Raw genomic sequence first — 50,918 nt, forward strand, 5'->3', positions numbered from 1 at the left:
TTCGTTTTGAACCAAATCAGCGACAACATACGCTGTCCGTTTTCCTATTCTTTCAACTCTTGCCTCAACTATAACCTCTCCCATTAGAACAGGCCGATGAAATGTTGTATGTAAATCAATCGAGGTAAAGGATTGACCATTGTGCAATTTCGAAGCAACTGCATAGGCCATCATAATATCAGCGGCAGAAGAAACAAAGCCGCCCATAGCAACCCCTAAACCATTAATAAACCTTTCATCGACCTGCCAAATTCCTCTTGCAATTCCATCATTGGCATCATTTACTCTAATTTGTAAAGTTTCATCACAGTTTGGCGGCTTTACCCCTTTTGTTACAACCCCCATTAGGTCAAATCGTTTAATAACATTCCCCATAGCCAACGCCCCTTTTATAACTGCTCTTCTTTTTAGATAAAACGATGTAAGCGCTCCTCCATAACAGTCCTAGCCTCGTTCATCATTCCGTCTAATAATTCCTTGACGGTTGGAATATCTTCGATCAGGCCGGCAACCTGCCCGCTGTTCATAAAGCCGTTTTGGTCGTCCCCGAGCAAGGCGCCATTCAAATGATAATTCTCCGAAGTCATCTCTTGATATTGTTCGATGGACATACCACTCCGTTCTAAATCAATAATTTGTTTGGCATAAGGTGATTTTAGGACCCGCCGCACTTGACCAACCGTACGCCCTAGAATAACTGTTTCATGATCGTTCGCATCCATTAGTCTTTGTTTATATGCAGAATGAAATGGGGCATCCTTAGTGGCGATTAACCGTGTCCCCAATTGCACCCCTGAAGCCCCTAACATCAAAGCAGCAGCTAAACCTCGACCATCTCCTATTCCTCCAGCAGCCAGAACCGGAATAGACACCTGTTTACAGATTTGCGGGATTAGCGTAAATGTTGTCAATTCTAAGTTTGAATTAATCCCTGCAGCTTCAAATCCTTCCGCTGCCAGAATATCCGCTCCTGCCTCTTCTGCCTTCTTGGCATGTTTGACAGCCGCAACAATAACAATTACTTTAATGTTATGTTCGTGCAACAATGGAATATATGGCGCTGGGTTACCAGCAGATAAAGATACAACCGGGATTTTATGCTTGATGACAAGTTGAATTATTTCTTCTGTATAGGAGCTGACATTAATCGGTATATTAATCGCAAATGGCAGTGCTGTTTTTTCCTTTGTTTCTTTAATGATAGCTTCTACTTGATCTGGAGTCATGGTTCCACATCCAATTGTCCCTAGACCGCCGGCGTTCGATACTGCTGCTGTTAGCTGGGCATTGCTGATGTTCCCCATTCCCCCTTGAATAATAGGGTATTTTATCGAAAGCAATTGATTGACATAGTTCATTTGGCTTCCCCCTTACAGGACTAGTACACTAATTCCATTTACAACAAAGCAGCTCTTCTTTAATGAAGAAAAGCTGCTAAATTTATTGCTGAACCATAAACGGATGGTATTGAGCATCGTAAGATTCATCTTTTTTGCAGATATCATTGTCATCTTTAAAAATGCTTTCAAAGAAACGGCTTGAAGGCTCTGCAAGAACTCGATAATATTGATTAAATAAAGATGCTGCAAGTGTTCCGTTCCAGTTATCGGGCAATAATTCTTTTGGTAGACCGGGATCGATAAATAGAAATTTCCGATATTCGTGGACAAGGTTTGTCCGCTCCACAAAACACTCTGCATCTGACATTTCGCCACGATTAATAATTTCTTGGTTTGCAATGAATTGTTTACTGTACTTAATTATAAATTCTTCGTATTTATCTACGACTTCGCATAACTGCCAGCTTTTCTGAACGAGTGTTTGATTGTCTTTCGGACCAATATATTCAGAAACGAAATAATCGACATAATCACTGATGTCATATTTTTGAATAAGAAGCTTCATCTCTTTTTCTAAGTTGTTCGGCGAAATCCAGCATCCGTTTGAAAAACTGCCGAAACCGCTCCATAATAATTCCTGCCTAAGCTCATCGCGAATCGAGCGTTTTTCTTCTGGAATGGTATACATTAAGATACGCCACTTTCCATCCCAATCATTTGGATTAAGTTTAAAAATCCGCTTCCCCGCTTCCTCAATACGGCTCACACCAAGCTTTGTAAGATAATAATAGCTGCGATTTTCCCTCTTTTCTGATTCCAGCCAGCCCTGTTTTAACATACGAGAGACAGCAACACGGACCGCCTGCTCATTATGACCAAATTCCTTTAACAACCGAATTAAACTGCCGATCCAAATTTTATTGCCATAGTGGTGGATATAATCCCCGTAAATGGTAAAAATCATCGAACGTGTATTTTCCCCCAAAAGCTGCTCACCTCCACTTCCCAATATTTCATTTTTTATACGGACGTTTTTATTATATCGATTTTTTTAAAAAAGAAAAGTTTATTTCCCTTTAAATTGCGGCGCTCTTTTCTCACTGAATGCCTGTAATGCTTCGATTCGGTCCTCTGTTGGTATGGTTATTTCATAGGCCTTCGCTTCGATTTCTAGACCTGTTTGCAGGTCTGTGTTAATTCCTCTTGTTATCGCATACTTGGCCTGCCTGATGGCTACTGGCCCATTTTTCATTATTTTTGCTGCAAATTCCTGACAAGCAGAAAGCAATTCACTTCTCGGCACAACCTGCAGCACAATTCCTAAGCTTTGTGCTTCTTCAGCTGATATTTTTTTGGCTGTAAAAATAAGCTCCTTCGCCTTTGTTTCACCGATTAACCGCGGCAGGCGCTGCGTTCCACCCGCTCCTGGAATGATGGCCCAGCTTGTTTCAGTCAGTCCCATTGAAACTCCTTCAGCGGCTATCGCAAAATCACATGATAACAGCCATTCAAATCCGCCGCCAAGGGCATAGCCGTTAACAGCTGCAATTGTTGGCTGCGGCAGCATGGCAATACTGTTAAACACATCGCGAATCGCTTTTACATTCCTTCTTACCTCTGTTTCATTTAACGTTTTTCTTTCCTTCAAATCCGCACCAGCGCTAAATGCCTTTTCACCAGCACCGGTAAAAATGACAACATGAACATCTTGATTAAGCGAAATAGCATTGACAATCTCTTGAAGTTCATGCAGAGTTTCATAGTTAAAACAATTTAGTACATCAGCGCGATTCACTGTTACATACCCAATATGATTTTCTACTTTAAATAATACGTTTGACATTAACCAATCAGCTCCTTCTTTTACCAAAAAGCCCTTATATAGCTAGCTAAATAAGGGCTTTAAGATTAATCGTTAATATTTTCTATAATAGCTGCAATCCCTTGACCTACCCCGATACACATGGTAGCAAGTCCATATTGAACATTTTGTTTTTTCATTTCATGGACAAGCGTCGTTAAAATTCTCGCCCCGCTTGCACCAAGCGGATGTCCAAATGCAATCGCCCCGCCGTTTACGTTTACTTTTTCTTGGTCAAGGCCAAGCTGTTTGATACATTCAATAGACTGAGATGCAAACGCCTCATTTAATTCAATTAACCCAATACTCTCAACTGATAAATTCGCCCTGCTAAGTGCTTTTCTAGTCGCATAAATTGGACCAAGACCCATAACAGATGGTTCTAGACCGGCTACTGCACCAACAACGTACCTGGCAAGCGGCTTTAACCCAAGCTCTTTTGCTTTTTCAGCGCTCATTAATAACAGAGCTGATGCCCCGTCATTAACTCCAGAGGCATTTCCAGCAGTAACTGTTCCGCCTTCAAAAATCGGTCTTAATTTTCCCAGTTTCTCTAAAGAGGTATCTGGGCGCGGATGTTCATCCATTGTAACGACAACCTCATTACCCTTTCGATCCTTAAATGTGACAGGAACAATTTCATTTGCAAAACGCTCGTTTTCCATGGCTTTTTTTGCACGCTGCTGGCTTTCCAAAGCAAATGCATCTTGCTCTTCACGTGTAATCGAATAACGCTGGGCAACGTTCTCTGCCGTTTTCGGCATCGTTTCTGCCCCGTACATGGCTTCTAATTTCTTGTTGGTAAAACGCCAGCCAATCGTTGTATCCTGAAGTTCCATGGAACCTCTTGGAAAATCAGCTTCTGGTTTGGCCATGACCAGCGGCGCTCTCGTCATGCTCTCCGTACCGCCGGCAATATAAATATCCCCTTCGCCTACAGCAATAGACCTTGCCGCATAAATGACAGCATCAAGACCTGAACCGCAAAGCCTGTTAATCGTTGTTCCGCCTACAGTAATTGGCAGCCCCGCAAGCAAGGCAGACATTCGCGCTACATTCCGATTATCCTCTCCTGCTTGATTGGCGTTACCAAAAATAACATCTTCGATTTGCTCTGGAGGAAGATTAGGGTTTCTGTCTAGCAGGGCTTTTATGACAATAGCACCTAGGTCATCTGGCCGAACACTTTTTAAAGCACCTTTATATTTACCAATTGGTGTTCTAACTGCATCAATGATTACTACTTCTTTCATTTTTTCACCAACTCTTCTTTCTTGCTATAATCATATACACCTTTGCCTACTTTACGGCCTAATCTCCCTGCCTTTACATATTGCTCCAGTAAAGGAGCCGGGCGATATTTTTCCCCTAATTTTTCATGTAAGTAGCGTAAATTGTTCAATCTCGCATCAAGACCAACAAGGTCGACTAATTCAAATGGTCCCATAGGAAAATTCAGACCAAGCTTGATAGCTTTATCAATGTCTTCAGGTGTACCAAGTCCTTCCTGCAGCATATAGAAGGCTTCATTGCCCACAAGGCAGCTGATACGGCTTGTTACAAAACCAGGGAATTCATTGATGACCACTGTTTCTTTCCCCATTTGCTCTGCCACTTTTTTAATCGTTTCCGCTGTTTCATCACTTGTTTCTAGACCACGTACGATTTCAACAAGCGGCATCTTGTGTACTGGATTAAAGAAGTGCATAGCAATGGTCCTATCAGCCCGCTTGCCATAAGAAGCAATTTCTGTAGGACTCATTGTCGAAGTATTCGTTGCAAAAAGACAGTGTTCAGGTGCATACTGCTCCATTGTTTCAAATACCTGCTTCTTAATTTCAGCCTTTTCCGGCACCGCTTCAATAATTAAATCTGCTTCTGAGCAAGCCTTAGGCAGATCGCTTAAATAAGATAAATTTGTTTTTGCCTGCTGTTCTAGTTCAGGAGAAATTTTCCCTCTCTCAAGTCCTTTGGCAAAAATTAAATTAAGTTCATTTTTAGCACTCTCAAGCGCCTTTTCGTTTACATCTACCAATGAAACAGTAAATCCGCCAATTGCACTGACATAAGCAATTCCACGTCCCATTACACCGGAACCGACAACGATGATATTTTTCATTGCAGACCTCTCCTTTTCCTGTATAAAGAAGTACGAATGAGAAAGTGCAGTCTCATTCGTACAAGTGGTTACTTAAACTCCTAGTGGATTTAATGGACGACTTCCATAATAAGAAATAATACTCTTTGTTTCTGTATAAAGATCTAGTGTTTCGATGCAAAGCTCACGGCCAAAACCAGATTGCTTATATCCGCCAAATGGGGTACCAGGGAATGCAGAGAATGGGCAGTTCACCATGACGATTCCCGCTTGAATTTGATTAGCAACGCGGGTTGCACGGGCACCGTCTTTCGACCAAACCGCTGAACCTAAACCAAACTCCGTATCATTTGCAAGACGGATCGCTTCTTTTTCATCCTTAAATTTCATAATAACAACAACTGGACCAAAGATTTCTTCTTTAACAACCGTCATGTCGTGGTTAACATCTGCAATAACAGTTGGCTCATACCAGAACCCCTCTTCGTAGCCATCTACTTTGGCAGGCTTGCCTCCAGCTAAGATGGTTGCACCTTCATCAATCGCTGATTTCACAAAGCCATCAATAACATCCAATTGTCCTTGGTCAATAATCGCCCCAACATGTGTACCTTTATCAAATGGGTTGCCAAGTACGAGTTTTTTCGTTTTCTCTACAAATTTAGTAACAAACTCGTCGTAAATATCTTCATGTACATACAAACGAGAACGAGCTTCACAGGATTGACCTGTGTTATAGAAAATACCAAATAGTGAGCCATCAACAGCTGCATCAATATCTGCGTCTTCAAATACTAGATTCGGAGACTTACCGCCCAGCTCAAGTGTTACACGCTTTAATGTATTAGATGCTTTTTTCATGATATCTTTCCCGATTGGTGTTGAACCTGTGAAGGCAACTTTATCAACCTGCGGATGTTCAACAAGATAATTTCCAACTTCTGAACCCGATCCTGGAACGATATTAACTACCCCGGCCGGCACGCCTGCTTCTAAACAAATCTCACCTAGAATAATAGCTGTCAGCGGTGTTAAGCTAGCAGGTTTTACGATAACAGAACATCCTACAGCAATTGCCGGTGCAATTTTCCAAGCAGCCATCATAAGCGGGTAGTTCCATGGAATGATTTGGGCGCAAACACCGACAGGCTCCTTTTCCGTGTAATTATGGAATTGTCCAGGCATGTTGTTCACAACACCGCGATGTCCGACAATCGCACCTGCGTAAAATTCAAAATCTTCAATCGCCTGACTTACCTGTCCTTGAGCCGCAGCCAAAGATTTTCCGGTATCTAAAATTTCTAATTCTACGATTTCGTTAAAACGGGAGCGCATAATGGCAGCGATTTTATTTAACACTTGTGAACGGCGGCCAACAGGATATTTACGCCATTTTCCATGATCAAATGATTCGCGAGCTGCAAGTACTGCTTTTTCAGCATCCTCTTGACTTGCTTTTGCTACTTCTGCTAATAATTCTCCAGTTGCAGGGTTATATGTTTTAATGGTTTGACCAGTTGAACCTTCTACTTTTTCACCATTAATGATTAAATGATAAAAGTCTCTTTTTAAAGTAACTGCTTCATTAGTTTGTACTGTAGACATTTCGTTGACCTCCTGTTATTTTCCGACAAATACCGGTTTTCTTTTTTCGATAAATGCTTGCACACCTTCACGATGATCTTTTGTTAATCCGGCTATTCTTTGTCCTTGAGCTTCTTCTTCCAAATAATCTTGGAAGGAAGTGTTACCGGCTGCTTTTATTGTCCGTTTTATTAAACCCACTGCTTTTGTTGGCATTGACGCAATTCGCTCTGTAAATTGCTGAACCTCCGCCTCAAAGTGATCGGCCGGAAACACTTTCGTTGCTAATCCTAATGATAATGCCTGTTCAGCTTTTATTTTTTCACCTAAAACTGAAATTTCAAGTGCCCGTGCTTCTCCTACTAATCTAGTAAGAAAATAACTATTCCCTGAATCCGGAATTAAACCGATATGGACGAACGCATTAAGAAAGCTGGCACGGTCTGACATCAGGCGAAAATCACAAGCAAGTGCGAGGCTGAACCCGGCACCGGCCGCTACTCCATTTACAGCAGCAATAATGGGCTTTTCACACTGGTAGATTTGCTTTATCATTGGTCCATAATGTTTTCTTAACACTTCGCCATGATCCATATGTTCATCTACTTCTGACAAGTCTTGACCAGAGCAAAACCCCCGCCCGGCACCAGTGATGACGATTGCCCGAACCTCATCAGAAGCAGAAGCTGTTTTAATCGCATGGGTAATTTCTTGATTCATTTTGGAAACAAATGCATTTAACGTATTGGGCCTGTTTAATGTAATCCAGGCAGCACCATTGTTTATCAAATAAGTGATCGTTTCATACATATGGTTATCTCCCTTTAAAGTCCGGCTTACGTTTTTCAATAAATGCAGTCATTCCTTCTTTTTGGTCCTCTGAGGCAAACAATAAATAGAAGTTCTTCCGTTCATATTGCATGCCTTCGTAAAGGGAATAATCAACTGCTTTATTGACAGAATCTTTTATTAAGCGGATGGCTAGCGGTGCTTGAACTGCTATTTGTTTAGCCATTTTCATCGTTTCTTCCATTAATAATTCCGGTGATACAATTCGGTTTATTAGGCCATGCTGAATAGCTGTTTCAGCATGGATACGGCTGCCGCTCCATAGCCATTCAAGCGCTTTTGTTCTTCCGACAATTTTTGTTAATCGCTGTGTACCTCCTGCTCCAGGCATTACACCAAGATTAACTTCAGGAAACGAAAACTCTGTACCGCTGGCAGCAATTAACAAATCACAGTTTAATGCTAATTCAAACCCCCCGCCAAAAACATAGCCTTTTACAGCACCAATAATTGGCTTTTTGATGAATGACAATCGATCCCAATCGGCAAATTGATTTAACAGTTCCAGCCGTACAGGGTCATCTCCTGCCATTTCATCTATATCAGCCCCTGCTGAGAATGCACGGCCTTTTCCAGTCAAAACAATGACACGCACCTCTTCATTCCGATCAAACGATTCCACTGCATCAACAATTTCCCTCACCATTGTTCGATTCAATGCATTATATTGAGCTGGTCTGTTTAACTCGATTAGCGCAATTCCATCACTTAGAGAGGCTTCAATAAATTCATATGATTTCATTCATCGTCTTCCCCGATAACTAAAGTAACAAGCTTACCTGCAAATTTCATTAAATCTTTTCCAGAAGCCTTTCCTTCCTCGGAGCGCATACCGTTTTGTAAATCTTCCATGCTGTCATAGCGCATTTCACACATTAAATAATAAGGAGGCTCTCCGCCCATTGGCGTGCCTGTAAATTTCGTTACTTTTATTTCTCGTAAACCAGGAATCTTTTCAGTAATAGGTACGTGAACGTTATTATAATGTTCATCAAATGCTGCTTTGTCTTCAGGTTGTTTATATAAAGCGATTAATTTTGCCATATTCATTCTCCTCACTTTTTATTAGTTGACTGTTGATTTTCGCTCCAAGCAACGATGATTTACATTAATGTTGAAATGGGTTTCATTGCTTCAAACGGATTTTTACAATTTTTACAGTATAAAATGCTTCTGCATGCAGTAGGTCCAAAAATGTTTTCCATTGTCACATATGTTGAGCCGCAAAACGGACAATCCACATGCCATGATCCATCACTATCCATCAGACGAGGCGGAGGAGCAATACCAAATTCCTTTAAACCTTTTCTGCCCTGTTCAGATATACGATCTGATGTCCATGGCGGGTGATTGATAAATTGAACATTGACCTGTTGTACTTCATCAATCGATTTGACTGCCTTTTTTATATTTTCTTTTATAAGTTCAAGTGCCGGACAGCCTAAGAAGGTCGGAAGAATCTTAATATTCACCACACTGTCTTGGACGTTAACTTCCTCTACCATACCAAGGTCGATAATACTCACTGTGTTAATTTCAGGGTCATGGACTTCCTCTAACACCCCTAATACTTTCTTTTCCAGTGAATTTATAGCCATTTGCATGATTACACCCCTTTCTGATGAATTATGAAAATGCGGATTACCAAGAAGCAGCTGTATCTATACGATAAACCTCTGAAAGTGTTGAAATAGCAGATTCTAAATCCTCTGTATGCTCAAAGTTACGTCCATTTGCTGCAGGCGATGCTGGAATCTCAGGAATGGATAGATTTAAAGATTCAAACACTGGTTTCAATTGTTCTTTCCATCTTTGAACAAGAACCTTTTCCTCTTCAATTAAACCTATTTCAACCATTTTTTCTCCTTCTGTTCCCAAAGAGAAAACATCTCCGAAATCTTTCATAACCTGTTCAATGGCAGCCTGCATTCTTTGCTTTGCATCTTCTGTTGAATTTAATAGCTGAGCAAACCAAGTTTTCCAATGTAATAAATGATAATATAATTCAATATTTACTTTAACAGCTACATTTGCTAATGGCTCATAAGAGCTATTTTTTAATGATTCAATTTTAATTTTCTTTGCAGCTGTATAAAAATAATTTCGAACGACTGCAAAGGCCCAATCATATTTTGGAACATCCATGTAATAGCCTTCACCATTTTGTCTTTCTACTAAAATACTATTTCTTCTTTCCTTAGCGGGACGTAAATGGGCTAATGCATCGGCATTATCTAAACCTAATTCCTCTAGCAATTGGTAAAACATTGCCGCATGTCCCATACTGTCCTGACTAATGGAAGATGAGGCTACATCTTCTTCAATATGCGGCGCTAAGCCTAACCATTCGGATCCTCTGAAGGAGTATAGGAAGTCATCGTCTGCTAGCTGAAATAACAAACTTACTACTGCGGCCTTATTTTCAGGATTTGTTGTTATATTTAGTTCAGTCATGTTTGTTACCTCCTGACCATGATAGGATTTCTTTTTCATCAAACATTTTTTGTTGGTAATAGCGCCATTTCTTTTTCAAGTAGCCATACCCTTTTGTTTCCCGGTAATCCTTATTATCTAATCGGCCTAGGGCTGCCTTTTCTTCTAGTGATAAACCGTGGATGTTTTCACGTTCTACTACCCAAATATCAGCCACTGGTTCCCGTCGCATAAAATTTTCTTGAGCCATCACCATTGCCATTTCAGCATTTGGTGCCAGCAAGCTGAATTGATGCAAAAATGGTGAAGAAGGTGTCCGTTTACTGAAGACTTCAAATTCACGATAAAAAGTTTTCTTTTGCTCCATATTTACCTTCTCCTTTAAATTAATTTGATGCCGCACTTAAGGCATCGCGCACCCATGCGTTATTTTCGTATGATACTCTTCTTAAATTCAGACGGGCCTGTGAACGCGGTCCGTTGTTTGTAATAATTTGTTTGAACTTAGTCCAATCTGGCTGTTGGTAAATCCATACTTTTTGCTCTTCATCAAATCGCAATGTTGGATCTGGAATCGTTAAACCTAATGATAAAATTCGTGGAATATACTTTGTAAAGAAGCTCTGTCTGAGCTCTTCATTTGTACTAGTCCGGATTTTGTATTTAATGGTTACATCCTGTTTACTTGAACCAGTTGTTGTACTGCTTGCAGGACCGAAAAACATAAGAAGCGCTTCCCACCAGCCATTCAAGGACTCTTGCAGCATTTGTTTTTGCTCCTCTGTTCCTTCTGCCAGTGCCATTATAATGGACTCACCGTGATGTGCATGGAATACCTCTTCGGCACAAATGCGGTGAAGTGCTCTTGAATAAGGTCCGTATGAAGCATTCAGCATATTTGTTTGTGTGATAATCGCTGCACCATCAACAAGCCATCCAATAACTCCTGCATCCGCCCATGTCTTCGCAGGCATATGGAAGACATTATGAAACTTTAATTTTCCGCTGAATAAATCCATCATCAGATCGCCGCGATCTTTTCTATAAGGTTTTAACAAATCTTCCGCTACACGTAGAAGCAGCTGGCCATGACCCATTTCGTCCTGAACTTTCGCCATGATCCCTAATTTACGTCTTAGTGAAGGAGCTTTCGGCACCCATTCTTTTTCTGGGAGTGCGCCCATAATTTCACTGATACCATGCATGGAAATTAATTTGATTAACGCCATCCGGTACTCCTCTGGCATCCAATCATCTGCTTCAATCTTGTCACCTGCTTCGATTCTAGCGATAAACTGTTCCAATTTCTCATGTTCGTTTAGCTCACGTTCTAGAACGCTCATAATTCATACCACCTTTTCACTATATAACGCATTATTAACGTTATTGTATTTTAATGTTATATAAAAAGCAAGAATATCCCCTTTTTTCAACCCTGAGTGTACTTTTTTCTTGCACTTTTATAGGACTTTACACTTTCGGTTTTCATGAAAGTGTAAAGTACCATAGATGGAAGCATATCTCTATTAATATTCATATTGTATATTTAGAAATTACTAATTAAGCGATTTCATTTTAGACAGCTGGTACAGTATTTCTTTTATCAACCACTCGTTTTGCTTTTCCGTCAGAACGAGGAAGGCTGCCTGGTTTATTAATGATTGTATCCATCGATACTAAACAGCTGTTTTTCATTTGATGCTGGATGTTACGCTTCAACTTTTGTAATTCAGGATGTGCTAAGTCTTGACCGATCTTTGCATAAAGGTAATTTTCAATCTCTACATGAAGTTCAACACTATCTAGGCTGCCTTTTTTAATTAAGTGAATTTGATAATTTGGGACAAGTCCTTCAATTTGCAAAAGTACGCGCTCAATTTCCGAAGGGAAAACGTTTACACCGCGAATAATAAGCATATCATCGGTACGCCCTTTAAGACGGGACATCCGTGTGTGGGTTCTGCCGCACTTACATCTTTCACGGGTAATCGATGCAATATCACCAGTCCGGTATCGAATAACCGGCATCGCCTCTTTGGTTAAACTTGTAAATACGAGTTCCCCATCCTGACCATCTTCTACAGGTTCTAATGTTTCTGGATTAAGCACCTCTACGATAAAGTGGTCTTCAGCAATATGCAGGCCGTCTTGTGCCTCATAACACTCTATAGCAACACCTGGTCCCATTACTTCACTTAAACCGTATATATCAATGGCTTTAATATCCAGCTTACGTTCTAATGTTGCCCGCATTTCCTCTGTCCATGGTTCAGCACCAAAAATTCCATATTCAAGACTTGTTTCCCGTGGGTTCATTCCTATTTGTTCCATATGTTCAACAATATTTAAAATATATGACGGCGTTCCACAAATACCTCTTGGCTTAAAATCATCAATAATTGTGATTTGTCTATCAGTATTTCCGCCAGAGATAGGAACTGTTGCTACACCTAGCTCTTCCGCTCCATAATGAAGACCGAGTCCGCCGGTAAATAATCCATATCCATAGGCATTGTGGAAAATATCACCTTTTCTTCCTCCTGCCGAGACTATAGCTCGAGCTACGATAGAAGCCCAATTTTTTATATCATTTTTTGTATAGCCAACCACTGTTGGTTTTCCGCTCGTTCCTGATGAGCCATGAATCCTGTTTACCTCATCCATCGGAACAGCAAATAATCCAAATGGATATTGATCACGCAGGTCCTTTTTCTTTGTAAATGGAAGTTTTCTAAGATCATCTAAAGATTGGATATCATCAGGTGTTATTCCGATTTCATCAAATTTTGATTTATAAAACGGGACATTTTCATATACCCTTTTTACCGTCTGTTGAAGGTGTGACAACTGTAATTTTTCCAAATCAGTACGGTTTATAGTTTCAATTTCATGATTGTACATTTTTTCGAATACCTCCTTGACTGTAATAACACTAAATAAACGATTGTTGAAATTCAGTAATATACTTATAGATTAATACCACATTAACACCGTGTCAATAATGTTAACTGAATTTTTTTATTATTGGAATCGCTTCACATCCGAAAAACCCTATTAATGTAAGGGTTTTCAGCAAAAAATACCAAAAAAATTATTCCGTCTATTTTGAAGTTTGATACTAATTAAATAAAATGATATATTACAATTATGGTTTTACCGTTTACAAAACGTTGTACAATTACATACCAGCGGGGGGATATTAGTATGGCTATTAAAACAGATGATTTAACGTTACATGAAAAACATTTTGACCAAATTGTAAATATTATGAAAAGCGAACCCTATGCTAATTTTCTTGGCATAAAGCTTACTGAACTTGGACCGGGAACTGCTTCTGCGGAATTAATACCAGATGAAAATATGTTAAATACCCATAACACGATTCATGGAGGTATTATTTTTTCTTTAGCTGATTATGTCTTTGCCGCAGCCAGTAACTCATATGGTAGAACTGCTATGGGTGTGACAACGAATGTTAATTTTATGTCGGCAGGGAAAAGGGGACAAACCCTACGGGCTTCGGCTGAGGAAATAAAGAAAAATCATAAACTTGGTTGGTATAAGATTTACGTATATAGCGGTGAGGAACTGTGTGCTACTATGGAGGCAATGGTATATCGTAAAAGTCATTCCTTTGTTGGTAATGAAGATTAAAACTAACATATTGGAATATTTAATTTAAAATAAAAAGCATCGACCTGCAAACTTTGGTCGATGCCTAACTTAAATATTTATCCTTCTGCACTAATTTCAGCGGAAATAATACAGCCAATCGCTCCGGTAATAACAAAGGCTATTACTACTAAAAACATAGTTCTCCACCCCTTAGATAGATCCGTCTTTAACTTTAATTTATCATATTTTCACAGTATCTATCTAGTGGAAATTTGAACATTATGTTAACAAATTAAGGCAGCTTTTAGCTTTTGAAAAACTTTTGCGATATCATCAAAATTAATCCTTTTTCGTTCCTATAAAAATCAAGGACAGAAATAAAATATGCAATGGCATTTTAACTATAACCTCCTACTATATTTTCTAGCTAGGTGGTATCTTTCATACCCCACAAGCTATCTCCACGGCCTTTCATCTTAAACCTCATCATCAAAACCACCTTTCATTTATTTTTATAAAAAGCTGACATTACATTAAGCGGTACATAGACATTTGACGATCCTTATGCTCTTCGTAAAGCTTCTCGACCATCTCTTGTTGAGCTGCTTCTTTTGTGCTAACCTTACGTTTTGTAATGATTATGGTTAGAAACAAAATATTTAAAGTCATGATTTTTCACTTCCTTTTAATCAAAGCCATTACATAAATTGATGAATGGACATTTGACGGTCTCTGTGCTCTTCATACAGCTTATCAACCATTTCATGTTTTGCTGCATCTTGAAGATTCGTTTTTCGTTTTTTAATCGTAATAGAGAAAAATAAAATATTCAGTGTCATTTAGGTCACCCCCTTTAAATTCTATCACTCTTCTGCAGTTTCTAACGTATGCACTCCATATCCATTTGGCGATTAAAAAGGGCACAAAAAGGCCGCAAGAAGGCACTCCTTGCGGCACAGTTATGGTTTTTAAGCACAAAAATACCGCAAGGCGTCATTCTCCCTGCGGCATGGATATGTAATATAACATAAAGTTAAGCAATCCATTCCCCTTTGGTCGAATGTGAAATATTCAAATATAAAGTTTTTACATTAACGCTAGATCCAAATAAAAACATCATCTTCTTCGACCTCCTTTGGAATTTTTTACTTACTACGGTAAGTATATCCACATATCGTTCATTTGTAAACCATTTTATAGAAATTTCTTTATTTAAAATAAAAATGGGTGTCAGGCACCATGTGAATTTTTCACATGGTGCCTGACACCCGATACCTGATTATTTAAGGGCAGCAATCATTTTCATCACAAGTGTGGCAGAATTAGTGGCTGCTTTATCGATGAATTGGTCAAATGATATTTCTGATTGTTTGCCGGCGATGTCGGAAAGTGAGCGTATAATGACAAATGGGACGCCAAAGCAATGAGCAACCTGAGCAATGGCTGCTGCTTCCATTTCAACTGCCTGTAATTTTTCAAATTTAGATTGAACAAAGGCAACTCGTTCCGGATCTTCCATAAAAGAGTCCCCAGAGGCAATTAAACCTCTTACCACTTGAAATTTATCCAGTTCCCTTGCCACAGTCTCGGCAATGTTCATTAATTTTTCATCCGCAGTAAAGGCAGCCGGAAGCTGAGGAACTTGACCATATTCATAGTTAAATGCCGTTACATCTACATCATGATGACGGACTTCAGTCGAAATAACAGCATCTCCTACATTTAAGTCCAGGTTGGTGCCGCCGGCAGACCCCGTATTAATGATACAATCCGGCTTATATTTCTCAAGCAAAATTGTTGTCGACATAGCGGCATTAACTTTGCCAATACCTGAACGCAATAATATAACATCTACATCATGCATTTTTCCAAATGTAAATTCACAGCCTGCAATAGTTTCCTGCGATTGCTCCTCAATATGGTCTCTTAATAAAGTTACTTCTTCTTCCATTGCTCCAATGATTGCAATTTTCATTGATTAACCTCCGATGTTATTGGATCTCTGCTAATTCTTCTACTTTTGTCGGCATCCAGCCCTGACCGTCTACCCATTTAATATAGACTTTATATTTCTGCTGTTTATCCTTTGACGAGACTGTACCAATGGAAGCATTGGTGGTACTGCGGTCACTCCCTAAAAACCAAACAGTCATATTACTTTGATCAAGACCTGTTGCATAAGTGATTGCATTTAACATTTCCTGCCAATCGACAGAACTCGAATCATAAACGGGAACATGCTCACCTGTCTGTGAGGTACCCACTGGTTTCCAGGTTGGATTCTCAATTGTCCGTAAAACGTTAGAGGAACTCCCGCCATCGGAAACAACCTTCTGAGAGTCATCTGCATCTGCCTTTTCAGATGAGTCTTCTTCAGTCTGTTTTTCTTCATCTAATTTAGTGTCTTCAGCAGTAACTTCTTGCGATGCTTCCTCCTCTGTTGTTGCCCCAGAATTATCTTTTTGCTCATTATTGACCGCTTGTTTTTGTTCTGTATTCGGTGTTTCCTTCGTAGTTGATGCCGTATCATCATTACCTGAAACAAAAATATTATAAGCAACAAAGATAATTAATGCGAGCACTATGATGATTAAAGTATTTAAGACCAGATTTGTTTTTCGTCGTTTTGCCCGGTTGCCTGACCGTGAAGTATGGTTCAGATCATTATTCATTTAAATTCCCTCCTAAAAACAAGGCTGTGAATATTCTAACATGAAAAGCCGAGAACTTGAAGGAAAATCCCACGATCGTCCGCAAATTGGAAAAAACCGTAAGTTTTTTCTAAAACATTACGGTTTTCTTAGTCGTTAGATATACTTGTTAAACCAATTTACTATATAATCTAATCGATTGATGCGTAATTCCGGTTTCCCGCTTCGTGATAGCTCGTGGTTTTCTTCAGGGAAACGGACAAATTTCGTTTCCTTTCCAAGTCTTTTTAACGCTATAAACAATTGTTCTGCTTGTTCTATCGGGCAGCGATAATCCTTTTCACTATGCAAGATTAGCAGCGGGGTTTTCACATGATGAACATACGCAAGAGGTGAATGCTTCCAAAGTGTTTCAACATCCGCCAAGTCAGCTTTTATTTGCCACTCCGTAAAGTAATAACCAATATCACTAACCCCGTAAAAACTAATCCAGTTTGAAATCGAACGCTGAGTAACAGCTGCTTTAAAGCGGCTTGTATGGCCCACAATCCAATTGGTCATGAATCCCCCGTAACTGCCGCCGGTGACCCCTAACCGGTTTTCATCAATAAAATCATAGTTTGCTAATACATAATCCATACCAAGCATTAAATCTTGATAATCATTGCCTCCATAATCTCCCCTGACAGCATTGACAAACTCCTGACTATACCCATGGCTGCCCCTTGGGTTTATATAGAGAACAGCATAGCCCTGTTCTGCTAAGATTTGAAATTCATTCATGTATGTATTTCCGTACATCATATGTGGGCCGCCGTGAATTTCGAGAATTAACGGATATTTTTCTCCTTCCTTAAAGCCAAGAGGCTTCATAAGCCAGCCTTGGACCTTCCAGCCATCCGCACCTTTAAATTCAATCACCTCAGGCTGAGATAAGGCAATATCTGATAAAAATTCCTTATTTATATCCGTCAGTTTTTCAATAATTCTACTATCACTTAATGAAACTAAATATAAGTCACTGATTTCAGTTGGTTTGCTGATTGCTGCAATTGCTACTTGTTTTTTTGGGTCGATAGACAGTCCATACACATGGTGTCCGTCGCTAAGAACTGCTTTAACTGTGCCAGATAGATCACTATAATAAATATTCGTGCTACCTCGTTCAGTGGCGATAAAATAAAACCCATCACTGTTTTTAGTCCAAATAATATTTGGTGATGTAACTCCCTGAAGAAAATCACCAACCATTAAATTCCCCACAGGAACATCCCAATTTGCCGTTATACAAGAAAGCTGTTTTGTGTGCATATGGAAAAGCCAAATTTTCGTTTGAGTGGCATTTTCAAATTGTTGTTCATGGCCAAACATCGCCAAATAGCTGCCATCCGGCGACCATTCTGCATTACTAAAATAGCCTGTACCTTTTGTAACCGCCGTTAATTCCTTTGATTCCACATCTAAATAAAATATATCCTCAAGAAAAGAAAAGTCCACTTCTTTACTAATATCCGCCCCTACTGCCAAATATCTTCCATCCGGGGACCAGCTAAACAAACTAAAATTATGCGCACCCTCTGTAAGCTGGTTCAGCTCACCACTCAACACATCTATTATCGCGATTTGCCGGTACTGCCCTTGCCAAAACCCATCAGAATCGGACTTATATTTCATTTGCGTTACTTCTAGCGGTTTTACTTGCGCTTCTTTTTTCTCCTCTTGCTTATCGAAGATGGTTTTCTCTTCTTTTAAAGAAGTGTTAAAGGCAATTTTTCTTCCGTCTGGTGACCAAACGGGGTTTACCGCACCGCTGTCAAGGAAAGTTAGCTGCATTGCTTCGCCTCCGCTTAGGCTTAGCAAATAAATTTGACTTTTCCCGCTGCGGTTAGATACAAAAGCTAGTGTTTTTCCATCTGGAGACCAGCGAGGGGAATGATTCTTTCCTTTCCCAAATGTCCATTGGAATGGTTTCTTATTACTGTTTAGACTATTAAAAAAAAGATGTGATTCATATTCATCCGTCTCCCGGTTTATTGTTGTCTCTGCGAAGACATAGGCATTTCCATCTGGAGATAGCTGTGGATTTGCTACTGATTTTAATTGATATAAATCTTCCGTTTTGATTCCTCTTCTGGCTGTCATAAAGGGTCTCCTCACATTTTAAATTTCGTTCCCCCTTTATTTCGACATTAGAAATATTTTTCCTGCCAAAAAAAAGCAGCATGGTACTTTTTTTAAAAAGCACCTGCTGCATGGTTAATTGTTTTCTTCATAAAGCATTTTTACCATATCCGCAAATAATAGATTAACGCCGCCTTCATTGTCTGGAACGTCCAAATTCACTGTAACTAACGCATATTTAGGCTGCTTATAGGGGAAATAACCGGCAAACCACTTATTATGCAGTTGTTTACCATTTAAAAATTTTCCGGTTTCAGCAGTACCGGACTTTCCGGCAACCTCATAAGGCAGTTCCTTGAACCATCTGCCTGTCCCGTTTGGGTTCAGTACAACCTCACGTAATAACTTTTGCAGTTTCATTGCTGTATACGGAGAAATGATATCGCCTTTAAGATTCTTTTTAGAAAAATCAGCCATGGTTGTACCATTTTTATATTCGATCTTGGATACAACACTGACCATTTCCTTTTGACCGCCTCTGGCAATTGTCGCCATCATATTTGCCACCGCCAAAGGGGTAGCCCGTACTTCATGCTGGCCAATTCCTGACATAGCTGCAAAGTTCGCATCATGACGTGCCTCATCCGAAATAAACACTCTGCCTTTATCCTCATCCGGCAATTGTTTAAAATCACTCGTATGATAAATATCTCCCTGCCAGCCGACGGAATCGATAAGTGATAACTTGGATGCAGTTTGTTCTAAAGCATTTAGATTCATTTTTTGCAGTTCTTTGGCCAATTCACCGAAGGTTCTGTTGCAGCTTCTGGCAAAGCTTTCGGTAATATTCAGCATTCCATAATCGTATTTTAGTTCAGGCTTTCCATTGATTTTCTTACTGCAATTATATAGCCGATTAGGATTATCCAAATTCTGTTCAATGGCAGCGGCAGCAACAACTGTTTTAAAAACAGAACCTACGATCTGCTGCTTTACCATTTGGTTACTGATTCCAATTCCATCATATGGGGCCTTTTTATTAATTGCTGGTCTTGAAACAAGTGCCAGCACACTATTATCCTGTAAATCAAGGAGAACTAGTCCTCCCTTTCGGATTTGATACTGATCAACTAAATTTTCCGCCCTTTGCTGAAGTGTTTTATCAATCGTCGTTCGGATATTGACCGGATAAAAAGGATTTGCAGGGTCAACATACTTTACATTAATACCAAATAACGGAGCACCGCCGCCATCGACATGATATACAAGCTTCGATTTCCCCTCTGGGAGCAGAAATTCATCAAAGCTTTCTTCAAGCCCCGATACACCAATTAACGTTTTTTCTGAAAGCTCTTTGTCAGGATAACGCTTTTTTAATTCTTCGGCATTCTCACCCGTTAAGCCCAGCAGCTGCTCGGCTGGTACCTCTGTCCGTTCAAATTTTTTCTCAACGGCAAATACCCCAGGGATTTTTAATCCGTTTATTCTATCCATTTGAAAACTGCTTAATTCAACAGGATCCGGTTCACCGTAAGCAAAGGGTTTTTTAGCAGTTTCGATGGAAGTCAGCAATGAATCTTTAGGGATTCGAGTAATCTCAGCAACACTTTCAACATCCCAATCCATTTTTTTTAAAAACGGAAATAACACAAGGACTGTTGCCTTTTTATGTGTAAGCGGGTCGCCGCTTCGATCTAAGAAATTTCCTCTGCCATTATCAATCACCAATTCCTGTGTCCTTTGCTTTACGCTTTCTTCGAGCAGATTCACATTGTGTTTTGAAAATGCCTCTGTTTTAAATAATTGAATTTGCATCAGCCTTGCCAATAGTAGCATAAAACAAACTATACCTATAAATAGTAAGCCAAGCGTTCGTCTCTTCCACATAAAAAACACCTCGTCAAAAGTTTTGACGAGGTTTCAGATTTTCAAACTTTAAACCATTATTTAATTGAAATAATACGGACGTTCATTTCTCCGCCCGGGGTTTGGACAGATACTTGATCGCCCACCTTTTTGCCAATAAGACTTTTGGCAATAGGAGAATCGTTTGAAATCTTACCTTCAAATGGGTCTGCTTCAGCGGAGCCGACAATCGAATAAGTCTCTTCCTCACCATTAGGAAGTTCAATAAATGTTACAGAGCTGCCTAATGAAACAGAGTCTCCAGCAAGTTCACCTTCCGCAATAATCTTGGCATTGCGGATCATGTTCTCGATTGTAGTAATTCTACCTTCTACAAATGCCTGTTCTTCTTTCGCAGAATCATACTCAGAGTTCTCAGATAAATCGCCAAAGCTTCTGGCAATTTTAATTCTTTCCACTACCTCTTTACGTTTAACCGTTTTTAAAAATTCGAGCTCCTGCTCAAGTTTTTCTTTTCCCGCCTGTGTCATTGGAAATACTTTTTCTGTAGCCAAAACCCTCACTCCTTCTAGTCTTCACAATCCCCCGACAGATTGTGTATGTGGTTATTTATGTAAAATTCACATGCCGCTTGGCATAATACATAGTGCGCGTCCTTGTAACAGGGCGCGCAGCTATTGTTCATCCATTCAGGATTCTTTTTTGCTATTCTTTTGCTATTGTTTCATAAAATTGACTTTTGTTCAAGAATTGTTTGAATTTTTGTCACCATTAAATCAATAGCAACATGGTTTTGACCACCCTCAGGGATAATAATATCAGCATAACGCTTCGTCGGTTCAATAAATTGATTATGCATCGGTCTTACAACATTTGTATACTGATCAATAACAGAATCGAAGCTCCGGCCGCGTTCCTTAATATCACGGGTCATACGGCGGATAATTCTAATATCGGCATCCGTATCGACAAATACCTTAATATCCATTAAATTTCTAAGGCGCTCATCCTCAAGTACTAAAATTCCTTCTAGGATAATGACTTCCTTTGGCACAACATGGATAACTTGATCCGAACGAGTATGAAGAGTATAGTCATATACCGGTTTGTCAATCGGTTCATAGCGCAAAAGCTTCTCAAGATGTTCAATCAATAAAGTATTATCAAACGCCAATGGGTGATCATAATTCGTTTTTAAACGCTCCTCAAATGGCAAGTGACTTTGATCCTTATAATAGTAATCCTGCTCGATGACTAAAATGGAATGACCTTTAAAGCTTTCATAAATAGCTTTTGTCACACTTGTTTTTCCAGAACCGGAGCCGCCGGTTACACCAATAACAACCGGTTTTCGCATAACGCTAGTTCTCCTTCCGCATCATGTTGTTCGGATAAACCGGTTTGTCCAGCTTAAATTGCACGATTTGCAGCGGATGTCTAGCCGCATCAAGTTCGTTCCCTTTTTCATCCCAAATTTTATCAATCACATGGGTGAAGTTTTCAATTTCTGGCCCAAAGAATTCAACCTCGTCTCCTGGTCTGAAATGGTTTCTCTGCTGCAGCGTAACCATTTGTGTTTCTTCGTTATAATCTAATATAAGACCAATAAATTCAAAACTTGTCTTCTTGCTATGATTACCAAACATCTGCTCTTTATACCCAGGAACGCCTTCAAAAAATGCCGGTGCTGTTTCCCGGTTAGCGCATTTATCCAGTTCCTCAAGCCATTCTTGTTTAATAACAAAATTGTCAGGATCCGCACAGTAGGCATCAATAACCTTTCGATATACACTGACAACTGTTGCAATATAGTGAATGGATTTCATCCGTCCTTCAATTTTTAAGCTGTCGATGCCAATCTCAATCATCTTTGGAATGGATTGAATTAGGTTAAGGTCCTTAGGACTCATGGCAAATGGGGAATCACTCTCTTTGAATAAAGGCACCTCATTTTTACTGCCCTCTATACTATAAAGATCATAATCCCAGCGGCATGACTGACAGCAGCCGCCTCGGTTTGAGTCACGCGCTGTCATATGGTTACTTAACGTACAACGGCCAGAATAGGCAATACACATAGCCCCGTGGATAAAGGTTTCAATTTCAATATCTACCTTTTCCTTCATTTCGCGAATCTCTTCAGCACTTGTCTCACGGGCTAAGACGACGCGCTCCAAACCTTCTTCCTTCCAAAACTGGACAGCCTTCCAGTTTGATAGGGACTGTTGTGTACTTAAATGCACTTCGATTTCTGGAGCAATTCTGCGGCATGTTTCAATAATGAGCGGGTCAGCAACAATGATACCTGCAACTCCTGCCTCTTTCAAGCCATGTAAGTATTCTTCTAACCCTGGAATATTTTCATTATGGGCATAAATATTTGTTGTCACATAAATTTTGGCGCCGTATTTTGCAGCAAACTCAACGCCTTCTTTCATTTCTTCATGCGTAAAGTTATCAGCATTGGAACGAAGTCCATATTCCTGTCCTCCGATAAAAACTGCATCGGCACCATATTGAACGGCAATTTTTAATTTTTCAAGGTTACCTGCTGGCGCAAGGAGTTCCGGCTTCTTCACAATGACACGTTTTCCATCAATGATTTCAGAAATCTTATCTTTAACAGTATTCATGATTGAACTCCTCCTTTTTAGTAAACTGTTTCTTTAAAATAGAATCCAGTATCCAGCGGACGATTGGCTGGCTGAATTTCCTCAATCGCTTCTAGCAGCTCGTCCTTTTTATCTTCATAAAGATCCGGGTCAGCAAAATATAAATCAATTGCCTTACGATAAATTTTTGTTACAGCAATAATATATTCAGGGCTCTTTAAGATTCCATCGATTTTAAAGGAATCAACGCCTGCCTCTAACATCTCCTGGAGCTCATCAATGATACAAATATCATTTGGGCTCATAATATGAGTGCCGTTTTCATCTTCAAAAATAGGATATTTATTTTCTCGCTCTTTATCGTGAAGGAACATATTCTTTTGCTGTTTGCGGTTTTCAATTTCCATAACTTTCCCTTGGTATTCAAAATAATGACCAAGCAAAGACCGCTTAGACTGAAACATACAGCTCATTCCATGCACCTGTACTTCAATTTCCACTTCTGCCTTTTCTTTTATTTCAACAATAGCATCCATATTCACTTCACGGGCAAGAACTGCTCTTTTAGCACCTTTTTTGCCCCAATAATTGCAAGTATACCAGTTCGTGCCCGTAGTTTCCGTACTCCAATGAAGTTTCATATCTGGTGCAGCTTCTCTTGCTGCCATTAATACCGCAGGGTCGCCAAAAATGACGGCATCCGCTTTCGCATCAGAAACAAAACGAATATAATCAGCTAACTCATCTATTTTTTCATTATGAAAAATGGCATTCATTGCAACATAAACCTTTTTACCTTTTGAATGGGCAAGTTCAATTGCATTTTTAACAGCATTACGGTTAAATTCACCGGCAAGCCGTAAACCATATCTTTGTTCTCCGATTACGAAGGCATCTGCCCCTGCTTCAGCTAATGGCAAAATATCTTCAAATGACGTCGGTGTCACAAGTAATTCAGTCTTTGTCATTTCCTCTCACCTCTTTTTTTACTTACGGCAACTCCGTCTCCTACGGGAAGGATGATAGAATCAAAATCAGGATGATCCATTAACCAGCGGTTGAATTCATCAATTTTTTTCACAAGGTTACGGGTTCTTTTTGATTCAATCTCCTGCTCAGCAACAAGTCCCTTAAATAAAACATTGTCTGTAATAATCATTCCGCCATCACCAAGGCAGTTAGAATAAATCTCAAAGAACTTTCTGTATTGCCCCTTTGCTGCATCAATAAAAATCGCATCGAACGGCCCATGGCTGCTGACTGTATCGACAACCTCAAGTGCATCCCCTTCAATAAGGGTGATTTGCCTTTCAAGTCCCGAACGATGGAAAAAATCTTTTGCCAATGGAATACGTTCAGGATCTCGTTCAATCGTAACAATGTGGGCATCTGGAATTGTCGTTGCCATCCGTAAAGCGGAATAACCAATGGCTGTCCCCACTTCAAGAATTCTTTTCGAGCGATGAATACGAAGCAGCTGCAGCATTGTCTCTATGCCGGCAAGTTCCATGATAGGGACACTATGAATCACAGCAAACTGCTCCATTTCCATTAACAATGGATTCCGCTCGTGAATTAATTCCTCAATATATAAATGCAGCTTCTCATTTAACAAGCTGCGTCACCTCAATCCTTTTAAAACAATTCTTACCAAAATAATGATGCTTAGACATGAAAAAAATAGCGTTCACAAAAAAGACGTGCCGAAAATTGTCTGGCCCGATCTGTTTTAAGGCAAAAACCGCCATAAAACTTGCTTACTGTGAGTTACGCTATAGAACATGTATAAAACACTCGAACTATTTTACCATAAAAAATGAGGGAATGCGACAATTCCCTCAAGTTGTTTTCGATTATTTTTTATTGGAAATATGTTTAGCTTTTTCATTATTGTGCTCAGCTAACGTTTTTGTAAAAATAATCGTACCATCAGCTGCTGCTAAGAAATAATAATAATCGGATTTTTCCGGTTCAAGTGCAGCCTCAATGGAAATTTTCCCGGCGTTGGCAATCGGGCCAGGAGGCAAACCTTTGTGTTTATACGTATTATATGGTGAATTCACCTCTAAATCCTTATAATACACCTTTTGTTTATGTTTCCCTTGAGCATATAGCACTGTAGGGTCTGTCTGCAGCGGCATTCCCTTTTTTATTCGATTATAGAACACACTTGAAATCATTTTACGGTCAGCTTTTACCGTAGCTTCTTCTTCAATTAAAGAAGCCATCGTTAGCAACTGATGATTGGAGAGCTTCTTCGCTGTCCTTTCCTCTGAATAATTTGAAAGGACATCCTGTGTTTTTTCAAGCATGACGTTAACCATTTCTTCGACCGATGGATTTTTCTTATAAAATGAATAGGTTGCCGGATATAAATACCCTTCTAGCGGATACTTCACTTGAGAATTTAGTATTTCATTTGTTAACATATTGGGATATTTCGCCATGAACCCTTTCACAAATGCCTCATCATTTAATTGTTTAAGCACATCAGCTTCTTTTTGTTTTGTCTCTTTTGCCATTATAGCTGCGATTTCTTTCAGCTGTTTTCCTTCAGGAATCGTCATTTTAACAGCTGCCTGCGCCAGCACCTTTCCCGTTTTTAGACGGCTGACTATTTCAGGTATATCCATAGCTGGACTTAATTCGTAAACTCCAGCCATAAATCCGCCTTCATTTTTAAGCTTTACATAGTATTTAAATACCTTCGCATTCTTAATAATGCCATGGGACTCGAGTGTTTCTCCAATCCCCGTTACGGATGAACCAATCGGGATATCAACTTTTTTCTGAATCTTACTATTTGGATCAATTGGATTAAGTGCTGATTTTATATAAAGATATCCTCCGCCGCCAATAATTACAATAAATAATACCAGTAAGATAAAAATTGTTAATACTATTTTTCTAACAATCCTTGCTTCTTTTTGTGATTCGAGCATTTTTTGCCTAATGATATCTTTTTTATCTGTTGCCATTATACTCCCCCTTCCCCATTGCGCTCCGAAAGCATAGGGTATTTCATGCCTATAATTAAGAATATCTATAATTTTCGCATCGTAATTATTTCAGCATATAGAGAGAAAAATGTCAATTTTACATGTATTTTGTCTGAAAAACTAAAAAAAGAACCGGCTGTTGTTGTAAACCGGTTCCTTTTGCGTTATTCGCCTTCTTCGTCATCTAAGAAAGTATTAAATACCTCTTCGACCATATCCCATTCTTCATCGGATTCAATTGGCATCAGTTCTCCAAAACCGCCTTCTTCCGTAGGAATATAGGAATAAGCATGTACTTCACCATCATCATCATCTTCATCATCTTCTGAAGCGCCTACAGGATAAAACAATACATAAGACTTTTCAAATTCATCGGAATCAAATGTTAAAAGGATTTCAAATAATTCTTCGTCGCCATTATCATTTACTAGTGTGATATAGCGGTCTTCATCAGTGTGATTATGTTCTTTCGTCATTTTTCCACCTCATTATTTTTTGCTGTCAAGATAACCTTGGAGAATCAGCACGGCTGCCATTTTGTCGATTACTTTTTTCCTTTTTTTACGACTTAAATCAGCTTCCAGCAAGATTCTCTCTGCTGCCATGGTTGTAAGCCGCTCGTCCCACAATACAGCTGGAACACTAAACCGCTGTTCAATCTCCGCTGCATATGCTTGGCTGGCTTCGCCTCGCGGTCCGATTGTACCGTTCATATTTTTGGGCAAACCAACGACAACTTGACTAACTTGATACTCTTTTATTAATTGACCAATTTCCTCAAAACCAAACTCCTGCTTCTCTTCATTAATATGGAGTGTTTTGAGACCCTGTGCTGTCCATCCCAGCTCATCGCTAAGGGCAACACCTACTGTTTTAGAACCGACATCAAGACCCATTGCACGCATTTATTAAACCTCTCGCTGCTGTCTAAGATAGGATTTTACTAATTCCTCGATGATTTCGTCACGTTCAAGCTTACGAATAATATTTCGGGCATCACGATGTCGAGGAATATACGCAGGGTCTCCTGATAAAAGGTAACCGACAATTTGGTTAATTGGATTGTACCCTTTTTCCTTTAACGCTTCGTAGACCTGGAAAAGAACATCATTTACGTCATGTTCAAAGGGTTCTTCAGGAAAATTAAATCTCATTGTTTTGTCAAATGAGCTCATTAAAGTACACCTCGAATTGTAATAGTTACCTATATTTTACACTAATTTGTCGATATTACAAACCAGATTTTACCCATTCATCGACATATTGCAGTGCGGATTCAAGTTTTTGTGGATCCTTCCCGCCTGCCTGTGCCATATCCGGACGACCGCCGCCGCCGCCGCCGCATTTAGCTGCAACTTCTTTTACTAGTTTACCGGCATGATAGCCTTTATCAATTAAGTCCTTCGTTACTGCTGCAATAAGATTGACTTTTTCGTCATGAACGCTGCCTAGAACTATTACAGCCGAGCCTAATTTTTGTTTCAAGTCATCTGCCATATTTCTTAAATTATTCATATCAGCGGCCTGAACCTTCGCTGCTAACACCGTTACACCGTTGATATCCTTTGCTTTAGAAACAAGACTGCCTGCTTCGATATTTCCAAGCTTCGCAGCAAGTGATTCATTTTCCCGTTGCAGCTGCTTTATTTCAGTAAGTAATCCATCAATACGGCTGATTACTTCTTTAGGATTTGTTTTTAGCTTTTCAGCAGCATCCTTTAATAAATTGACCTGCTCATTTAATGCCTTGTATGCTGATTCTCCTGTTACTGCTTCAATCCGTCTTGTTCCGGCACCAATTCCGCCTTCAGATACGATTTTAAACAATCCAATTACAGATGTATTCGGTACATGACAGCCGCCGCATAATTCAAGGCTGTAATCCCCAACTTTAACGACACGGACAATATCACCATACTTTTCACCGAAAAGCGCCATTGCTCCCATAGCTTTTGCCTCGGAAATTGGTTTTAAGCTGATATCTACCTCAATACTGCTCCAAATCTTCTCATTGACAATCTTTTCGATTTGCTCCAGTTCTTCAGGCTTAATTTGGCCAAAATGCGAGAAGTCAAATCGAAGACGATCAGGTTCGACAAGGGAACCAGCCTGGTTAACATGCTCTCCAAGAACGTCCTTTAATGCACGATGCAAAAGGTGGGTTGCTGTATGGTTTTTGATAATTTTTGCGCGGTTATCAACATCGACAGAAGCAATTACCTGCTGGCTTGTTTTTAATGTACCAGATTTAACCTCTACTTTATGCAGGTTTTGCCCGTTAGGCGCTTTTTGGACGTCCTTGACATATAGGCTGACACCTTCACCTTCAATTACACCATGGTCAGCAATTTGTCCGCCGCTTTCAGCGTAAAATGGTGTTACATCGAGCATGATTTGTACTTCTTCTCCAAATAATGCTTCCGCTGCCAGCTCACCGTTTTTGATGATTGCAATTACAGTAGAAGTAGTCTTTAGTGCATCATAGCCGGTAAATTTGCTTGCTAAAGTAATATCTCTTAAAACACCTCCTTGGACCTGCATTGAATTTTCATCATGACGTGCAGCACGGGCACGCTCGCGCTGACCTTCCATTTCCTCTTCGAAACCTTCATGGTCAATTTGCATACCTGCCTCTTCGGCATACTCTTCTGTTAATTCTACTGGGAAACCATAGGTATCATACAGACGGAAAACATCCTCGCCACTAATGGTATCGCTGCCTTTTTCTTGTTCTTTCTTAATTACGCCAGCTAAAATCGCTAAGCCTTCATGAAGGGTTTCATGGAATCGCTCTTCTTCATTTTTAATGACCTTTTGGATAAAATCAGTTTTGTCTTTGACTTCTGGATAGAAATCTACCATGATTTCCCCTACAACAGGAACTAGCTCATACATGAAAGGACGGTTAATATTAATTTGCTTTGCGTAACGGACTGCACGGCGAAGCAGACGTCTTAATACATAGCCGCGGCCTTCATTTGACGGCAGTGCCCCGTCACCAATTGCAAAAGCAACTGTCCGAATATGGTCAGCAATTACTTTAAATGCCACGTCAGTTTCTTTGTCTACCCCGTATTTTACCCCAGAGATTTCTTCCGTTGCCCGGATAATCGGGATAAATAAATCAGTATCAAAGTTCGTTGGCACATTTTGAACAACTGAAGCCATCCGCTCTAAGCCCATCCCGGTATCAATATTTTTCTTTGGCAGCGGTGTATATGTACCATCTGGATTATGATTAAATTGGGAAAATACTAAGTTCCATACTTCTAGATAGCGTTCATTTTCACCGCCTGGATATAATTCCGGATCACTAGGATCATCGCCATATTCCGGACCACGGTCATAAAAGATCTCCGTATTCGGACCGCTTGGACCTTCGCCGATATCCCAAAAGTTCCCTTCTAAACGGATAATCCGTTCCTCGGGAATGCCGATTGTATTATGCCAAATGTCATATGCTTCATGGTCTTCAGGATGAACGGTTACAGACAGTAATTTCGGGTCCCAGCCAATCCATTTTTCATCGGTTAAAAATTCCCATGCCCACTCAATAGCTTCTTTTTTAAAATACTCACCAATGGAGAAGTTCCCAAGCATTTCGAAGAAGGTATGGTGACGCGCCGTTTTTCCGACATTTTCAATATCATTTGTCCGGATTGATTTTTGCGCATTGGTAATCCTTGGGTTCTCTGGCACAACACGGCCATCAAAATATTTTTTTAATGTTGCTACACCGCTGTTGATCCATAATAATGACGGGTCATCATGGGGAACAAGCGATGCGCTTGGTTCAATCTGGTGCCCTTTTTCTTCACTGAAAAATTGCAAAAACATTTTACGAATTTGTGATCCAGTTAAATTTTTCATCATTTAGCCTCCTTATTTTCTAAAAAAGAATATAAAAAAGCCCTCATCCCCCTGGACAGGGACGAGAGCTTGACTCGCGGTACCACCCTGATTATGAGCACAAAGTACTCATCTCTCAATAAACCTTTAACGCAAGGCGTACGGCAGGTATTAGCTGCACTCCAGATTAGCTTTCTGTTGTCCTTCATCTAGAGCTTCTTTCAGCCTTGGAAGCTCCTCTCTTTTGCACTATGTGCGCAGATGGTCTACAACATACTTGATCCTTCAACATGTTTCACATATATTCTCTATGTCGAATTATATCTACCAGTAAAACGTTTGTCAATTATTCGCCGCCATTAGCCGGCTGTTCATTTCGCTTTACATCTATAAAGTGGTTTTTAGCATGAACAATCCCTACTTTTAAGACCGCCAAAACAGGGACCGCCAAAATCAGCCCTAGGATCCCGCCAATTTCTCCCCCCGCCGTTAGCGCAACCATAATCACTAACGGATGCATATGCAGGCTTTTGCCTACGATAAACGGTGAAAGAATATTGCCTTCGAGGAACTGGAGCCCGAATACAATTACGATGGTGGTGATGACTAATTTCCCCGATGCAGCGGCAGCTATAATTATAGCAGGGACCGCGCCAATAATTGGTCCAAAATAGGGAATGACATTTGTTACACCAATAATGAAGCCTAGAAGTAACGGATAATTAAGATGAAAGATCCAAAACAGCAGTGCAGAAATGCATCCAATAATCACGCAGACAAGCAGCTGCCCCCGAATATAACTGCCAAGTGATTTATCTACATCCTTCAAAAAAAGGGTACCTTTTCTGCGCCATGATTTAGGGGTGATATACCATACCGCCCGTTTCAATAAAGGAAAATCCTTTAACATGTAAAATGCGATAAATGGGATAAGCATAAGAATTAATGCTGAATTTAAAAAATCCACTAATATGCTGACAATCGTCGACAGCAACGAATCCAGCTTTTCTTCAAAGGCATCAATGCCATCATTTACCCTCGTTTGCAGACCGTCCGGCCATTCTCTTGTATGGGATTGCAGCGCTCTAATCCATTCACGGTACTGCTCTGCGAACATTGGTGCACTTTCAGAAAGATCTTTTAATTGATCAATCATTGCGGGGATTCCTTTATAAAGAGCAATCCCAATGCCACCAAAGAAAATGATATAAATGAAAATAATAGCCAATCCGCGTTTCAGTCCTTTTTCATGGAGCTTTTCTACGATTGGATGAAGCAAATAGGTTATAAACCCAGCAATGACGAAGGGAGTGGCAATAATGGCGGCAACTTGTAAGATTGGCAGCCAGACCGAACGGATTTTTAGAAAGAAATAAATGACAATTAGTAAAAGAAGTAAGAAACCAATTCGATAATACCATTTCATACGAATATCCAAGACAATGCCCCCTTCCTGTTATTTTTTGAGACATTGCTTCGAAATATGTAAAAATCCCCTTCATTGTTGAAGGGGACTGTTTATTAGAATATTGTTCGCTTTACTCTTTTTTGAATTCGTTTTATTTGCCGTCCTGACATCAAATTATTTCTTTGTGCCATATTATAGGCTGCCATTCCAGCTCCGAAAGCGATCATTGACGTTATCATTTTATTCATTCGTCTCACCTCTTTAAATTTTGGTCCAGCTACAGCGCGTAGGGGCTCGAGGTTATAAGCGAATCCGTCATATGGTTAAAAACCCATCTTTCTGCCGGTAGGCTTATGCTTGTTGCTCCTGGGCATGGCGCTTGCGCTTTTCTATTACAAGGTGTAACGACGCTCTTCTTCTTCAAACAAGTCATCTAATGAGCTTAATGTTCCGTCCTCTTCGACTTGGTGGGTATTGATGATACCTTTGGCAACTGAAAGTTCGATAAAACAGTTCCAACAATAATATTGGTTAATGCCTATTTTTCCAATATCTTTGCTTGCACAATTGGGACACTTTAACATGGAAAGACACCTCACGTTTGATTTACATCTACGATGATGGCATCCTTTCCGATCGTTAAGGGCTTTCCGGTTTCGATTACTTGCTTACCTTCCATGATGTCCGAAAAGAAGCCATCCGTGATTTCATACCCTACGATTGTGCCCAATTCCTCCTGGAAATATACATCTTTTAACATCCCTAACGTGTTGCCGCTCTTAGAAAGCATCATCATTCCTGCAAGGGAATGAACCGATGTATATTCTAAACTGTCGATCTGTTTTTCCAAAGCATTCTCATCCTCAATCATTACCCCATCCCAGCCGAAGGAGGTTACATTTTGAATGTCCAAAAAGCAGGATTGTTTGAAGAAAACGCCTTTTTTAACTAACAAGCCTTCCACGGTGCCAGCCGTAGAAAGAAACAAATCCGTGACTTCACCGATTTTTCTGCCGCTTTTTGTTTCAAAAACAGGCTGCCCTTTTAATAAAGAGAATGTTCGCAAAGAGTGACACCTCCTTCGAACATACTTAGTTTTAGTCATTGTTCATAAAATCATAAGGTGAAACGTTTTCCATCCCAATCATTGGATTGACCAACATTAATTCTTCCTCTAATGACATTTCTGCGGTCAGATTTTCGGCTTGTTCAATTTTTCCCGCAGTTAATGGTATCGATTCCTGCAGCTTTTCACATAAGGTGGTTAATCGCTTCGATTCATCTGCCCTATCAACACCCATCTTGAGTGCGTCCGGTTCACCACATAAAATTAATGACTGTTTACTTCTTGTTATAGCCGTATAAATGAGATTTCTTTGCAGCATCCGGTAATAACTTCTTGAAATAGGCAAAATAACAATCGGAAATTCGCTGCCTTGCGATTTATGTACTGAGCAGCAATAAGCATGTGTGATTTGATTCAAATCCTGCCTCGTATATTCCACTTCATTTCCCTCATAGGAAATATAAATCATATCCTGTTTTTCCGTATTTTCCTTTGCATAGATAATGGAAATAATTTCGCCGATATCCCCATTAAAGACATTGTTCTCAGGCTGGTTTACGAGCTGAAGCACCTTATCGCCAATCCGGTATTTTACATCGCCAAAGGCAATTTCTTTCCGTTTGCCGTCAGGATTTGGATTGAAGATTTCCTGCAACAATACATTTAACCGATCAATTCCGGCGGGACCGCGGTACATTGGGGCAAGCACTTGAATCTCTTTAGCCGTATACCCTTTGCTTTTTGCATTGAGTGCAACCTTTTCCACTACTTGCGCCACTTGCGCTGTAGAACATTTTATAAACGAGCGGTCCGCTTGCTTTATGGTAACATCAGCAGGAAGCCGTCCCTTCTTGATTTCGTGAGCAAGCTCAATAATTGAAGACCCTTCTGCTTGACGGTAAATATCCGTCAGCTTTACAGTAGGAATCCGCTCAGATTGAAGCAAATCTTTTAAAACCTGCCCTGGACCTACTGATGGAAGCTGGTCCTCGTCTCCAACCAGGATTACTTGAATATTCTCAGGCAAGGCCTTAAACAATTGATTGGCTAGCCAAATATCAAGCATGGAGGTCTCATCAACAATCAAAATCTTTCCTTCTAAAGGACTTGCATCATCTCGGTCAAAACCCTCTCCCCCGTTAAAGCCTAGCAGCCGGTGAATAGTGACCGCGGGCAGCCCGGTCGACTCACTCATTCTTTTAGCCGCTCGTCCAGTGGGCGCTGCCAGCAAAAACGGAAACGGCTCATCTTTTTTATGATAGTCTTTTATCTCTAATGAACAGCCGTGCAATTCCCCGTAAAGTTCAACAATCCCTTTGATGACGGTAGTTTTCCCAGTTCCTGGACCGCCGGTTAAAATCATCATTGGTGACATAAGGGCTGTTTGAATTGCATCCCTTTGAGTTGGTGCATATTGAACTCCAAGCCGCTCTTCCAGGCTTCCTAATGCTAGTAAGAATTCAGATTCCGGGAATTGATCTTTATATTCCGTCTGCTTCAAAATCCGCTGAATACTTGTCACAAGTCCTTTTTCCGCGAAAAATAAAGACGGTAAATATATGCGCTTTTCTTCACCAATGATTTTTCCCTCTTCTTCTAGCTTTACAATTTCATTTGAAATATCCATAAAATCAATTTGGTCACGCTTATTTTCTTCAAGGAGAGCCTGCACCCGTTCAAGCAAATCCTGAGCATGCATATAAACATGTCCTGTTTGCATACATTCATTTTCTAACATATACAAACAGCCCGCTTTAATTCGGTCTGGATGGTTTCCGGACATTCCCAGCTGGTAACCAAGTTCATCGGCCCGGCCAAAGCCAATCCCTTCAACATCCTCAACAAGCTTATATGGATTTTGTTGAATAGTGTTTAAGGTCTCCTCTTTATATGCTTGATATATTCGCATCGACAGCTGCGGGCCAAAGCCGTACTGATTGAGGGCTATCAATATTTGTTCTAGGCCTTGATACTCCATCAATGTATCATATAATTGTTTTGCTTTATCAGGAGGGAGCTTTGGAACCGAATCGAGCAGCGAGGGCTGGTTAAGAATTTTGGAGATCGCGTCTTCCCCTAATGTGTCGACGATATTTTCCGCCGTTTTCTTCCCAATCCCTTTAAACATTTCCCCGGATAAATAGGCAATAATACCTTGCTTTGACTGCGGCATATCCTTACGATAGTGATTGGCTTGGAATTGAAGTCCAAACTTGGGATGGTCCTTAAATTCACCGTAAAAAATATATGTTTCTTGTTCGTAAACTTTCGGAAAATAGCCAGTAATCACTGCCTCTTTGTCATCATACTCATGATTGGTTTCATCAACGCGGATTCGTAAAACGGTATAAAGGTTCTGTTCATTATGAAAAATAGTAACGATTGGTCTTCCCTTAATAAACCGGCCTTGATCCCCAAATAAATCAAGTGATTCTTGATTAGCCATGCTGCTCCCTCCCTTCACTACAATTTGTTATTATCAGGCTTGTTCGATAATTTTTTTAGCATGACCGGCTAATAGATGGTCCGGCTGGATTTCCAGCGCTTTATTGAACATGCTGATTGCTTTATCGCCGTCTTCTTTAAAAGCATAGGAAACACCTAAGTTATAGTAGGCATCGGAATGGTTCGGATCCAGTTCAATACATTTTTCAAATTGTGCCATGGCTTCGTCAATAAATTGCTCCTGCGCAAGGCATAGTCCATATTGAAAGCGGGCCTCTGCGTCAATTTCATTAAGTTCCACCGCTCTTTGTAAATACGGCAGGGCCAATTTGCCTTGATTTAATTGAATGAGTGAAAGCCCAAGCATAAAGTAATTATCGCTTGATTCCAGTCCTTTTTTTATTGCCAGCTCAAACATTTTCTTGGCTTCGTCGAATTGTTCATTATTAAAGAAAAGGCCGCCCGCACTATAATACGCTGCTGGTGTATCTTCATCCAGCTCGATTGCTTTTTGGAAAAATTTCAACGCCTTTTCATTCTCATCTAAAGCAGATAGCACATTGCCGAAATTTATGTACCCGATTGGATCGTTAGGTTTTTCATTAATCGCCTCATTAAAGGCTTTTGCGGCCTCTTCTAAGTTCCCGTCTTGCATATATTGTACACCTAATTGGTTTTTGTCCACTGTGTTTCAACTCCATTCTACATGGAAGTATATCATATTTCGCTGTTTTTATGGAAAGCTGGTCACTCTTTTCCATTACAAAAAGCCAGGCGTTTTACCCGGCTTCCGTCCCCTTTATACTGCACTCTTGTTCTCGTTCATCGTATCTAAGTCCATTTCCTTTTTAAATTTAACGAAGGAAATCGCAATTAAAGAAGCAAAGACAAACAGACAGGTTATAATACTGACACGATTTTGTCCATCAAGCACAAAAGCGATTAGAATAATGATTAAAAATACTAAAGTAGCTCCGGAAATATACGGAAAGCCCCATACTTTAAAACTCGGTTTTTTCGTATAAGTAGGACGAAGCTTTATGTGGGCTGAACAAATGCCGGTCCAAACTAATGAAACAACAAATCCTGGCACAGCCATAAGAATTGTAAACACCTGATCCTGTGCAAAAAAGGCAACCATAGACCCGGCAGTCAGGACAATCGCTGTTAACAATAAACTAGCGATTGGAACGCCTTCTTTTGAGACATAGGAGAAGGACTTCGGAGCTTCACCCTCTGTGGCTAAAGAATAGAGCATCCTTGTACTCCCATAAATTCCCGAGTTCGCCGCTGATAAAACAGCGGTAATTAAGATAAAATTCATAAGATGTGCAGCACCCTGAAAGCCGACCATGGATAACACCTGAACAAACGGGCTAGCTTGCCCGCTAAGTTGATTCCAAGGAATTAAACCGCAAATAATCACGATTGGCAATGTATAAAACAGGACAATTCTCAAAATAAAGCTTTTGATGACTTTAGGCAAAATCTTTTCTGCATTTTCGGTTTCCGTAATCGTGACCCCAATTAATTCAGACCCCCCATAGGAAAACATGACGATCAATAGTGCAGGAAAAATTGACATCCAGCCATTCGGAAAAATTCCGCCGTGATTCGTATAGTTTTGCAGATAACTTGCTTTTTCAGTTGGTATTATGCCAAAAAGAATGCAGGCACCTAGAACGATAAATACCATGATCATGATAATTTTAATACCTGCAAACCAAAATTCAAATTCACCGTAATTCTTCACATTCATTAAATTAATACCAAGTACAAAAGCTGTACATCCTAAGCTTAGCACCCATAGCGGAATATCCGGCAGCCAATACTGCAGGAAACTGCCGGCGACAACAACCTCAATTACACAAACCGACAGCCACATAAAACAATACATCCAGCCCATCACAAATGAGGCCCTTCTTCCGAATGCTTTGCCAACAAATCCTTTAATATTCGTGTTCGGATAAGCGCTCGCCATTTCAGCGATTGCTCCCATCACAACAAGAAGAAATAATCCTGCTACTACATAGGAGAAAATGACGCCCGGTCCGGCAATCGAAACCGTTTCAGCACTTCCTTTAAAAATCCCGGTGCCGATTGCTCCTCCCATTGCCATTAAACTAATATGCCGCGGCAGCAGCCTTTTTTGCAGTCGTGCATTATTTGAATTCATGATTAAATCCACCCACATTTCTAAGCTTCAAGTATTGTAAAGAAGAGTTTTTCGATTACTGCTCAAGTTAAGCTAATTCAATTGGCCATAGCTTTGGGTTTTCGATCAGCTGTTTAAAGCGGTTAGTAAAAGCAACGGCTGTAGCTCCATCGGTCACGCGATGATCAAACGACATAGACATATTCATCATCGAACGGATTCGTATCTCATCGTTTTCCATGACAACAGGCATTTTCTTTGTTTTATGGAAAGCGATTAATCCTGTTTCAGGATAATTAATGATCGGGGTTGCTCCAATACTGCCTAATGGACCGACATTGCTGATGGTAAAGGTACCGTTTCTCATTTCAGCCGGCTCTAATCTGCCCTCTTGCGCTTTTTTCGTTAAGATTTTAAGCTGGTCATGAATTTGGCGGACCGATAACCGGTCTGCATGGTGGATTACCGGAACAATTAAACCGTCTTCTGTATCGGTTGCAATGCCGATATTGTATTCCTTCTCCAAATAAATCACTTCATTTTCCTCATCAAGCTTTGCATTAAAAATAGGGTACTGCTTTAGTGATAATGTAATCGCTTTAATAAAGAAGGCGGCGGCTGATATATTGACATTCATTTCTTTTAACTCATTACGATAAGCTAACAGCTCCGTTAAATCAGCTTCTTCAAAATGTGTTACATGTGGAATCGTAAAAATAGACTGAGTCATCTTTTTCGCAATTTGCTTACGGCGTCCTCTAAAAGGAATGACTTCGGGCTTTTGATGATCTTGCTGCAGCTCGTTTCTTCCCTTTCTTGTCCGGCGCTCATGTTCAGGTTCTGTCTGCCCTGGTGAACCATTGGTGAAGGCTTGCGGCGATCCCTCTGGGGACTGAGCATAATCTCGTTTTTTTACATAATCGTATACATCTTTTACCGTGATTCGACCGTGTGGACCAGTACCAATAATTTCCTCAATGTTTACAGAAAATTCTCGGGCAATTTTTCTTGTATAAGGTGCCGCTATAATAAATCTTTTTTTCCCTATTATCGTTTTGGGTTCTATTTGCTCCAGCTCTAGGCTCCCCTGTTGGAAAATCGTTTCATTAACGGTTTCAACTGTTTCCAAAACTGGTTCTGCTGCATTACCTTCCTTGGTCTCAAGGACAAGCAATGTTGTTCCGACAGACACCATGCTGCCATGATTCACCACAATATCCTTAACTTTACCTGAAACAGGGGAAGGGAGCTCTGCTACCATTTTGTCTGTTTGTACTTCCACAAGCGGCTGGTCAACCTGTACCACATCGCCAACTTTGACAAAATATTGAATAATCTCTCCTTCTGTCATCCCTTCACCAATATCATGCAATTTTACTTCAACCATCTATCTTCCCTCCTAAAAATTCACCACTTTTTCAATTGCCTTTAAGACCCGCTGCGGTGTTGGAAGATAATGGTCCTCTAAAGCAAAAAGCGGAACTGGAACATCAAAACCTGTTACTCTTTCAATAGGAGATTTCATATACAAAAAGGAAGTATCATTAATAATCGACACAATATCATTACCCAACCCGCCAGTTTGATGTGCCTCATGAACGATCACCGCACGGCCTGTTTTTTGAACAGATTCAGCGATAATATCTTTATCAATCGGATATAAGGTCCTTAGATCAATTACATCACAGTTGATTCCCTGAGTTTTTGCCTGCTCTGCTGCCTTCATTGTTACCGGAACCATCGCGCCCCAGGCAATTAAGGTCACATCGCTGCCATCCAGGAGCTTCTTCCCTTTTCCGATTTCAACCGTATATTTCCCTTCTGGAACCTCTTCCCTGCTCGCTCGGTATATTCTCATCGACTCTAAAAACAATACCGGATCCGGGTCTTCAATCGCCGCTATCATTAGTCCCTTTGCATCATAAGCAGATGAAGGGCAGACAACCTTAATTCCCGGCATATGTGTAAATAATGCCTCGACACTGTCTGAATGTACTTCTGGTGCTCTAATACCAGCACCATATGGAGCGCGGATTACCATTGGAACACTGTATTTCCCCATTGTCCGCATCCGTATGCGTGAAACATGGGTCATAATCTGCTCATAAGCGGGATAAATAAACCCTAAAAATTGTATCTCCGCAACCGGTTTAAAGCCATTTACCGCCATGCCTATGGATGCCCCGATAATGCCGGCCTCACTTAGCGGCGTGTCGATAATCCTGTCTTCTCCAAATTGTTCATATAAGCCTTCCGTAGCACGGAACACACCACCATTTTTTCCAACATCTTCTCCTAAAACGAGAACACGCTCATCCTCCTGGAGCATCGTCCGTAACCCATCTGTTATCGCTTGAATCATTGTTAATTGGATGGTTTTCGTGGAACGTTTTACTACTGCTCTCTCCATGACCATTAAGCTTCCCTCCCGCTTAATCGAAGATATTCTTCCTTTTGTTTGGCAATCGTCCAAGTCGGCCTTTCAAAAACATGATCAAATAAGTCATTCACATTCGCTTTTGGGTAATTCTCCATGTCTTTAACAGCCTGATCAACCTCATTGGAAATCTCTTCTGTTATCTTGTGAACCCAATTTTCATCCCAGAAACCATTATTCTTCATATATCTCTCAATTCGAAGGAGCGGATCACGGGTATTTCTAATCGTCTCGCTTTTCGATTGATCCCGGTATTTGAAAGGATCATCTGCGGTTGTATGGGCACCATATCTATAGGTCACGGCTTCGATTAAGGTTGGTCCCCCGCCATTACGTCCCCTGTTAAGCGCCTCCAAAGTGTTAAAATAAACAGCGAATACATCATTTCCGTCAATCCGAACGCCAGGCATATTATAGGCAAGTGCCTTTTGAGCAATGGTCCTTGAGTTCATTTGCTTTTCAACCGGAACAGAAATCGCAAAGCCGTTATTTTGGTTAAAGAAAACCGCAGGGGCTTGAAACACGCTGGCGAAGTTTAACCCTTCATGGAAGTCTCCCTCTGAAGTCGCTCCGTCGCCAAAATAGGCAATAGCCGCATTCTTTGTCCCTTTTCGTTTTTCCGCCATTGCCGCCCCTGCTGCATGCGGTATTTGGGTAGCTATTGGAACAGCAGGAGGAAAAATCTTTTGCCCATCATCAGGTACACAGCCCTCCACACGTCCATTCCAATACAGCAGCGTCCGCATCATACCGGCACCAAATGTTAACGTTGCACCGTGGTCACGGTAGGTTGGGAAGATCCAATCATCCTTATCAAGTGCCAAAGCACTCCCGACCTGTGATGCCTCTTGACCCTCAAATGGGGCGTATGTTCCAAGTCTTCCCTGGCGCTGTAAACTAACGGCTTTACGGTCAAAAGTCCTGATGCGGACAATGTGATAGTAAAAGCTTTTAACAAGCTCTTCTGTGATTTTTTCCTTGTATTGTTCGTGCAGTAACAGTCCATTTTCATCCACAACCTGTAAAATTGGAAAGTCAGCTAACATATAGATCACCTCATCTTCTTGAAGTTGGCTCATTATTTACCAATAGTCCATTTAGGGCGCTTCGTATGGGAGAAAAAGCTATTAAGTCTTTTGCCATCTTCTAACCGTTTTTCGCATAATCGATTTGCCGCCTGGACAGTTGTAATATCATCTAATTTTGCTTGCTTATAAACTTCTAATAATGAATCGTAGATGGATTTTGTTTTCTTTAACACGCGTTCTTTGTTATAGCCGTATAGTTCATCAGCCACTTGAATTAACCCGCCTGCATTGACAATATAATCCGGGGCATATAGAATCCCTTTTTGCTTTAATATTTCCCCGTGTTTTTCCGTCAGCAGCTGATTATTAGCTGAACCGACAACAGCTTTTACTTGTAACTGGTTAATCGTTATATCATTAATAATCCCACCTAAAGCGCACGGAACAAATACATCGGCCGATATAGCATACAGCTCATCCCCGCTTACAACCTGGGTGTTTCCTCCCAACTGCTTAGCACGTTCTTGAATCGCTTGTATGGACTTTTGATTGATATCACTTACATAAAGATTAGCGCCGGCTTCAAGCAACTGCTCAGCAACCTTGAAGCCTACCTTTCCCAGCCCTTGAATGATATAGGTTTTACCAGAGAGCTCTTCGCTGCCAAAAATGGTTTTATTCGTTGCTTTTAACCCATAAATGACCCCAAGTGAAGTGGGCACGGATGAATCACCGCTGCCCCCATAGGCTTCAGGTACACCGACAATGCAGTTTGTTTCCCTTGAAGCATGAACAAAATCCTCCGTTGAAGTTCCCATATCCGTCCCTGTATAAAAACGGCCATTAAGAGAATCGACAAACTGACCAAAAGCTCTGAACATAGCCGGTGTTTTGTCCTTTAAAGGATCACCGATAATCACCGCTTTTCCCCCGCCAAAGTCTACATCGGCAGCCGCACATTTATACGTCATTCCCCTTGATAGTCTCAAGACATCCTCTAATGCATCCTCCACTGAAGAATATGGATGCATCCGGCAGCCGCCTAATGCAGGACCAAGGGTAGTATTATGAATGGCGATAATCGCCTTTAGACCAGTATTAGGGTCATTGCAAAAAACAATTTGCTCATGCTCATGCATTTTTTCCAAAATAGTTGATTGGAGCGATCCATCTTGTGCCTTTATTGCGTTCATCATGTTACCTCCACTCTGTTTTTCATCACCCGAGATAGCGCTTTCACGAAAACTGATGACAATTAAGAAAATTGTGTTTATACTATTATGATAGTGAAAACAAATAGCTAATTACATAACACAATGCATAATTTTTAAGTCCACACTATACATTTTGAATAAGTTTTCTATGAAAAAACTTCATTTTAAAAGGAGGGCATTTTAATGGATCAAATCGATATTTGTCTTCTAAAGCTCCTTCAAGAGAATGCACGGATGACCATCAGTGAATTGTCAAAGAAGTTATCACTTAGCCGCCCAAGTATTTCCGAGCGATTAAACAGATTGCAGGAACAGGGGATTATTGATGGTTTTAGTGCGCGTATTTGTCCTAAGAAGATTGGCCGCGATGTCGTTGTGTATATTCAACTGAGTGAAATTAAAATACTTTCTTATACAGATTTTGAGGACTGGATTAAAAACGACCCTGATATTGTCGAATGCCACCGGCTGACAGGTGCCGTCAGTTATTTATTGAAAGCCGCCGTAACAGGAATGGAACATCTAAGCAGCCTAATAGACCGGCTGACGCCATATGGTAATGTCAATACATCCATCGTCTTGTCATCACCCGTTCCGTTTCGCTGCATCACACCACACGCAGTAATGCAGGAATAAAAAATGGTGTCAGGCACCATGTGAAAATTTCACATGGTGCCTGACACCGATTTAGCCAACATATGTCAAGCGTTCGCCATTTTTGTATACTTCGTCAATCGTTCCGCCTCCGAGACATTCGTCGCCATTATAGAAAACAGCAGCTTGTCCTGGTGTTACAGCACGGATTGGTTCGTAGAAGATGACTTCTACCTTATGGTCCTCTAGCAAGCGGACCTTCACTTTATGGTCTTCCTGACGGTAGCGGAATTTTGCGGTACAGTCAAATTCCACTTGCTTCTCACGATTGGAGACCCAGCTGACATCAGTAGCGATAATAGAATCAGAATAAAGCTTGTCATTATGGAAACCTTGCCCCACATAAAGGACATTTCTCTGTAAATCCTTACCAATAGCAAACCAAGGCTCGCCGGCGCCGCCGATTCCGAGTCCATGACGCTGCCCTATTGTGTGGTACATCAACCCTTCATGCCGTCCTTTTACTTCACCATCAAAGGTTTCCATATTACCCGGCTGTGCCGGTAAATATTGACCGAGGAATTCTTTAAAATTCCGTTCACCGATAAAACAAATTCCAGTACTGTCCTTTTTCGTTGCCGTTGCAAGACCTGCCTCCTTGGCAATCTCCCGGACTTTTGATTTTTCAAGGCTTCCGATTGGGAACATAACTTTACTAATCTGATCCTGCGATAATTGGTTCAAGAAATAAGTCTGATCCTTATTTTCATCGATACCGCGCAGCATTTTGTATTCCCCGTCGCGGAACTCAACACGGGCATAGTGACCTGTAGCCAAATAATCTGCCCCTAAATTCATCGCATGCTCAAGGAAGGCTTTAAATTTAATTTCCTTGTTACACATGACATCTGGATTTGGCGTCCGGCCAGCTTTGTACTCATTCAAAAAATAAGTGAAGACCTTGTCCCAATATTGCTTTTCAAAGTTAACGGCATAATAAGGGATGCCAATTTGATTACAAACTCGGATTACGTCATCATAATCTTCTGTCGCCGTACATACCCCGTTTTCGTCAGTATCATCCCAGTTTTTCATGAAAATCCCGATGACATCATACCCTTGCTGCTTTAATAAGAGCGCTGCAACGGAGGAATCGACACCGCCTGACATACCGACAACAACCCGGATATCTTTTGGATCTTTCCTTTCCACTTCAATTCACCTCTCTTTGCCTAAATTAGGCGTTACAATTTATTTTCTAAGACGCGAAACGACTTTTGCAGTCTCTTCAGCCGCCTTGATGATTTCTTCCGTTGTGTTGTTATAACCGAAGCTAAAGCGGATAGAGTTTGTTAACCGCTCCGAATTCTTGCCAAACATCGCAACAAGCACGTGCGACGGCTCGATTGAACCGGCCGTACAAGCAGAACCGCTTGATACCGCAATTCCGGCCAAATCTAAATTGACCAGCATAGCTTCGACATTTGATTCCGGAAAGCTTAAGTTTAATACATGCGGCAATGATTGTTCAAGCAATCCGTTTACAGTGAATTCGATTTCTTGTTCACGCAGTGTTTCCATCAACATTTTTTTAAAGCCAAGGAATTTCCCCCGCTTTGCTTCCCGATCTTCAGCAGCAAGCGTAACAGCTTTGTGGAAGCCCGCGATTGAGGCAACATTTTCCGTTCCCGCACGCCTTTTTCTTTCTTGTTCACCGCCAAATAAACGGGGCGAAATTTTCACATTAGATCCGACATAAAGGAATCCAATTCCTTTTGGACCATTTATTTTATGAGCTGAAACTGACAACAAATCAATCCCGCTCTCCGCTACATCAATTTTTTCCATCCCATACGCCTGAACAGCATCTGTATGGAATTTCGCTTGGTGATCCTTTAGGAGCTGTCCAATTTCTTTAATCGGCTGCAGCGTGCCAACTTCATTATTGCCATACATGACCGAAACCAAGATGGTATCATCTCTTAAAGCTGCTTCAAGTTGATTAATGGAGATACGGCCAGTTTCATCTACCGGCAAATAGGTAACCTCAAAGCCCATCTTTTCTAACCTTTGGCAGGCATGAAGAACAGCGTGATGTTCAATCTGTGTTGTAATAATATGCTTTCCTTGATGTTGGTAGTTCTCAGCAACACCAAATAATGCCATGTTATCAGCCTCAGTACCGCCGCTTGTAAAAATAATCTCGTTTTCTTTCGCCCCAATGCTGTTTGCCATTGCTGCCCGGGCTACATCAAGATAATGCCTTGCTTCCCGTCCAAATGAATGGATGCTCGATGGATTTCCAAACGTTTCATTCATTACTTGGAGCATTTTTTCTATAACCTTTGGGTGCATCGGAGAGGTCGCGGCATGATCGAGATAGATTCTTTCCATCTTTACACCTTCAATCAAAATAATTCTCTACTATTAATTTTGTCATTAAATATAAAACATATAACCTTCAAGATCGTTGTCATCACTATGACTGGCTAAATCCTCAAGTGTTGTATTGTCAAGCACATCTTTAATGGCATCGCGGATGCGAATCCATAGCTCACGCTTTGCCGGTTCTTCATCTTCGATTCCTTCAACGGGTGTAATTGGTCCTTCCAATACACGAATAACATCACCAGCTGTAATTTTTGAAGGAACATCCGATAAAATATAGCCTCCGTATGCCCCTCTGATACTTTTTACCAAACCGGCGTTTCTAAGCGGTGCAATCAATTGTTCTAAATAGTGCTCTGATAAATCATTAGCCTGAGCAATTGTTTTAAGGGAAGTCGGCCCCTCACCGTAGTTTTTTGCCAGTTCAATCATAATGGTAAGACCATAGCGGCCTTTAGTAGAAATTTTCATTTCGTTCACTCCTTGTTCTAAACATTTTTATCAAATAAAGGCGGTTTAAAGCAAATTTTCCGCATAACTCATCCTTTTTCTAAAAAAATCCACAGTAAATAGATAGGCATTAGAAATTATATCATATTCTTCTTCAATATGCTTTTTCAAGCGAAAATGGTATTGTATAAGGAGTGAAGTTTACTTTGGAGAGATGATTATAATGCAAAAACCATTAGCATTTCGCATGCGGCCACGAACAATTGAGGAAGTCGTCGGCCAGCAGCATCTTGTCGGCGATGGAAAAATCATTGCCCGAATGGTCAAAGCCAAGCAGCTGACCTCAATGATTTTGTACGGCCCGCCGGGAATCGGTAAAACCTCAATTGCCAGCGCAATCGCCGGCAGTACAAAGTATGCATTTCGGACGCTGAATGCCGTCACCAATAATAAAAAAGATATGGAAATTGTCGCTGCCGAAGCGAAAATGTCTGGAAAAGTAATTCTGCTTCTTGATGAGGTACACCGCTTAGATAAAGCAAAGCAGGATTTCCTCTTACCCTATTTGGAAAATGGAATGATTGTGTTAATTGGGGCTACAACAAGCAACCCTTATCATGCAATTAACCCGGCCATTCGCAGCAGGTGTCAAATTTTCGAACTAAAGCCGTTAACCCCCGATGAGGTGAAAGAGGCATTACTGATTGCACTTAAGGATGACGAACGCGGATTAGGAAAAATAAAAGTAGACATTTCAGAGGATGCCTTACATCATTTTGCACAGGGTTCTGGCGGTGATGTGAGAAGTTCATTAAATGCTCTCGAATTAGCCGTTATGTCTACGGACCAAGACGAAGATGGTGTCATCCACATCGATGTACAGACTGCCGAGGAGTGTTTGCAAAAGAAAAGTATTGCCGCGGATAAAGACGGTGACGCCCATTATGATGTCGTCTCCGCTTTTCAGAAATCAATCCGCGGCAGCGATGTTAATGCCGCGCTGCATTATTTGGGACGGCTGATTGAAGCAGGTGACCTGCCAAGCATCAGCAGAAGATTGATTGTCATTGCCTATGAAGATATCGGACTAGCAAATCCGCAGGCGGGTGCACGTACCTTGGCAGCAATTGAAACAGCGGAACGGATCGGTTTTCCTGAAGCGAGGATACCGCTTGCCAATGCCGTTATTGAACTATGTTTGTCACCTAAATCCAATTCTGCCATTTTAGCGATTGATGCAGCATTAAGTGATATTCAAAAAGGCATCACAGGCGATGTGCCGGACCACTTGAAGGATGCCCATTATCAAGGAGCAAAAGAACTGGGAAGAGGCATCGGCTATTTGTATCCTCATGATTACGACAACGGCTGGGTCCAGCAGCAATACCTGCCGGACAAAATCCGCAGCAAACGATATTATGAGCCGAAGAAAACCGGCAAATTTGAGCAGGCCTTCGCGAGTGTTTACGAAAAGCTTACACGAAATAAATAACTAAGAATCCCCTTGTAACATTGCTTACAAGGGGATGTTTTTAAAATCAGCCATTTTTCACAGTGAGTTCTTCGCCAATTTCCTTTAATCTTTCGGCTATTTGTTCATCTGTTAAATGATGTTCCTTCACATATAAATTCCTTGGATGCACCCTGCATTCATGTGTACAGCCGCGCAAATATTTATGCTCATTTTCTTCGGAACAAATAATTTGTTTATTACATTCCGGATTAGCGCAGTTTACATAGCGTTCACATGGTTCACCGGTAAAGTGATCTTTTCCGACAATGACATGTTCTGTTCGGTTAATTGGGACACTAATTCGTTCGTCAAATACATAGCATTGTCCATCCCATAATTGTCCTTGAACTTCAGGGTCTTTTCCGTAGGATACAATCCCGCCATGCAATTGCCCCACATCTTCAAAGCCTTCTTTAACAAGCCAGCCGGAAAACTTTTCACAGCGAATACCGCCTGTACAATAAGTCAAAATCTTTTTTCCTTCAAACTGCTGTTTATTTTCCCGAATCCAATCTGGAAGTTCACGAAAGGCTTTAATATCAGGACGGATCGCCCCTCTAAAATGACCTAAATCAAATTCGTAATCATTTCTAGCATCAATCACAACCGTCTCTTCGTCCTGCATTGCTTCAAAGAACTCTTTTGGATTTAAATGTTGACCAGTTATTTGATTCGGATTAATATCATCCTCTAATCGAAGTGTTACAAGCTCAGCCCGCGGGCGGACATGCATCTTTTTAAAAGCATGATCATCTGCCTCATCCACTTTAAACACCATTTCCGCGAAGCGTGCATCCTCTTTCATGGTTTTCATATATTGGTCAGTCTGCTCAATCGTTCCAGATACAGTTCCATTGATCCCTTCCGCCGCCACAAGAATGCGTCCTTTTAGGCCAAGGTCTTTACAAAACTGTAAATGCTGTACTGCAAATTCCTCTGGATTCTCGATTGGTACATACATGTAATAAAGCAGTACTCTATATGGTTTGTTTTCTATCATGTTCTTCTACCCCTATCTTATATTTGCAAGATATAAGCATGTAGGTTTATTTAAATTGAACCACTTTTCTCTTACAAATCATTTATTGAAAAAAATTTTTTAACTTTTTCCCTAAGTTATTATTTTTATATAAAAATCCTTAAATTGCAATGGGAATAATTGTTTTTCTGTAAAAACCTCAGCTGACTGCCCCATGCTTTAGGCGGCTACATCCCGCTTTTTGAAAATAACAAAGGCCAAAACCTGAAAAATCACAAAGTATATCAGCAGCATGAGAATTGAGAAAGGCAGTGTCATTCCCTCTACAATTGGTGTTCCTTCAAAGTATTGCATTAAATCAGTGTTGGCAAACAAAATATATTTCGCCCAAGAATATTTTAGTGAAATCAATGCGGTAAATTGAGCACCTGTAAACAATAGAAAAATAGACAAGCCAATGGCAAGCGAGCTGTTACGGAATACAGACGATATCATATACGCCATAGTTGCCAGCATAATCATGTCAATGGAGCTTAAACCATAATAAATTAATAGGTGGATCACCATATTTTGCTCCGTCACGCGGCCATTATAGTAATTTAAATATGGCACTGCTTTATCTGGCATTCCAAATAGAATCGCTCCTAGAACACTTGAAAAAACAAACAGGACAGCTAATAAAAATAGTGCAAACAAGATAACTGTTATGTATTTTGAAACTAAAATTTTGCTGCGATTAATCGGTCTGATCAGAAGCAGTTTAATGGTTCCCCAATTAAATTCACTCGCCACAATCCCCGCTGCAATAATAATCGTAAATAAACCAGCAAGAACAATAAGCTCTGAAGCATCTTTTACAAATGTCCAAACATTGTATTTTTCTTGCGGAGGAAAATTGTGTTTGATCCGATAATCATTTATAGCGATTTCTTTTTTAAAAAATTGCTGTTCCATTTTAGAGGTACTTTGCTGTAATTGCCGCTTTAAAGCATCGTTCTCCTGGTTCAATGTTTGAGTCCAATGTTGATCAGCCACTTCCGGTCCCTTTTCCTGGTACTTAAAAAAGGCACCGACAATCGACGTAGCAATAATAAGAATTGCAATCATTACATAGGTTCCAGGACGTTTAAAAATTTTCATCCATTCATTTTTGATTAAATTAATCACGGCTGGCTTCCTCCTTTTTCCCTGTAACTTCAAGGAAGCGGTCCTCCAAAGTTTTAGCGGTTTCTTTTATTCCGTAGATTTGAAGGTCTTCGGCCGCTAACATTTTTACCAGTTTTGGAATTTCTCCCTTAGGCACCTGCACTGTAATGCCATTTTTAGAAAGGCTTGTCCGAACGTCTGGATATGACGACTGCATCAACTTTATTGCTGTTTCACCTGGTGTGACTTCCAGCTCAAATAAAGTGTCTGTGCTGCTGACAAATTCCTTCACCTGCTGTACATCGATTAACTGTCCATTTTGTATAATTCCAATCCTGTCGCACATCATTTCCATTTCTGACAGCAGGTGGCTGGATACGATGACCGCCATGTTTTTTTCACGTGCTAGAAGCCTTACATAGTCGCGAATTTCTCTAATCCCTGCTGGGTCGAGTCCGTTCGTCGGTTCATCCAGAATGAGAACATCTGGGTCATGGAGAAGACACTGTGCCAGCCCTAAACGCTGCCTCATACCGAGTGAATACGTTTTTACCTTATCATTGATACGGTCTTTTAGGCCAACAAGCTCCACTGTTTCAGCGATTTTTTCCTTCGTGATGCCTTTTGACATCCGCGCATAGTGGACTAGATTTTGATAGCCAGTAAGGAATTTATACATTTCTGGGTTTTCAACAATCGCTCCGATGTGGCTGACCGCCGCTTCAAAGTCTGTTTTAATGCTTGAGCCGCCGATGGTAATATCCCCTGATGTGATTCCCATCAGGCCGACAATCATCCGAATCGTCGTCGTTTTCCCGGCACCATTCGGCCCCAGGAACCCGAAAACTTCGCCTTTATTTACCTGGAAGTTGATATTGTCAATAATCGTTCTTCCCTTAATCACTTTTGTTACATTTTTAAGCACAACGATAGATTCCAAAGTGTTACTCCTCTCTCCTGCAAATTGACGCTATTACAGTTTACCTTATTATGGTGGAATTTTCCTGTTTTGTTTTATTTTTAAATGTTAACAAAAGGTTCAAATTATCTTTCTACAAATTTCGATATTTTTCTATAAAATTATGGTTGGATGATCATCTTTTTGGAGAGGAAGTGGCTTTGGCCTTATGATACTTTTAAAGCCTCGCGTTGAGTCTGACGAGTTAAAAATATGGAGATTATTAAACAATCGAATGACTCTTCCAGATAAAGATAAAAAACGTTTTATTTATATGGAAAAAGGATACCAGGGTGAGGTCCTTTTTGATCAATTAACAGCAAACCTGCAGCCTGATTTCTTTATCATAAACGATTTATGCCTTGAATTTAACAACTCTGTGTTTCAAATTGACACCACGATTATAGCCCAGGATAGGGTTTTTCCATTCGAGATAAAAAACTATGAAGGTGATTTTTATTATGATGACAATACAAAAGGGTTCTTTACATTAAGTAAAGATGAAATTAAAAATCCGCTTGATCAATTGAAACGGAGTAAATCACTACTAAGCCCGCTGCTCAAAAAACATGGGTTTTATTTACCTCTTGAAGGTTACGTCACCTTTGTAAACCCCGAATTTACGCTATACCAAGCCCCTTTAAATGAACCAATTGTATTACCGACACAGCTTAATAAATTTATGAAAAAATTAAACCAAACACCTTCAAATTTAAATGAACGTCACAGAAAACTTGCTGAACTATTAATTTCAATGCATCATACCGATTCGCCATATAAGCGGCTGCCTCCTTATGAATACCACCAAGTTGTGAAAGGGTTGACCTGTGCCAGGTGTAATTCGTTTATTCCTTCAGTCAACGGAAAGTACTTTACGTGTTTATGTGGATATAAGGAGGATGTTGAATCTGCTATTATACGTAGCGTGAAGGAACTTCAGCTACTATTTCCTGATTTAAAAATTACTACTAGCCTTGTATATGACTGGTGTATGGTGATTCATTCTAAAAAGGTAATTAGGGAAGTTCTTAAGAAAAACTTTGAAGTAAAGGGTGAAAGACATCTAAGATACTATATCTAAGATTTTTGAGTACTCGATACCTCTTTCTAAGTCGATGGTTCCTGATCCATTGACCTTTTTGGAGGATCTTTCTTTTTTGGGGCACTGGATGTATCTTGCATTGCCTTTTTTGAATAATTTCCTCTTTTTTGGGCAATGGAACCTGTTTGCTTTGACCTTTTTCAATGAGGTGCCTCTT

The 50,918-nt window shown here is 40.4% G+C and carries 53 protein-coding genes and 1 other annotated feature (1 of these 54 only partly in view); of the genes, 4 read left to right on the top strand and 49 right to left on the bottom strand.

Features of this window, described 5'->3' with window-relative positions; translation table 11 throughout:
* The 15 genes from IE222_RS03125 to paaK all read right to left on the bottom strand — a co-directional run.
* A protein-coding gene (locus tag IE222_RS03125; protein ID WP_191269592.1) for a PaaI family thioesterase crosses the window boundary here: on the bottom strand, positions 1-375 show its 5' portion. The gene continues 48 nt to the left of window position 1, outside the view; the window shows 375 of its 423 coding nt (coding positions 1-375); it begins with the start codon at positions 373-375; its stop codon lies beyond the left edge, outside the window.
* Positions 376-407: 32 nt separating this feature from the next.
* The gene (locus IE222_RS03130; RefSeq protein WP_191269594.1) at positions 408-1,358 is read right to left on the bottom strand and encodes an NAD(P)H-dependent flavin oxidoreductase; all 951 of its coding nucleotides are present in this window, start codon (positions 1,356-1,358) and stop codon (positions 408-410) included.
* Positions 1,359-1,440: 82 nt separating this feature from the next.
* Positions 1,441-2,325, bottom strand: a complete 885-nt coding sequence (paaX, locus tag IE222_RS03135) for a phenylacetic acid degradation operon negative regulatory protein PaaX (RefSeq protein ID WP_223282562.1) — start codon at positions 2,323-2,325, stop codon at positions 1,441-1,443.
* 81 nt (positions 2,326-2,406) lie between these two features.
* Positions 2,407-3,183 carry an enoyl-CoA hydratase-related protein gene (locus IE222_RS03140; protein ID WP_191269596.1) on the bottom strand — a complete coding sequence of 259 codons (777 nt, stop codon included), beginning with the start codon at positions 3,181-3,183 and terminating at the stop codon, positions 2,407-2,409.
* A 65-nt stretch (positions 3,184-3,248) separates the two neighbouring features.
* The gene (locus IE222_RS03145; RefSeq protein ID WP_191269598.1) at positions 3,249-4,454 is read right to left on the bottom strand and encodes an acetyl-CoA C-acyltransferase; all 1,206 of its coding nucleotides are present in this window, start codon (positions 4,452-4,454) and stop codon (positions 3,249-3,251) included.
* Positions 4,451-5,320 carry a 3-hydroxyacyl-CoA dehydrogenase gene (locus tag IE222_RS03150; protein ID WP_191269600.1) on the bottom strand — a complete coding sequence of 290 codons (870 nt, stop codon included), beginning with the start codon at positions 5,318-5,320 and terminating at the stop codon, positions 4,451-4,453. Before IE222_RS03150 ends, IE222_RS03145 begins: the two co-directional genes overlap by 4 nt.
* Before the next feature lie 72 nt (positions 5,321-5,392).
* On the bottom strand, positions 5,393-6,904 hold the full coding sequence (locus tag IE222_RS03155; protein WP_191269602.1) for an aldehyde dehydrogenase family protein: 1,512 nt from the start codon (positions 6,902-6,904) through the stop codon (positions 5,393-5,395).
* Positions 6,905-6,919: 15 nt separating this feature from the next.
* On the bottom strand, positions 6,920-7,693 hold the full coding sequence (locus IE222_RS03160) for an enoyl-CoA hydratase-related protein (protein WP_191269604.1): 774 nt from the start codon (positions 7,691-7,693) through the stop codon (positions 6,920-6,922).
* A gap of 4 nt (positions 7,694-7,697) precedes the next feature.
* Positions 7,698-8,474 (bottom strand): enoyl-CoA hydratase/isomerase family protein, encoded by a 777-nt coding sequence (locus IE222_RS03165; protein ID WP_191269606.1) that lies wholly within the window; start codon positions 8,472-8,474, stop codon positions 7,698-7,700.
* Complete coding sequence (locus tag IE222_RS03170; RefSeq protein ID WP_191269608.1) at positions 8,471-8,776, bottom strand: EthD family reductase; 306 nt, start codon at positions 8,774-8,776, stop codon at positions 8,471-8,473. The genes IE222_RS03165 and IE222_RS03170 overlap by 4 nt, the downstream gene beginning before the upstream one ends.
* 59 nt (positions 8,777-8,835) lie before the next feature.
* Entirely contained in the window at positions 8,836-9,336 is a 501-nt protein-coding gene (gene paaD, locus IE222_RS03175; RefSeq protein ID WP_191269611.1) for a 1,2-phenylacetyl-CoA epoxidase subunit PaaD, read from the bottom strand.
* Between the two features lie 37 nt (positions 9,337-9,373).
* On the bottom strand, positions 9,374-10,186 hold the full coding sequence (paaC, locus tag IE222_RS03180; protein ID WP_191269613.1) for a 1,2-phenylacetyl-CoA epoxidase subunit PaaC: 813 nt from the start codon (positions 10,184-10,186) through the stop codon (positions 9,374-9,376).
* Entirely contained in the window at positions 10,179-10,532 is a 354-nt protein-coding gene (gene paaB / locus IE222_RS03185; RefSeq protein WP_191269615.1) for a 1,2-phenylacetyl-CoA epoxidase subunit PaaB, read from the bottom strand. Before paaB ends, paaC begins: the two co-directional genes overlap by 8 nt.
* Positions 10,533-10,551: 19 nt before the next feature.
* Positions 10,552-11,508: a 1,2-phenylacetyl-CoA epoxidase subunit PaaA gene (gene paaA / locus IE222_RS03190; RefSeq protein WP_191269617.1), complete on the bottom strand. Its 957-nt coding sequence runs from the start codon at positions 11,506-11,508 to the stop codon at positions 10,552-10,554.
* Positions 11,509-11,740: 232 nt separating this feature from the next.
* Complete coding sequence (gene paaK, locus IE222_RS03195) at positions 11,741-13,066, bottom strand: phenylacetate--CoA ligase PaaK (RefSeq protein ID WP_191269619.1); 1,326 nt, start codon at positions 13,064-13,066, stop codon at positions 11,741-11,743.
* Between the two features lie 303 nt (positions 13,067-13,369).
* On the opposite strand from paaK, the gene IE222_RS03200 reads away from it, so the two are divergent.
* Positions 13,370-13,819, top strand: a complete 450-nt coding sequence (locus tag IE222_RS03200) for a PaaI family thioesterase (protein WP_191269621.1) — start codon at positions 13,370-13,372, stop codon at positions 13,817-13,819.
* Between the two features lie 489 nt (positions 13,820-14,308).
* Here the strand turns inward: IE222_RS03200 and IE222_RS03205 are convergent, their stop codons facing one another.
* The 27 genes from IE222_RS03205 to IE222_RS03335 all read right to left on the bottom strand — a co-directional run bounded on the left by IE222_RS03205 (position 14,309) and on the right by IE222_RS03335 (position 41,610).
* On the bottom strand, positions 14,309-14,449 hold the full coding sequence (locus tag IE222_RS03205; RefSeq protein WP_191269623.1) for a YrzI family small protein: 141 nt from the start codon (positions 14,447-14,449) through the stop codon (positions 14,309-14,311).
* Positions 14,450-14,478: 29 nt separating this feature from the next.
* Positions 14,479-14,619 carry a YrzI family small protein gene (locus IE222_RS03210; RefSeq protein ID WP_191269625.1) on the bottom strand — a complete coding sequence of 47 codons (141 nt, stop codon included), beginning with the start codon at positions 14,617-14,619 and terminating at the stop codon, positions 14,479-14,481.
* Between the two features lie 440 nt (positions 14,620-15,059).
* Complete coding sequence (gene mtnN / locus IE222_RS03215; protein WP_191269627.1) at positions 15,060-15,755, bottom strand: 5'-methylthioadenosine/S-adenosylhomocysteine nucleosidase; 696 nt, start codon at positions 15,753-15,755, stop codon at positions 15,060-15,062.
* Positions 15,756-15,771: 16 nt separating this feature from the next.
* Positions 15,772-16,452, bottom strand: a complete 681-nt coding sequence (locus tag IE222_RS03220; protein WP_191269629.1) for a YrrS family protein — start codon at positions 16,450-16,452, stop codon at positions 15,772-15,774.
* Between the two features lie 135 nt (positions 16,453-16,587).
* Positions 16,588-18,573, bottom strand: a complete 1,986-nt coding sequence (locus IE222_RS03225) for a S9 family peptidase (RefSeq protein WP_191269631.1) — start codon at positions 18,571-18,573, stop codon at positions 16,588-16,590.
* A 114-nt stretch (positions 18,574-18,687) separates the two neighbouring features.
* Positions 18,688-20,439, bottom strand: a complete 1,752-nt coding sequence (locus IE222_RS03230) for a peptidoglycan D,D-transpeptidase FtsI family protein (protein WP_191269633.1) — start codon at positions 20,437-20,439, stop codon at positions 18,688-18,690.
* 56 nt (positions 20,440-20,495) lie between these two features.
* Positions 20,496-20,972 (bottom strand): transcription elongation factor GreA, encoded by a 477-nt coding sequence (gene greA / locus IE222_RS03235; RefSeq protein ID WP_191269635.1) that lies wholly within the window; start codon positions 20,970-20,972, stop codon positions 20,496-20,498.
* Between the two features lie 170 nt (positions 20,973-21,142).
* Positions 21,143-21,775 (bottom strand): uridine kinase, encoded by a 633-nt coding sequence (gene udk / locus IE222_RS03240; RefSeq protein WP_191269637.1) that lies wholly within the window; start codon positions 21,773-21,775, stop codon positions 21,143-21,145.
* A 4-nt stretch (positions 21,776-21,779) separates the two neighbouring features.
* Positions 21,780-23,051, bottom strand: coding sequence for a peptidase U32 family protein (locus tag IE222_RS03245; RefSeq protein ID WP_191269639.1), 1,272 nt, complete (start codon positions 23,049-23,051; stop codon positions 21,780-21,782).
* 17 nt (positions 23,052-23,068) lie between these two features.
* Positions 23,069-23,998: a peptidase U32 family protein gene (locus IE222_RS03250; protein WP_191269641.1), complete on the bottom strand. Its 930-nt coding sequence runs from the start codon at positions 23,996-23,998 to the stop codon at positions 23,069-23,071.
* Positions 23,995-24,645, bottom strand: coding sequence for an O-methyltransferase (locus IE222_RS03255; protein ID WP_191269643.1), 651 nt, complete (start codon positions 24,643-24,645; stop codon positions 23,995-23,997). The genes IE222_RS03250 and IE222_RS03255 overlap by 4 nt, the downstream gene beginning before the upstream one ends.
* Positions 24,646-24,883: 238 nt before the next feature.
* Positions 24,884-26,008, bottom strand: a complete 1,125-nt coding sequence (gene mltG, locus IE222_RS03260) for an endolytic transglycosylase MltG (RefSeq protein WP_191269645.1) — start codon at positions 26,006-26,008, stop codon at positions 24,884-24,886.
* Positions 26,009-26,193: 185 nt separating this feature from the next.
* Positions 26,194-26,505 (bottom strand): DUF1292 domain-containing protein, encoded by a 312-nt coding sequence (locus IE222_RS03265; protein ID WP_191269647.1) that lies wholly within the window; start codon positions 26,503-26,505, stop codon positions 26,194-26,196.
* A 12-nt stretch (positions 26,506-26,517) separates the two neighbouring features.
* The gene (gene ruvX, locus IE222_RS03270) at positions 26,518-26,934 is read right to left on the bottom strand and encodes a Holliday junction resolvase RuvX (protein WP_191269649.1); all 417 of its coding nucleotides are present in this window, start codon (positions 26,932-26,934) and stop codon (positions 26,518-26,520) included.
* Positions 26,935-26,937: 3 nt separating this feature from the next.
* The gene (locus IE222_RS03275; RefSeq protein ID WP_042354965.1) at positions 26,938-27,204 is read right to left on the bottom strand and encodes an IreB family regulatory phosphoprotein; all 267 of its coding nucleotides are present in this window, start codon (positions 27,202-27,204) and stop codon (positions 26,938-26,940) included.
* Positions 27,205-27,259: 55 nt separating this feature from the next.
* Positions 27,260-29,899, bottom strand: a complete 2,640-nt coding sequence (gene alaS, locus IE222_RS03280) for an alanine--tRNA ligase (RefSeq protein WP_191269651.1) — start codon at positions 29,897-29,899, stop codon at positions 27,260-27,262.
* Positions 29,900-29,953: 54 nt separating this feature from the next.
* Positions 29,954-30,176 (bottom strand) — a binding site (T-box leader).
* Positions 30,177-30,224: 48 nt separating this feature from the next.
* Positions 30,225-31,316 carry an AI-2E family transporter gene (locus IE222_RS03285; RefSeq protein WP_191269653.1) on the bottom strand — a complete coding sequence of 364 codons (1,092 nt, stop codon included), beginning with the start codon at positions 31,314-31,316 and terminating at the stop codon, positions 30,225-30,227.
* 83 nt (positions 31,317-31,399) lie between these two features.
* A complete protein-coding gene (locus IE222_RS03290; protein WP_191269655.1) occupies positions 31,400-31,534 on the bottom strand; it encodes a YrzQ family protein in 135 nt (44 codons plus the stop codon).
* A 144-nt stretch (positions 31,535-31,678) separates the two neighbouring features.
* The gene (locus tag IE222_RS03295) at positions 31,679-31,870 is read right to left on the bottom strand and encodes a YrzR-like zinc ribbon domain (RefSeq protein WP_191269657.1); all 192 of its coding nucleotides are present in this window, start codon (positions 31,868-31,870) and stop codon (positions 31,679-31,681) included.
* A gap of 11 nt (positions 31,871-31,881) precedes the next feature.
* On the bottom strand, positions 31,882-32,352 hold the full coding sequence (locus IE222_RS03300; protein WP_191269659.1) for a PRC-barrel domain-containing protein: 471 nt from the start codon (positions 32,350-32,352) through the stop codon (positions 31,882-31,884).
* A 31-nt stretch (positions 32,353-32,383) separates the two neighbouring features.
* Positions 32,384-34,798, bottom strand: a complete 2,415-nt coding sequence (gene recD2, locus IE222_RS03305) for an SF1B family DNA helicase RecD2 (RefSeq protein WP_191269661.1) — start codon at positions 34,796-34,798, stop codon at positions 32,384-32,386.
* Positions 34,799-34,831: 33 nt separating this feature from the next.
* Positions 34,832-35,482 carry a tetratricopeptide repeat protein gene (locus IE222_RS03310; RefSeq protein WP_191269663.1) on the bottom strand — a complete coding sequence of 217 codons (651 nt, stop codon included), beginning with the start codon at positions 35,480-35,482 and terminating at the stop codon, positions 34,832-34,834.
* A 114-nt stretch (positions 35,483-35,596) separates the two neighbouring features.
* Positions 35,597-36,973, bottom strand: a complete 1,377-nt coding sequence (locus tag IE222_RS03315) for an amino acid permease (RefSeq protein WP_191269665.1) — start codon at positions 36,971-36,973, stop codon at positions 35,597-35,599.
* Positions 36,974-37,040: 67 nt separating this feature from the next.
* Positions 37,041-38,339: a dihydrolipoamide acetyltransferase family protein gene (locus IE222_RS03320; RefSeq protein ID WP_191269666.1), complete on the bottom strand. Its 1,299-nt coding sequence runs from the start codon at positions 38,337-38,339 to the stop codon at positions 37,041-37,043.
* Positions 38,340-38,351: 12 nt separating this feature from the next.
* The gene (locus IE222_RS03325) at positions 38,352-39,368 is read right to left on the bottom strand and encodes an alpha-ketoacid dehydrogenase subunit beta (protein WP_370465004.1); all 1,017 of its coding nucleotides are present in this window, start codon (positions 39,366-39,368) and stop codon (positions 38,352-38,354) included.
* A complete protein-coding gene (pdhA, locus tag IE222_RS03330) occupies positions 39,368-40,435 on the bottom strand; it encodes a pyruvate dehydrogenase (acetyl-transferring) E1 component subunit alpha (protein ID WP_191270184.1) in 1,068 nt (355 codons plus the stop codon). The genes IE222_RS03325 and pdhA overlap by 1 nt, the downstream gene beginning before the upstream one ends.
* Positions 40,436-40,467: 32 nt before the next feature.
* A complete protein-coding gene (locus IE222_RS03335; protein ID WP_191269668.1) occupies positions 40,468-41,610 on the bottom strand; it encodes a Leu/Phe/Val dehydrogenase in 1,143 nt (380 codons plus the stop codon).
* A gap of 204 nt (positions 41,611-41,814) precedes the next feature.
* On the opposite strand from IE222_RS03335, the gene IE222_RS03340 reads away from it, so the two are divergent.
* The gene (locus tag IE222_RS03340; RefSeq protein ID WP_191269670.1) at positions 41,815-42,267 is read left to right on the top strand and encodes an Lrp/AsnC family transcriptional regulator; all 453 of its coding nucleotides are present in this window, start codon (positions 41,815-41,817) and stop codon (positions 42,265-42,267) included.
* A gap of 51 nt (positions 42,268-42,318) precedes the next feature.
* Here IE222_RS03340 and mnmA read toward each other — a convergent pair whose 3' ends face one another.
* Genes mnmA through cymR form a run of 3 tightly spaced genes read right to left on the bottom strand, consistent with a single transcriptional unit; the run spans position 42,319 to position 45,084 of the window.
* Positions 42,319-43,437: a tRNA 2-thiouridine(34) synthase MnmA gene (mnmA, locus tag IE222_RS03345; RefSeq protein WP_275671426.1), complete on the bottom strand. Its 1,119-nt coding sequence runs from the start codon at positions 43,435-43,437 to the stop codon at positions 42,319-42,321.
* 39 nt (positions 43,438-43,476) lie between these two features.
* Positions 43,477-44,619: a cysteine desulfurase family protein gene (locus IE222_RS03350; RefSeq protein ID WP_191269672.1), complete on the bottom strand. Its 1,143-nt coding sequence runs from the start codon at positions 44,617-44,619 to the stop codon at positions 43,477-43,479.
* Between the two features lie 45 nt (positions 44,620-44,664).
* A complete protein-coding gene (gene cymR, locus IE222_RS03355; protein ID WP_191269674.1) occupies positions 44,665-45,084 on the bottom strand; it encodes a cysteine metabolism transcriptional regulator CymR in 420 nt (139 codons plus the stop codon).
* A gap of 199 nt (positions 45,085-45,283) precedes the next feature.
* On the opposite strand from cymR, the gene IE222_RS03360 reads away from it, so the two are divergent.
* A complete protein-coding gene (locus tag IE222_RS03360) occupies positions 45,284-46,555 on the top strand; it encodes a replication-associated recombination protein A (protein WP_240009759.1) in 1,272 nt (423 codons plus the stop codon).
* 46 nt (positions 46,556-46,601) lie between these two features.
* Here IE222_RS03360 and trhO read toward each other — a convergent pair whose 3' ends face one another.
* The 3 genes from trhO to IE222_RS03375 all read right to left on the bottom strand — a co-directional run bounded on the left by trhO (position 46,602) and on the right by IE222_RS03375 (position 49,641).
* Positions 46,602-47,576 (bottom strand): oxygen-dependent tRNA uridine(34) hydroxylase TrhO, encoded by a 975-nt coding sequence (gene trhO / locus IE222_RS03365; RefSeq protein ID WP_191269678.1) that lies wholly within the window; start codon positions 47,574-47,576, stop codon positions 46,602-46,604.
* A gap of 198 nt (positions 47,577-47,774) precedes the next feature.
* Entirely contained in the window at positions 47,775-48,722 is a 948-nt protein-coding gene (locus tag IE222_RS03370; protein ID WP_191269680.1) for an ABC transporter permease, read from the bottom strand.
* On the bottom strand, positions 48,715-49,641 hold the full coding sequence (locus IE222_RS03375; RefSeq protein WP_191269682.1) for an ABC transporter ATP-binding protein: 927 nt from the start codon (positions 49,639-49,641) through the stop codon (positions 48,715-48,717). Before IE222_RS03375 ends, IE222_RS03370 begins: the two co-directional genes overlap by 8 nt.
* A gap of 187 nt (positions 49,642-49,828) precedes the next feature.
* On the opposite strand from IE222_RS03375, the gene IE222_RS03380 reads away from it, so the two are divergent.
* Complete coding sequence (locus IE222_RS03380) at positions 49,829-50,740, top strand: nuclease-related domain-containing protein (protein ID WP_223282563.1); 912 nt, start codon at positions 49,829-49,831, stop codon at positions 50,738-50,740.
* On the opposite strand, the gene IE222_RS26300 is transcribed toward IE222_RS03380, so the two are convergent.
* The coding region (locus tag IE222_RS26300; protein WP_223282564.1) for a hypothetical protein at positions 50,723-50,918 on the bottom strand (196 nt) is incomplete at its 5' end. The two genes, IE222_RS03380 and IE222_RS26300, sit on opposite strands and share 18 nt — an antisense overlap.

It is taken from the genome of Neobacillus kokaensis (genome assembly GCF_014656545.1).
In the GTDB taxonomy this organism is placed as follows: Bacteria; Bacillota; Bacilli; order Bacillales; family Cytobacillaceae; genus Neobacillus; species Neobacillus kokaensis.

Coding starts and splice junctions, on each gene's coding strand:
- IE222_RS03130 (WP_191269594.1), bottom strand. CDS start 1,358: ATGAACTATGTCAATCAATTGCTTTCGATAAAATACCCTATTATTCAA.
- IE222_RS03140 (WP_191269596.1), bottom strand. CDS start 3,183: ATGTCAAACGTATTATTTAAAGTAGAAAATCATATTGGGTATGTAACA.
- IE222_RS03145 (WP_191269598.1), bottom strand. CDS start 4,454: ATGAAAGAAGTAGTAATCATTGATGCAGTTAGAACACCAATTGGTAAA.
- IE222_RS03150 (WP_191269600.1), bottom strand. CDS start 5,320: ATGAAAAATATCATCGTTGTCGGTTCCGGTGTAATGGGACGTGGAATT.
- IE222_RS03155 (WP_191269602.1), bottom strand. CDS start 6,904: ATGTCTACAGTACAAACTAATGAAGCAGTTACTTTAAAAAGAGACTTT.
- IE222_RS03160 (WP_191269604.1), bottom strand. CDS start 7,693: ATGTATGAAACGATCACTTATTTGATAAACAATGGTGCTGCCTGGATT.
- IE222_RS03165 (WP_191269606.1), bottom strand. CDS start 8,474: ATGAAATCATATGAATTTATTGAAGCCTCTCTAAGTGATGGAATTGCG.
- IE222_RS03170 (WP_191269608.1), bottom strand. CDS start 8,776: ATGGCAAAATTAATCGCTTTATATAAACAACCTGAAGACAAAGCAGCA.
- paaD (WP_191269611.1), bottom strand. CDS start 9,336: ATGCAAATGGCTATAAATTCACTGGAAAAGAAAGTATTAGGGGTGTTA.
- paaC (WP_191269613.1), bottom strand. CDS start 10,186: ATGACTGAACTAAATATAACAACAAATCCTGAAAATAAGGCCGCAGTA.
- paaB (WP_191269615.1), bottom strand. CDS start 10,532: ATGGAGCAAAAGAAAACTTTTTATCGTGAATTTGAAGTCTTCAGTAAA.
- paaA (WP_191269617.1), bottom strand. CDS start 11,508: ATGAGCGTTCTAGAACGTGAGCTAAACGAACATGAGAAATTGGAACAG.
- paaK (WP_191269619.1), bottom strand. CDS start 13,066: ATGTACAATCATGAAATTGAAACTATAAACCGTACTGATTTGGAAAAA.
- IE222_RS03200 (WP_191269621.1), top strand. CDS start 13,370: ATGGCTATTAAAACAGATGATTTAACGTTACATGAAAAACATTTTGAC.
- IE222_RS03205 (WP_191269623.1), bottom strand. CDS start 14,449: ATGACTTTAAATATTTTGTTTCTAACCATAATCATTACAAAACGTAAG.
- IE222_RS03210 (WP_191269625.1), bottom strand. CDS start 14,619: ATGACACTGAATATTTTATTTTTCTCTATTACGATTAAAAAACGAAAA.
- mtnN (WP_191269627.1), bottom strand. CDS start 15,755: ATGAAAATTGCAATCATTGGAGCAATGGAAGAAGAAGTAACTTTATTA.
- IE222_RS03220 (WP_191269629.1), bottom strand. CDS start 16,452: ATGAATAATGATCTGAACCATACTTCACGGTCAGGCAACCGGGCAAAA.
- IE222_RS03225 (WP_191269631.1), bottom strand. CDS start 18,573: ATGACAGCCAGAAGAGGAATCAAAACGGAAGATTTATATCAATTAAAA.
- IE222_RS03230 (WP_191269633.1), bottom strand. CDS start 20,439: ATGTGGAAGAGACGAACGCTTGGCTTACTATTTATAGGTATAGTTTGT.
- udk (WP_191269637.1), bottom strand. CDS start 21,775: ATGCGAAAACCGGTTGTTATTGGTGTAACCGGCGGCTCCGGTTCTGGA.
- IE222_RS03245 (WP_191269639.1), bottom strand. CDS start 23,051: ATGAATACTGTTAAAGATAAGATTTCTGAAATCATTGATGGAAAACGT.
- IE222_RS03250 (WP_191269641.1), bottom strand. CDS start 23,998: ATGACAAAGACTGAATTACTTGTGACACCGACGTCATTTGAAGATATT.
- mltG (WP_191269645.1), bottom strand. CDS start 26,008: ATGGCAACAGATAAAAAAGATATCATTAGGCAAAAAATGCTCGAATCA.
- IE222_RS03265 (WP_191269647.1), bottom strand. CDS start 26,505: ATGACGAAAGAACATAATCACACTGATGAAGACCGCTATATCACACTA.
- ruvX (WP_191269649.1), bottom strand. CDS start 26,934: ATGCGTGCAATGGGTCTTGATGTCGGTTCTAAAACAGTAGGTGTTGCC.
- IE222_RS03275 (WP_042354965.1), bottom strand. CDS start 27,204: ATGAGCTCATTTGACAAAACAATGAGATTTAATTTTCCTGAAGAACCC.
- alaS (WP_191269651.1), bottom strand. CDS start 29,899: ATGAAAAATTTAACTGGATCACAAATTCGTAAAATGTTTTTGCAATTT.
- IE222_RS03290 (WP_191269655.1), bottom strand. CDS start 31,534: ATGAATAAAATGATAACGTCAATGATCGCTTTCGGAGCTGGAATGGCA.
- IE222_RS03295 (WP_191269657.1), bottom strand. CDS start 31,870: ATGTTAAAGTGTCCCAATTGTGCAAGCAAAGATATTGGAAAAATAGGC.
- recD2 (WP_191269661.1), bottom strand. CDS start 34,798: ATGGCTAATCAAGAATCACTTGATTTATTTGGGGATCAAGGCCGGTTT.
- IE222_RS03315 (WP_191269665.1), bottom strand. CDS start 36,973: ATGAATTCAAATAATGCACGACTGCAAAAAAGGCTGCTGCCGCGGCAT.
- IE222_RS03320 (WP_191269666.1), bottom strand. CDS start 38,339: ATGGTTGAAGTAAAATTGCATGATATTGGTGAAGGGATGACAGAAGGA.
- IE222_RS03325 (WP_370465004.1), bottom strand. CDS start 39,368: ATGGTCATGGAGAGAGCAGTAGTAAAACGTTCCACGAAAACCATCCAA.
- pdhA (WP_191270184.1), bottom strand. CDS start 40,435: ATGTTAGCTGACTTTCCAATTTTACAGGTTGTGGATGAAAATGGACTG.
- IE222_RS03335 (WP_191269668.1), bottom strand. CDS start 41,610: ATGAACGCAATAAAGGCACAAGATGGATCGCTCCAATCAACTATTTTG.
- IE222_RS03340 (WP_191269670.1), top strand. CDS start 41,815: ATGGATCAAATCGATATTTGTCTTCTAAAGCTCCTTCAAGAGAATGCA.
- IE222_RS03350 (WP_191269672.1), bottom strand. CDS start 44,619: ATGGAAAGAATCTATCTCGATCATGCCGCGACCTCTCCGATGCACCCA.
- cymR (WP_191269674.1), bottom strand. CDS start 45,084: ATGAAAATTTCTACTAAAGGCCGCTATGGTCTTACCATTATGATTGAA.
- trhO (WP_191269678.1), bottom strand. CDS start 47,576: ATGATAGAAAACAAACCATATAGAGTACTGCTTTATTACATGTATGTA.
- IE222_RS03380 (WP_223282563.1), top strand. CDS start 49,829: ATGATACTTTTAAAGCCTCGCGTTGAGTCTGACGAGTTAAAAATATGG.